A 57,671-nucleotide genomic window follows, 5' to 3' on the forward strand; every position below is an offset into this window, starting at 1 on the left:
CTCCACTGATTTTTGGAATTCGTTTCATTACACCAATTGGTTGGCCATAAAGTAGCAATATTCTTTTATCTTTATCTATGTTTTTACAAAATGATTGTGCAATCACAGGGCATTCGTATTTTGCTATCATGAGATCCACTACTACTTGAATACTATTCTCATCTTGTATTCTTATCACATCGTTTCCTCCATAACTATACAATGGCTTCAGAATAATATCTTGATAGTTGTAGTAGAAATCTCTAATCATTGATATATTTTCAGTAATCAAAGTTGGCGGAATTAGCTCTGGAAATAATGAAGTTATCAATTTTTCAGGACAATTTCTTATTTCTGTTGGATTGTTAATTACCAATGCGCTGGTTTTTTCTAAGATATATGTTGTTGTAATATAACGCATATCAAAGGGTGGATCCTGTCTGATAAATATGATGTCCATTTCATTCAAGTTGATTGCTACATCCTCTTTAGAGATAAAACTAAAATCATCAACGCTGACTTTCTGAGCCAGAGCAATTGGATGGTTTAGCTTTAGTGCTAAATTGTTAGGAGCATAGACAAAAACTTCGTGCTTCCTCCTTTGTGCTTCCTTTATTAGCACGAATGTAGTGTCAGTTTCAAAATTTATATTTTCATCCATCTGAAAGGCAATTTTCATTTATGTTCTCTACCTATTGTCACAACTGTACAAATGTTATAATTTGAAAGCGATTTTTGCCTAATGGCGTAACTTACTGTACCTGTATCGTACATAACTTACAACTTGTTTTACTCCCTTTACTTTTCTTGCAATTGCTATTACAGCTTTTAATTCCGCTTTATTTTGGGCTATACCCATCAAATAAACAACTCTATCAACCGTATTAACGCTATAATTAATTGACTTAATATTTCTTTTTCCCAGGAGTCTTGTTCTTATTTCCGCTGTTATCATGCCATCTACAGTGGTGTCTAGCATGGAAGCCATTTGAATTGGTATTACTCTTATTTCATTTATCACTTCTTTAATTTCTTTTTGCTGCCAAGCTATTTTTTCTGCTGTAAGTTGTTTTTCAGGAGTGTCAACACTTCCAATGAGCAATACTCTTCCTTCACTTACTTTAACCTTTATGGATGAAAATAGCCCATGTTTTAAGAGCCCCTTATTAATTCTGATGACCATAGTCGTATCATCAATGATATTTCCCAAGGATTTGTCCTGCATTGTTATTGCTGTTGCTGTCGCTGTAGCCACCACACCACCTATTATAAGGGTTGTGCAACCACTTTGTGTAATCAAAAAAATTGCGAGTAAGAAGCTTGTTATTAATCTCATTATTGATTTTCATGGTTTAGAGCTTTCATTAAGAAATGTTAATAAGCTTTTTTGATTGTGTAAATACCATAAATTAAGTAAGACTTTAAACCTTGAATATTTTTAATGGAATACCTATAATAGGGTACTGAAAATTTCTTGCGGATATGGCGGAATTGGTAGACGTGCCAGGTTTAGGTCCTGGTGAGCTTGCTCGTGGGGGTTCAAGTCCCTCTATCCGCACTTTAAAGTCATGTAACTTAGGTTTTAAGGGAAAATTTATAATCACTAAATACACTTTTGTTTGTGTAAAAACCTGTTCTTAAGGATTGTGTTTAACTTAAATTCTGGTAAAATGACTCTATTAAGATATGAATTAAAATGTTAATAAATGAATTATGATGTCTAATAATATACCTCAAAATACAGTCGAAGTAAGTAGCGTATATACCTACAAAGAGCTTAGTATAGATAAACTAAAGTATGAGTATGAAATCACAGTTGGTAGTGATTATATAAAACAAAAGGTAAATTCCAGGTTGCAAGAGATAGCAGAAAATGCAAAATCACCTGGGTTTAGGGCTGGAAAGATGCCCTATGACCTTGTTGTTGCAAATTATAAAAACGAGGCTTTGGAATATGTGATAAATAATACAATTGATTATTGCTCAAGTGATTTGATGAAAAAAATTGAAGTCAAGTCTCACATTTATCCTAAGGTTGATGTTATATCATTACCAGATCTGGGCAAAGAAAATGAGGAGGGCAATTTTGTATACAAGCTATCTTTTGAGTCGATGCCTGAAGTACCAGTGATAGATCTTGACAAAATAAACTTAAAGAAAATTGAAGCAAAGATTGAAGAGGAAGATATAAAAGAATTTATTGATTCTATTAAAACAAAGTTCCCCAATTTCGCCTCTGTTGATGATGCTTCTTATCAAGCGAAAGATGGGGATAAATTGATAATTGATTTTGAAGGGCGGATTAGGAATAAGCTCTTTCAAGGTGGAAGTAGCAAAAATTTTGCCGTTAATTTAGGGTCTGGCACATTTATTAATGGTTTTGAAGATCAATTAACTGGTATGAAAAAGGGAGAAACAAAGAACTTTAAGTTGAAATTTCCTGAAAATTACCAAGCCATTTCCCTTGCAGGACAGGAAGCTGATTTTTCTGTGCGAGTTAATGAGATTCAAATTGCCAAAGATTTTGAAAATGATGATGAAATAGCTAAGAGTATTGGGTTTAAAGATTATTCTTTGCTAATAAATCATGCAAAAAAAATGATTGGTGATCAGTGCACCGAAATGAGAAATCTCTTAATTAAAAAGGAGCTGTTTGATTATTTGGATGCTAATTATAGTTTTGATTTACCCACAGACATAGTAAAACAGGAGCAACAAAGAATGGAAGGAGAATTGGGTGCTCAAAATGATTCTCGTAAAGAAGCTGAAAAACGTGTAAAGCTTGCTATGTTATTTATGAAATTTAGTGCAGAACATAAAATATCATTAACTCAAAATGATGTTTTGAGTGTTATTGTAAATCAATATGTCAGTAAAGATGTGCAATTTGACAGAGTACTTAAGCATTTTGAATCAAATAAACAATTTCAAGAATTAGTTAGAGGGCAAGCGCTTGAGTATAAAGTGACAGATTATATAATAGAAAAAGTTAGTAAAGAAGAGCAGATTGTTTCTGTGAAAGAATTAAAGGAATTATTTGATAATATTTAATAGGAAAAGGTATGACTCTTATACCAATTGTAGTTGAACAAACTAGTCGCGGTGAGCGCGCTTATGACATATATTCAAGACTAGTGAAAGAAAGAATAATTTTTGTAACAGGTCCTATTGAAGACAATATGGCCAGTGTAATAGTAGCACAGCTTTTATTTTTAGAATCGGAAAATCCCGATAAAGACATTTGTATGTACATCAACTCACCAGGTGGTGTTGTAACTGCTGGTTTGTCGATCTACGATACAATGCAGTATATAAACCCAGACGTTTCAACTTTATGTATAGGTCAAGCTGCGTCTATGGGTTCTTTATTGCTTGCAGCTGGTACAAAAGGTAAGCGCTACTCTCTACCTCATTCAAGAATTATGATACATCAGCCATCTGGTGGTTATCATGGTCAAGCAACTGATATAGAAATACATGCTAATGAAATTTTGCGGGTTAAGAAAAAACTAAATCAAATTTATGAAAAACATACTGGAAATTCACTGAAGAAAATTGAAGGAATGATGGAAAGAGATAAATTCATGGATCCTGAAGAAGCAAGGAAAATTGGCTTAATTGACAGGGTGATAGCTGAGCGTACAGATATTGAAATTGAAAATATTAAAGTTAAACAAAAGGTGGGTTAATGGATAACAATAATGATTTACACTACTGTTCTTTTTGCAACAAGGCGCAAGATGAAGTAGATAAATTGATTACTAACTCTTCGGATGGTTTAAAGGTGTTTATTTGTAATGAGTGCATAGAATTATCTCATAAAGCAATAAGTCAAAAGAAAGATAGATCTTTTAATTCAGATCGTATATCTGATATGAAGCTATTACTAAAGAAACCTGAGGATATAAAAAACTTTCTCAGCAAGCATGTTGTAGGTCAAGAACACGCGCAACACGTTTTATCTGTAGCTATGTATAACCATTGTCAATCCATGGTACAATTTCATGCTATAAGTGATATTGAAATCGAGAAGTCAAATATAATGCTTATTGGTCCCACTGGTTCTGGTAAGACTTTGCTAGCCAAAACACTTGCTAAAGTTTCAGATGTGCCATTTGCTATGGCTGATGCGACAACTTTAACTGAGGCAGGTTATGTGGGTGATGATGTAGAAAGCGTGTTGTCGCGTTTATTACAAGCTGCAAATTATGACGTTGTAAAAGCACAGCGTGGTATAGTGTTTATAGATGAAATAGACAAGATTACAAGAAAATCTGAAAGCACTTCAATAACCCGTGACGTTTCAGGTGAAGGGGTCCAGCAAGCTCTGCTTAAGATTATGGAGGGTACAGTTGCTTATGTTCCGCCACAAGGAGGGCGAAAACACCCACAACAAGAGTTTATACAAGTGGATACTAGTAACATACTGTTTATTTGTGGAGGAGCTTTTGAAGGCCTCGATAAAATTATTGAAGCGAGAAAAAAGGGAACGTCAGTTGGCTTTGGAGCAGATATAAGTCAGTCTAAAGAGCAAAAGAAAAAGAATGCTTTACATGATGTTCAACCTGAAGATTTAATCAAATTCGGTTTAATACCCGAATTTGTAGGGCGGGTTCCAATAACTGCTGTTTTAGATGAGCTGGATCATGAAGATTTAATACATGTGTTGACAGAGCCAAGGAATGCACTAATAAAACAGTACAAAGCATTGCTTGCGTTTAGCAAAGTAAACCTTGAGTTTTCAGATGAAGCAATATCAGCTATTGCTAAAAAGGCTATAAGCTACAAAACAGGTGCAAGAATGTTACGTGCTATCTTGGAGTCACTTTTGCTTGACATTATGTATACATCTGGAAACGGAGGCTTTGAAGGTAGCACTATAGTAATCACTAAGAAAATGGTAGAATTAGGAAAAGCAACGGTTAATCATAATAACAATGGCAATGTTATAACGGTTAATGATTAATTTGAGGCATATATTATGAACATTGAACGTGCTGTAAGCTCTAGTTTTACTGCATTGCCAGTATTACCTTTAAGAGATGTAGTAATTTTTCCAAATATAATGGTGCCTTTATTCATAGGCAGAGAAAAATCTGTTAATGCACTAGAGTATGCAATAAGTAGTAGTAATCACCAAAATGAGATTTTTCTTGTAGCACAGAAAGATGGCTCTGTTGATAATCCAGAGCCTGAAGATCTTTATGAAGTAGGTGTGTTAGCAAGCATTGTACAACCGTTAATAAAATTACCTGACAATGCAGTAAAAGTTATAATCCGGGGGATAAGAAGGGGAAGAGTTGTAGAATATATTAGCTCTCATACTTTATTACAAGCCAGGGTAGAGTTAGACAATCATTATAAAGAAGATGAAGACAATATTGATTTAGAAGCTTTAAGGCGGTCTGTTGTAGACGCGTTCGATAGCTGGTGTAAGCTAAACAAGAAAAATCAACCCGAGGTTGCCATTAACTCCATTGATCAAATCAAAGAAGTTGATCAACTTGTAGACACGGTAGCTTCACATTTAAATATAAAAGTATCAGATAAACAAAGTATACTTGAGGCTTATGACCCAGAAGAGCGTTTAAAAAAAGCTTTTGCTTTTATTGAGAGAGAAATGAGTATTTTGAACGCACAAAACCGTTTATATAAGACAATTAAATCGCAAGTTGAAAGCACTCAGAAAGTTTACTACCTTAACGAGCAATTGAAAGCTATACAGAAAGAATTAGGCGAATTTGAGAATGGTGATGAAGGGAATATACTCAATGAATTTGAAAAAAAGATAAATGAAACAAAGCTTTCTCAGGAAGCAAGAGAGAAAGCTATAACTGATTTGAAGAGATACAAGAAAATGAATCCCATTTCTCCTGAAGCTACAGTTATATCTAGTTACTTGCATTGGTTGCTTGAGTTGCCATGGGGAAAGTACAAAGATGCAAAAATTAACTTAAATGCAGCTAAGAAAATCTTAGATGAAAATCATTATGGCATAGAGAAAGTAAAAGATAGAATAATAGAATTTTTAGCGGTATTAAAAAGAGTAAAAGAGATAAAAGGTCCTATACTTTGCTTAGTTGGACCGCCAGGTGTTGGTAAAACTTCTTTAGCTAAGTCTATGGCAAGAGCAGTAGGAAGAGATTTTGTTCGCATAGCTCTTGGTGGTGTGCGTGATGAGTCTGAGATACGAGGGCATAGGAAAACTTATATTGGCTCAATGCCTGGTAAAATCATTCAACACATGAAAAAAGCTAATTCATGCAACCCGCTTTTTCTGCTTGATGAAATAGATAAGATGGGTTCTGATTCGCGTGGCGATCCTGCATCTGCATTACTTGAGGTTTTAGATACTGAGCACAATAAACACTTTACGGATCATTACTTGGAAGTTGAGTTTGATCTTTCAAGTGTAATGTTTGTAGCTACGGCAAACAGCTTAAATTTACCACATCCTTTGCGTGATAGGATGGAAATTATACAATTGTCCGGGTATACTGAAGATGAAAAAATCAGTATTGCTACACACCACCTTATTCCGAAGTTAAAGAAGGAGCATGGTTTGTATCAGAAGGAATGGGACATAACTAATGAGGCGTTATACGAGTTGATACGTTTATATACACGTGAAAGTGGTGTGCGGAGTATGGAAAGGGAGCTTGCAAAGCTCATGAGAAAGGCAGTTAAAGAAATATTGACTGATAAAAATAAGAAAATATCCGTAGGGATTGACAATTTACAAGATTATTTAGGGGTACGTAAATATACCTTTGGCATTGCGGAAAATGAGAGTTTAGTAGGAATAGTAACTGGGCTCGCCTATACTGAAACAGGTGGTGATATTTTGATGATAGAATCAGTCCTAATTCCGGGCAAGGGAGAAATAAAATACACAGGAAAGCTTGGAGAGGTTATGCAAGAATCTATAAAAGCTGCGTATAGTTATATTCGATCAAATTGTTTGTTTTTTGGTATAAAGCCCGAAAAATTCCAAAATAATGATATACATTTACATGTACCTGAGGGTGCAGTACCAAAAGATGGCCCTTCTGCTGGCGGCGCGGTATGTACGTCTATTGTTTCTCTTATGACGAATATACCAGTTAACAAAAATGTTGCTATGACAGGCGAAGTGACATTGCGTGGTAGAGTTTTAGCTATTGGGGGCTTAAGAGAAAAATTGCTTGCAGCGCTCAGAGGATCAATCAAAACTGTGATTATACCAAGTGAAAATGAGAAAGATATGCAAGAGATTCCGGCAAGCATCAAAGAGGGGATCAACGTAGTTTTTGCTAAGAATATTGATGAAGTTATGAAAGTTGCTTTAATGCACCCTACTACTCCAATTGATGGTGATGATAATCAAAATAGTGTGCCTTCCTCTATAGAAAGTAAAGATGATACTTTTCCTATGTCGGAAACATTGAAGCATTAGATTAAAAAAATATTATCAATCTCCATTTCTCTTTTATCCGGCAAAAATCCACCAACTTGTGCATCCCATAAGGATATGACTTGCTTTGTTGTTATGTCATTCATATTTTTTACTTATTCTATCTCCCAGTTTAATTCAAGTAGATGATATATTATAATAGTCCTTTTCATGGAAACCTTTTCTGGTAGATTGCTTTCTAGAAAAACCTTGGTCAAGGTGCTAACTGTGGTTTATAATAATATAAATCATATCATAGTTGATTTGCGTTTATCAGAGCTGGAGTAGAGGTATGTTTTATCTTACAAATTTTTTGCCTATTTTACTGTTCCTATTTCTTTTTGTAGGAAGTGGTATATATTTTACTATTCTTGGCGTGTCAAATGCTTTTTATCAGTTATCTCCACTGGTAGCCATTGTTCCTGCCATAGCTCTGGGTTGGGTTTTATACAAGGGCAATACTGAAGAAAAAATGTATGCCTTTCTAGATGGGGTAAGAGATCGTAATATTATCACTATGTGCATCATTTTTTTACTTGCAGGTGCATTCAGTGAAGTAACTAAAGCAATCGGTAGTGCTGATGCCACAGTTAATTTGGCTCTTTCATTTATACCAACACAATTTTTACTCATAGGATTATTTTTTGTAGCAGCTTTCATCTCCACTGCTATTGGTACATCAATGGGCACCATTGCAACAATTGCTCCTATTGCAGTTGAACTGACACAAGCTGGGATTTCTCCTTCCTTAGGAGTTGCAACTGTTGTAGGAGGAGCAATGTTTGGCGACAATTTATCTATTATCTCTGATACTACAATTGCATCTGTGATGTCTCAAAAGGCTGATATAAAGAAAAAATTAAAACTGAATGCAAAAGTGGCACTAATTGCTTCTATATTCACAATAATTATATTATTTTATAGCTCAAGCAATAGTGCTGCTATTTCAGTTAAGGAGTATTCTTTATTGCTTGTGGCTCCTTACATCATACTTATATTGCTTGCAAACTTTGGAATCAATGTATTTACGGCATTGGTTTTAAGCATAACTTTTGCTGGAATTATTGGATTTATAAATAACAACAATCATGGTTTATTGTTTTTAAGCCAAAACATCACCAAAGGGTTTATGAGTATGCATGAAATTATGCTACTGTCATTGATGGTTGGCGGACTTTCAGGACTAGTAGGTAAAAATTCTAAGGAGCTTGCAGATAAACTTTCATCTTGGGTTATGATACAACGTGGTGGACAAAAAACTGCGCAATTATTTATTGCAAAAATAGTCAGCATATTTGATATTTTACTTGCAAATAACACCATCGCTATAATTCTTAGTGGTGAAATTGCTAGAGATATTGCTAAGAAATATGAAATACCGCCTCACTATAGTGCAGCATGGCTAGGCATATTTTCTTGTGTATTTCAAGGATTAATACCGTATGGCGCTCAATTGCTTTTGGCTAGCACTATTGCTGGAGTTTCACCTTTGGCAGTCGTGCCACACGTATACTATTGCTATGTTTTAGGTATTATTGCAGTGTTATATATTGTATTGAACAAAATTGAGAAAAAAGATTGTGCTTAATATACAAGACAACGCTCCGCTCTGTAGAAAATGGATGTTCTTGGCAGTATGTGCTCTTGCTTGCTCTGGGTTACTGTCAATAATTGTTATTTTTCTACGATTGCCTTTTATCTCCTCTCTTGTTCCTTCTGCACAATATATTTTTGATAATGCGCTGGTAATACACGTGAACTTGTCAATTTTGGTGTGGATGTGCTCTATAATATCTCTGCTCTTTGTCATAAACCTACAAAATACCAATAGTTGGTTTAACTTTTCATGGGTTCTATCAACCCTTTCGATGCTGCTCATGTTTGTATCTGCATTCGTTCCAAACACTGAAGTTATCAAAAGTAACTATATTCCCGTGTTACAAAACAAATTATTTTTACTTGGACTCAGTTTATTTATTGCCAGCATATTAATAAATGCAGTTCTTGCATATATGTCAAATAAGCAAGCCTCATACCTCTGCATGGGACAAATTGGGCTAGTTATTATACTTGTATCGTCATTTCTTTGCTTTGTTTTAGCATATAATAATATGCCTCCAGGTCTATATCACTCAGATAATAATTTATTTTACGAATATCTCTTTTGGGGAGGCGGACATTTATTGCAGTTTGCTTTTACTCAAGGAATGTTTTTAGTCTATTTAATGATCAGTGATGTTAGTTTAGCTTCAAGCAATAAAATTACTATTTTACCACTATTTATAAACACGATTTTAGCTGTAGGCGCACCGTTTGTATATTTTGTTTATCCAGTTGATAGTGCCAAGTTAATACAGTTTTTTACTTGGCATATGAGGATTGCTGGAGCAGTTTTGCCGTGCTTTTTGATAATATTAGTGTGCTGCAACATCAGAACTTTTATTAATGATAAAAGCAACTATTTATTACATTCATTTTTGTTGTTCACTTATGGAGATGTGCTTGGAGTGCTGACTATTGAAGGTAATGTCACCATTCCCGCTCATTATCACGGTTCTGTAGTTGGGATCACTATAGCTTTTATGAATTTCATTTATTGGCTGTTACCCAAATTAAACTTTAAAGAGGTAAAAAATTCCATGGTAAGATTACAGATTTATGCCTACAGTATAGGGCATTTTCTCCATATCACTGGTCTTGTGTGGCTTGGTGGATATGGTGCCTTAAGAAAAGTTGCAGATCTGCCAAGTATTTCATCAATGTTAGCACGCACGTGCTTCATTATAGGTGGCGCTATATCAGTTGTTGGTGGAATGTTGTTCGTAATAATTGTGCTTTTACATCTGTTAAAAGGCAAAGCGCGTACCAACTGACCCATAGAAACGAAAAAACTTACTTAACAAACTCCGCTAGCGCCCTTATCATGAAACTGAAGCTATTTATTTATCTTCTCTGTACAGATTAAATGACAAAAAAACTCAACGTATTTGGCGTCTCATGTTTAATTTTTTGCACTATGTGCACCTTATGTCTTTATCAAATTTCTAGGTTTTTACCTACACAAGCTGAAATACGCTTATAAAGCATTTAAAACATCAAAAAACGCCGATTTAAAAAATGGATAGTGAATAACTAGCTACCCTAGGGTTTCTTTTGCCTTTTTTTCTGTTTAGTAAATTTCTTAATGTTTATAATTTAGATTAGTTGCGGCTTAAAAGCAACTAAATCGCGGTTATTAAGCGTTTAGAATAAAAAAACGCCATACTTGAAAGTATAATGTAAGTAATTAGCCAACCACGGGGCTTCTTTTGCCTTTTTTTTCATTTGGTAAATTTTTTAATATTTATACGGAAGGTAGCGCGTGACGCTGGAACCCCAAAAAAAGGATGATGTCATCCCAGTGCTCCTTTTTTTGTCATCCGAGTAGCTGACACTGTCCTCCTTTGTCATCCCAGTGCCCAGACACTGGGATCCAGCATTTCACGCAATCCCATCAAGAACGTTGTATTTTACATAACACTTTTATGCTTACCAACTTAATAAAATTCCTGGATCCCAGTGGGCTTTGTTGCATCGCTCAAGTGAAAAGAACTGGCAGTTACTGACAAAATTCATTATAAATAGCGATTTAACTGTTGAAGAAAAAATATGCCACAAAAAATGAGGGTCAGTAACCATAGCGAATATAACAAATTTCTAGAAAAAAGAGGAAATATTTTTCATTATATCAACGAAGCCATAGAAAAGTGGTACGAGAATGGTCCAAAAATACCAGGTGGCAACAATATTTATAGCGATAAAGTTGTAATTTTGGTGCACATAATAACTTGTTTATTTAGAATAGGCCTGAGGCAAACAGTTGGGTTTATAGCAGGATACCTTGAGCAAATTGGGAAAAATTTGCAAGTTATCAGCTATTCACAATCATCAAGAAGGTTTAAGAAACTCAATATTAAGATCAATGATTGCAGAATTGATAAAAATAATATGGAAGATATCGAAATTGCTATAGACAGTACAGGAATTAGTATATACAACAACACTCCTGGTCATAGCAAAGAAAATAGCGAAGATAGAAAGTATCGCAGCTATGAACAGACAAGAAAATTGCATGTAATGTTGAATACAAACAGCAAAAAAGCCATAGCTGTAAAATACAGTAACGGTGTCTACTCTGATCACTATGGAGCTTGTGATTTGCTAAAAGAAGTCGATTTTCAGTATGTCATAAAAGTACTATATGCAGATAGGGCATATGACAGAGAAAAGCTCTATAAGCTGTGTAATCAATATGGTATAAAAACGAAAATTCCTCCGAAAAACAACGCAGCAGAGCATCCAAAGTTAGACTATATGGCTGAGAGAAATTCTGCAGTCAAGCTCATAAAGTCATATGATGAAGATGGTATAAAGAAGTGGAAAAAAGAGATGAGTTATGGAAAAAGATCTTATATAGAAGGTTTTTTCTCGCGATTAAAAAAGACATTTGGGTTTAGTTTTAGGAGCAAATCTGAAATTAATCGTGAGAAGGAACTGCTACTCAAGTGTTATTTGCTTAACAAATTTACTGAAATAGGCATGGCTAAGTTTGAGATAGCTTCATGAATTTATTGTACGTTACCTACTATCCGAAGAGCGATGCAACAAAGCCCACTGGAATCCAGTTCTTATTATACAGCTATCTGGTGTACTTATTTAAAATTAAGTTTTCTGGATCTCAGTGCCAAAGCACTGGGATGACACCCTTCCTGGCGGAGATTATTCTCAAATCACAATGTTCGTACAGTTGTGGAATGAATTGCGGTATGACGTAGGAAAACCTTAGCTATAGCTTTAGAACTCCCAAAAGGTCAGAAGCATTGAATGACTTGACAGAAAGTTCAAACCCATATAAAATGTCCTTATTTCTTATATGTTAGGTATAGTATCAATTGCCTCAGATCATGCTGGTTATGAATTAAAATCAGAAATAAAACCTTACCTGGAAGCCCTAGGTTACAGAGTAGTAGATCAAGGCTGCACTGCTAAGCAAAAGTGTGTAGATTACCCAAACTATGCTGTTAAAGTTGTAGAAGATATAACAAGCAAAAAAGCAAATTATGGGATATTAATTTGTGGTACAGGTTTGGGCATGAGTACTGTGGCAAATCGTTTTGAAGGAATCTACGCTGCTTTATGTAACAGTGTTGAGATCGCAAAATTAGCTCGCGAGCATGGCAACGCAAATGTACTGTGTCTTGGTGCAGGGTTTACTGCGAGTGGATTAGCAAAAGACATAGTCAAACAATTCCTCGAAACAGAATTTTCAAAAGAAAGCAGACATAAAAAACGCCTTGATAAACTCAGCAATATAACCTCTAAGAAAAAAAAAACAAAAACTTATAACGAAGATGAAATATCAAAATTCGCTAAAATGGCAGGCCAGTGGTGGGATGAGAACGGCAAATTCAAACCATTGCACATGATGAATCCTGTTAGAGTATCTTACATTATTGAGAAAATAAAAGAGTTAAAAAAATGCAATTTGAAAGAATTATCATTGCTTGATGTTGGATGCGGTGGTGGCATTTTGTCAGAGTCAATGGCACGCGTTGGCATTAACGTTGTGGGAATAGATGTATGTGAAGAAAACATAAAAGTAGCGCATTCACATGCAAAAAAAGTAGGGTTAAATATAGAATATATACACACCAGCATTGAAGAGCTAAGCAATGACAAGAAGTACGACGTGGTTCTGTTGATGGAAGTAGTTGAACATGTGGATAATTTAGAGCTTTTCATGAAAAAAGCGATAGAACTGCTAAAACCGGAGGGGTTAATCTTTATATCCACAATAAATAGAACTATTAAATCCTTTTGTCTTGCAATAATTGGTGCAGAGTACATATTAAATTGGCTGCCAAAAGGTACACATAACTGGAATAAATTTCTCAAGCCGTCAGAAATTGCAAATCACTTAAGAGAAAATAATGTAACGCTGCAAAACATGGCTGGCATGGAGTACAACGTAATAAAGCGTGAGTGGAATCTAACTAAAGGCGTGGATGTTAATTATATACTCTGCGGTTTGTTAGATTTAACTCTATAAAAGCACCATTTTCACTTCCAATACTTTGAAGGATCTTGGCCAGCTTTTATACAGTAGCCTTTATTAGTTAGCGCCCAACCGGAACGACAAGCATAACCTGTACCTACGCGTTCATATCCAGGAGCAGCAACACACTTTCCATTCTCCAAGGTTTGACCTTTAAAAAGACAACAAACTTCTTTTTCTGTTACCTTTGTTACAATTTGAGGAGCACCAAAAAACACAGCAACAAACATACCCAGTGCGAAAAGTGCAGGCCAAGGCATTCTGCCAAATATTGCAAGTAAGCTTGAACCAATTATTACCACTGTAATCATTGGTCCACCTATTCCATGAACGTAACCTATTACATTACACATTACATCTGTTGCTCCATCAGCGTGTGCATCAAATGCATAGAAAACTATAAATAGAATTACAAGAAAATTTCTCATTGTTCTTTCAATAATCATGCCTGATTGTTTCTTATTTTAATAAAATTTCAGTAAATAGCTTTTTTCAAAAATTATGCTTAACACAATCAATATTTATTTATTACTGCCTTTTTAATACTATAATTAACTCAGTTGATTTTTATCAAAATGCGAAACCATGGAACAATTCGAGAACTTTTACATCACCACGCCAGTATATTACGTAAACGATAAGCCGCATATTGGTCATGCATACACTTCTCTCTTGTGTGACGTGGTGGCAAGGTTCATGAAACTAGCTGGGAAAAATGTCAAATTTACCACCGGTACAGATGAACATGGACAAAAAATAGAAAAAGCAGCTAAAGCAAAGGAAATGCAGCCAAAAGAATTTACAGATGAAGTGAGCGTTTCATTTAAAGAATTGGCTAAGTTCATGAATTTTGAGTATGACGATTTTATTCGCACTACGGAGGAACGTCACAAAAAAGCAGTTATAGCTTTATGGAATAGACTTGAAGAGAGAGGGCAAATATATTTGGATTCCTATTCGGGTTGGTATTCAGTTCGTGATGAAGCATTTTATCAGGAATCAGAGCTGATAGATGGCAAAGCACCAACAGGCGCAGAAGTTCAGTGGATAAAAGAAGAGAGCTACTTTTTTCGCTTGTCAAACTGGCAAGACAAATTACTGGAACTCTATAAAAATCAGCCAAGTTTTATCTTTCCTGAGAGCAGAAGAAATGAAGTGATATCGTTTGTAAGATCAGGGCTCATTGACCTCTCAATCTCTCGCACTAGTTTTAACTGGGGAATAAAAGTACCAGGTAATGACAAACACGTAATCTATGTCTGGATAGATGCATTAACCAATTATCTTACATCAATAGGTTTCCCTAGTACTGAAGGTGAGGAATATAAGAGGTTTTGGGCAGAACCAGAAACACAGATTCCAGTGTCAAGCACTGGAATGACACCAAACCAAGGGAAAACGCAGATTCCAGTGTCAAGCGCTGCAAACCTAGCTGACAACTCTTTCAACGTTCATGTAATCGGTAAAGACATATTGCGCTTTCATGCTGTATATTGGCCAGCGATTCTCCTTGCAGCAGACCTGCCACTGCCAAAACAAATTGCAGTTCATGGTTGGTGGTTGAACGAGGGAGAGAAAATATCCAAGTCCCTTGGTAATGTCATAGATCCAATTGGCCTCGCTCAAGAGTTTGGTGTTGATCAGCTACGCTATTTTCTCCTCAGGGAAGCAAGCTTCGGCCAAGATGGCAACTTTAGTAAGAAAAATATGATCAGCCGGATAAATTCAGAACTGGCAAACAACATAGGCAATTTAGTGCAAAGAACAATTTCATTTTTACACAAGCAATGTTCTGGAATTGTACCAACAATCGATCAAAGCCTACTTAAAGGTGAAGAAAGTCTTCCAGGTTGCAAAGCTATACTCGATCAAGTGATGAATCACCTATCAAAGTATGAATTTAACCATATCATACTTCTAATCATCAACATCTCTTCTGAAGCAAATGCCTACATAGACAAAAGTGCACCCTGGACACTAAGCAAAACTGACAGAGAGCGCATGAATTTAGTAATTTACAAGTTACTGGAATATATCAGGATAATAGGCATTTTATTGCAGCCAATCGTTCCCAAGTCAGCAGAGATGATACTAAATCAACTGCAAATTCCGAAAGAACAACGAGATTTAAAATCTTTGTGCGACGCGTGCGTAAGTTCAGGCATAACATTGCCTAAACCTACGCCGGTTTTTTTGAGGGTTGATGCTAAAGAGGAGTAACCGTTCACGCAATGGCGTCAACTTAAGAGCCTTCATTAGCAGACTCTCCTAAAGACATGATGGCGTTTAGGCTTATCAACTTTGTCCATTCACGGTATAAGAAAGTAGTTTACAAAAATTGCATAATTAGTATAAAAAACAATAAACTAGATAGATGAGGGGTTGATGATAGAGGTGCTACAAGAAAAGATTGTGGTATTGGAGTCAGAAGTTGGTACTCTGAAAGCAGAGAATGATAAGTTAAGGACAAAAATAATTGAGCTAGAGGATAAGCTGGGTTTAAATTCAAAAAATTCATCGCTGCCACCATCGCAAGATGTATATCGCAAAAAGACAAAAAAGAAGAGCGATAAAAAACCAGGCGGGCAGCCAGGACATGAAGCGCACAAGCGGGAATTGATGGTAGCAGATGAGGTGGTAAAATGTTCAATTGATACAATTTGCATGTGTGGAAGCCAAGTTATTTTAGAAGAAGAAACTGTGCATCAAAAGGTTGAATTGCCAAAAATTAAACCGATAGTGACTGAATATAGGCTACAAAAAGGCTACTGTAAGGCGTGTAAGAAAAGGATCTCAGCTAGTCTGCCTGAAGGTGTGACAAGGGATCTTTTAGGAGCTAATGCAAAAGCAGTAATTAGCAGTTTTAGTGGATTTTTTATCAATTCAAAAAGGGAAGTACAGCAAATTTTGAGCAGCATATTTAATCTGAATATAAGCCTAGGTTTGGTATCAAAGACCGAGGGTAGAGTATCAGAAAAATGTATATCTGAATACGAAAAAATAAGAGAAGAGCTACGGAAAAGCAAGTATTTACATATAGATGAAACAAGCCATAGGAACCAGGGAAAGAAAGGTTGGAGTTGGGTAGTAACGAATAAAACAGCAACACTTATGAAGTTAGTTGGATCTCGCGGAAAGAAGATATTAAAAGGGCTATTGCCAGAGTATGATGGAATAGTTATAAGCGATAGGTATGCTGCGTATAATTACTTTAATCGTGAAAACAGACAGATATGCTGGGCCCATTTAGCAAGGGACTTTGAAAGGTTTTTTTACAGTAAAAATGTTGAAGTGAGCAGAATTGGCGCAGCATTAAAATCGCTGAGCAACAGGGTATTTGTGGTAGATAGAGCACGTAAACAAAACCTGATAGACAATTTAAGATTTTTCCGGTTAATGAGGAAGATTCGAAAAAGGGTGAAACATTTTTTGCGAGAGATAACAAGGGTTGCAAAAGGAACTCAGGCCTCGAGAATGGCTGCCAATATACTACGTTCTGAAGATATGATGTGGAGATTCGTGCGCAATCCTGATCTGATCGAGACAACCAATAACCTTGCAGAACGTCAGGCTAGACGGTACGTCATTTATCGTAAAAATAGTTTTTTCACTTGGTCAGAACGTGGAGAAAAGTTCATTGAAAGAATGCTTTCGATATTTTTGACTGCACGTTTGAATGATCAGAATCCTGTCCAGAAACTACAGAATTTAGTCGCTATTCCTGCCTAATTGGGAATATTCCGTGAACGGTTACAAAGAGGAGAAATAGTGTAAAAACTATTTCTCCTGGATGGGATTATCTTTAGTTAACGACGGTGCACACCGCTGTCTACATATTCAAGTTAGGTGGCAAGTGCCTTAGTTACTTTAGCACAATATGGTTTAGTAACATCAGCATCTATCACTACTACTTCAGTCATTGCCGACTTAACCTTTCCTAGGCTCCATGCAAACCAGCCTTGACCATTTTCTTCTTTAGTTGGCTGACTTTCTGGGCTAGAAATCTCAGTACCTTTTTCATCACCAGATTCTGCATCATAAAATACATCCTGATCCTCAGAAAGACTCATTAAATAACTTTTAGCAGCATCAACATTTAAATGATCAGGTTGCTTAGGAACGTTATCAATATTTAAATAATCCAAACTATTAGCTCGTTGCTTTTGCTCACTGGAAGAAACTGCAAGATCTAAGTAATCCAAACGAGTTAGTTCTCGCATGCTAAGTTCAGACCCATCTTCTGCATAACGCTTAAACTGTTCTGCCAGACTAGAAACCTTAGTACCATAAATCCTACTGTACAAGCTGCTTCCAACGCTGTTAAGTGCTCCTTTTGTATACTCAACTAATGTACCATAAACATTTTTTAATTTATTTCCAGCACTATTAAATTTCCCTTTTACATACTCAACTGATGTGCCATAAGCATTTTTCGCACTACCTACGACATTTTTTAAGTCATTTGCAACATCACTACGGCGCTGCTTAATAGTACTATGAACGCGCCCACTACTGTAGGCTTCTGCTACATATGCAAATGCTTCTTGAGATGCTTCTTTGATATTCTTTATTGCTTGCGGAACAAAAGTTTTCTTGTGTTTAAATTTTTCTATTTCTTCTTTTGGATTATTAATCTCCTCATTTTTTTTATTAATTTCAATTTTCTGCTTAGAAATTTCTTCCTCTTTAGCTTTTACTTCCACTTCTTTTTTAGTCAGCTGGTCATTTTGCCCAGAAATTGTTTGTTCTTGAGCTTGTATCTTAGCTTCTAACTCAGAAATGGTTTGCTTTTGATCCTGTACTACAGCTTCTTTCTCAGAAATTATTTTACCTTTAGCTTCTACTTTACTTTTTTCATCAGCAAGCTGAGCTTCCTTCTCAGAAATTGTTTTGTTCTTACTAATTGCTTTATACGAAAGTGCAATAGTTACAACAGAAAACACAGCATAACCAATAATAAATGGCAGGCCAACACTTAATGCTGCAACTGGAGCTAAGAAACCAATATAAGGAGCTGCAGCAAACACTCCAGATGCTAATAAAGTGAAAGTAGCCAGAGTTCCAGCTACATAATAGGGTACATTGTTTTTATTCATCATCTCACGTATTATAAAATATAATACCATTATAAAAGGATTTTTAAGAAGTTGTCAAGCTATCTTTACATAAAAAAAATAATTGATAAACTTGGGAACAAGAAGATTGCTGCCAAGCTATGAACTATGCCTTTCCGTGTAATCTTTAAATGCACCTCTGTTAGAGTCAAAATATAGCTTCACACTGCCAATTGGTCCATTTCTCTGCTTTGCAATAATGAGCTCTGCAATGTTTCTAATTTTTTCCATTTTCTCTTGCCATTCCCGATGTTTATTGTTTCCTTCATTTGGCTGTTTTCTTAGTTCATAATACTCTTCTCTATAGAGAAACATTACTATATCTGCGTCTTGCTCTATGCTCCCTGAATCACGTAAATCAGAAAGTTGTGGTTTTTTATCATCCCTCTGCTCAACAGAACGAGAGAGCTGAGATAGTGCAACAATGGGAATATTTAGCTCCTTTGCAATTGCTTTCAAACCCTGCGTCACTTCCGAGATTTCTTGCACTCTATTTTCATTACTCCTTTTTGTTGTTCCTCTGATTAGCTGCAAATAATCAATGAATACCACTTCTACATTATATAATTGATACAGCAAGCGTATTCTGGTGCGAAGGGCACTAATTGATAGCGCAGGGGTGTCATCTATGATGAAAGGCAGTTCAGATAATTCTGTACTAGTATTGATAAATTCATGCAATTCAAAATCACTAATTCTCCCGGTTAATGCCTTATAATAACTAATTCCTGAATCTATAGTGATCAGCCTTGCAGTTAATTGCTCTGCTGACATTTCAAGCGAGAAAAACGCTACATAGTGTTGCTTATCTGCTCTTTTTTGCAACATCTTACAAGCATTAAGTGCGATGTTTAGCGCCAATGCTGTTTTACCCATAGAAGGCCTTGCAGCTAAAATTAATAAATCAGATTTTTGTAGACCACCAAGAAGCTGATTTAGATCTTGAAGTCCGGTTGTAACGCCTAGCGCTTCTGGATTATTTTTCAGTGTGCTGATCTTCTCAACTACATCTTTAATTGAACTTGCAAGTTTTATATATGTTTTCTCACCTTGTTTTTTTACTGCCAAATTGAACAATTTTGTCATTGCTTGTTCAATTTGCGCCTGTGCAGGATTTTCAATATCGTAGTTGTAGCTATCACCAACTATTTCTTGCCCGAGCTTGATTAAACATCTCCTTAAGTAAGTATCACGGATTATTCTAGTCAAACTATAAATATCAAGTGCAATACTTGCCTTCGCTGCAAGCTTTGCTAAGTACTCTACCCCGCCACACTCGGTAAACGCTTGGTCGTTCTCAAAAAACATTTTGAGGCTCAGTTCATTGGCAACTATACCGTGTTTCCTGGTTTTGGATATTTGCATAAAGATACTCTGATGTAATGGATCATAGAAATTCTCCGCTGTGATTGTGTCTTCAACTGCATCACAGATTCTATTATCACGAATCATTGCACCAATAAGCATCTGTTCAGCTTCTAAATTATGCGGTAATTTACATATTTCCTTGTCTACACTTCTTGAACCCAAGAGACTAGCTAATTCATTCATTTTAAGTTTTGAGAGTAACTGTTGATTATTGTAGAATATTTAGTCCTCATTTGAAAGATGTAAAGGCAAAAAAATTTGACTAATTCCGTGTTGCCTATAGCATTAAAACTTAATGCCCCTGTGGTGGAATGGTAGACACGGCAGACTCAAAATCTGTTGCTTGCAAAAGCATGCTGGTTCAAGTCCGGCCAGGGGCACGTTAAATATTGGAAAGTGTATATATGTTACATAAATTTTTTGATCGTTTATTTTCTATTTTTTCTTCTATAAATGTTATTCAAAAGGTAAAGAAAGATGAAAATGGGATATGTTATGTAACGGGCCTCAGGCGCTATATATCAGTATTGCTTGATTTGATTATTATCGTTTTGTTCTTGCAGTTTTGCAGCCAAGCCTTTAATCAGCTCTTTACAAACTCAGAGGATAGCAAAATATTAAGTCAAATTGCTGCAAAATCCCCAATGCAAGCGCCACTGTCTATAGAAGAAAAGACAACGCAGAGTAGACTTGGTAAACTGTGGATTCTAAATCAAATAGTCCAATTCATTATGCTCTTTTGCTATGTAGCATACATGTGGGTAAGGTTTGCTGCCACACCTGGAAAACTATTACTTGGGCTTAGAGTTGTGGATGCACAAACTTTCGAAAAGATGACCCTAAAACAAGCAACAAAGAGATTTTTTTCCTTTATATTGTCAGTTGCACCATTATTCTTGGGCTTTTTATGGTCAAATTTCAACAAACGCTGTCAAACTTGGCATGATAAGATTGCAGGCACAGTGGTTGTCACGAGTAAAAGCCTTAGAAGGCAGAGCTAAAAACTACTTGACACCCTTCGCCAGCCCCTTTATCATGATACTGAAGGTGTTCATTTATCTTCAATCTGTGCAGATTAAACGACAACAGTATTACGTATTGGCGTCTTATTTTTAATTTTTTGCACTATGTGCACGCACTGGGATGACACCATTCTTTTTTCTGGATTCCAGACTGGAATGACACCTCTGGGCACTGCCGTCGTAAAGGAACCAGTGTCAGCTACTCGGATGACAAAGGAGGACAGTGTCTCAGCTACTTTCATGACACCATTTGCTGTCTTTAAAAATGAATGTTCTTACAATTGTGCGTCATGCGCTTTATTAAATATTTTACTTAAAAATCTAATTTCTTATTATACAAGAGATAAGCAATTCATTGATGATGAAAAATTACAAAAAGGGGCATAGAAAGCGCCTAAGAGAGAAAATTATTTTAGATAATGGACAATCATTACTTGATTATGAAGTTTTAGAGCACATTTTATATTCAGCATATAGTAGAATTGATGTAAAACCGGTGGCAAAGAGTTTGATAGAAAGTTTTGGCAGCTTAAATAAAGTTTTTAATGCTGACCTGGAAGCGCTGCAAAACGTTGATGATGTCAGCAATGCAGCGATATCTGCCATCTTTTGTGTAAAACAAGCCTTTGTTCGTTCTGCAAGAGAAGAAATAAAAAACCTGCCTGTAATCGATAACTGGGAAAAATTGCTTGATTATTTAAGAATAAGTATAGGAAGCCTCAATAAGGAAAATTTTCGTGTCATCTATATGAATAAAAAGTATCGTCTAATAGCGGAAGACCTGCAAAATATTGGTACAGTAGATCAAACTCCTCTTTATGTCAGAGAGATCATCAAGCGCGCACTTTTGATTGGTTCAACATCCATTGTAATATCTCACAATCATCCAAGCGGAGATACACAACCTTCAAATAGCGATATATCTCTCACTAGACAACTAGCAGAAGCTTGCCAAAGTATAGGAATAGAATTAATAGACCACATTATTATTACATTCAGTAGCTATTTTAGTTTCAAGGAAAATAGGTTGTTGTGAAAGCCTTTATAGCTACAGTAACTTAGATTTACCGACAATCGTCATTCCGCTACGTGTTAGCGGCTAAGAGATACCGTGACGGGATGACGTAGGGGTTGCCGAGAACTTGTCATTCCAGTGCTTGACACTGGAATGGCTTTGTTGCATCGCTACTTATGAAAGGCTAACTATAGTTAGGATTATAAGCAACCTATTGAAAATCTTGTTTTTTTGCAATCAATCTGATCAAATTTAAGAATAGTAATTTGTTATTTATATTAATAAATTTAATTCTATTGAAAATAGCTAAAGCATTGAAATTCTTGAATTTTAGCCGGATTGGTAAATGGTAGTGAAATTTCTTTTACTCAAATTTAGGTATTCATTGACCGTTCTTGTTATAAATACCAGAATAATAAGCTACTGATATTCCCTATCTTTTTTATCTTTAATCCATCATAGCTAGCGATGCAACAAAGCCCACTGGAATCCAGTTTTCTTTACAAATTCACCAAAAGTGCTTCATTCTATAACGCAAAACCCATACTCACCAAACCCAATGCATTACTTGCAATTAAGTTTCCTGGATCCCAGTGTCTGGGCACTGGGATGACACCGTCATAAAGGAACCAGTGTCAGCTACTTTCATGACACCCTTCTGGTAGGCCCAAATCGCAATGTTCGTACAGTTGTGGAATGAATCGCGGGATGACGGTTCGCGGTGGTATGACGTAGTAGCTATTTCTTGCAATCAAGTTTCGTTAAAAGTCAGATTGAATGGTTAAATCTTTCACCCAAATAACCACGCACTCTACTTGCTTGTTTGGATATATTTCTTGTACTAAGGTTTTATAGGTCAACATTTGCTTTTTTATTTCATTTAATGAGGAAACAGAAACGTTACGGTGTGACTTGTAGTCAATTATGATTGCTTTATCTTGCGTTATGCATAGCCTATCTAGTCGTACTAATACTGACTTGCCATCAATTGTTCCACTCAGTGTAATCTCTGATTTGCCTTCCAAGTCAAACAAATAGCCATATTTTTCATTAAAGGCTAATATTTTACTGTAAATTTCATCCTTATCTTCGCTGATGTTATCAAGGTATTTTCTGACCCAATTTTTTCTCCTTTCTTTTTCTATCTTGGGCATATACTGCAATATGCTGTGAATAATCAGGCCTCTTGCATAACCATCTGTCATCCAAGTAGCTGACACTGGGATCCATTCTGCTCCTTCTTTTTCACTGGATTCCAGCGTCACGCGCTGGGATGACACCGAAGAGTGGGCTAAAGCTGGTGGAAGGGAAATGACCGGAACGTCAAAGTAATCACGTTTTTTATAAATGTAAGGGTAGTTTGCATTCACGCATAATACTTCAACTTTTTCTTTAAATATTGGCCGTAAACCCCTTTGTTTCTTTTCATATGGTTCTCCATACTTAGTGATTAGATCATACCAAGAGCCCTTTTGCACTGGCTCTTTACTTAAGATGTATAACTCATCTTCAGCACGCGTGAGTGCTACGTATAATAAACGCAAATATTCATTATAATCCTCTAGTTTTTTCTCTCTTTTTACTTGATCGCAATAAGCGTTGTTGTTTTTTCCACACCAAAATGGTGCTTCCGTTCCATCAAAGATAATGCTTTCACTGTTTCTTGGCACTGTGTTTGTATCAACCAAAAATACTATGGGAGCTTGCAGACCTTTTGATTTGTGAATTGTCATTATTCGCACAGCATTGCGTTCTGATTGCATATCATTCTTAATCTCCGGATTATTCTCCTTGATCCATTGAACAAACGCTTGAAGAGATGGGTTTTCAAATTGCAACACGAGGTTCATAAATTCGTCTAGGACCTCAAAGCACTCAAGACCTAGCCTTGCAGCAAATTTCTTCTTACCTGTACGTAATATATGCGTAAATAGTGCAAGAGGAGACTCTGTGCGAGATAAGTTAATGAGATAGTTTAATTCACTATAGATAACCACAGAATAATCCTGAATTCTTTCCCATAGTGAATGCTCTTTACGGTCGTATGCAATGTTAAATAAATCATCCTCGGTGAAATTAAATAGCGGTGATTTTAAAGCATTTGCAAGAGCTAAATCATTTGCCTGGAGGAGTAAAAATTCGGCCAAAGCTATTAAGTCCTGCACGGCTATATAGTCCATAATTCTAAAATAATCTCGGCCTACAACTGGCACGTTTGCTTTTTTAAGTTCGCTTATTATGTAATCAACCAATACGTTTCGTTGTCGTACCAGAACCATAATGTCTCTTGGTTCTATATGGCGATCTTTAGCAACTAAAATCCGCCCTTCGTTTAACCAATTGTGAATTCTGTTAGCTATTGTTTGAGCAAGTAATCGATCTGCTATTGTATAACCTTCCTTGCATGTCAGAGGAATTTGTAAAGCTCGCTGTTCTTTCTCTTTGCGCCTTGGTAACGCTGGCCAAATTTCAATATATCCTTGATCATTTTCTCTATGTGGAACATGTTTTATTTCATTATCAACAAAAGATATTTCTGCGCGGAAGTTGTTAAATATTCTATCTACAAGCATCAAAACTTCTGGAGTTGAACGAAATGACTTTTCAAGTTGGCATGATACCCAATCTCTGCCACCAGTTTTTGTATGAAAGTATTGTTGCATGTAGTTGAATAGATGGGGATTTGCTCCTTGAAATCTGTATATGGATTGTTTTACGTCACCAACAACAAATAAGGTTCGCTTTTCATCATTACCGGCAAAAAATTCATCGCAGAGATTTGTTATAATTTTCCACTGGCTGATGCTATTGTCTTGTGCCTCGTCAACAAGGATGTGATCTATTTTTTGATCCAAGTTAAACAATATCCAATCTTTATAGTTTGGATTGCTGAGAAGATTTGTTGCTAAGTCAATTATATCATTGTAATCAAGCAGTGCATTTTTTGATTTTTCGCTACTGTATAGATCAACATATACTTTAAATATACCAAGTAAGCTACTGGTTCTCTTGAATATTTGATAAGAGTTCATGTCTCTTATATGGGTAAATACTACATTCTGAACGCTCTCTATTATTTGCTCTGCATCTTTGAATTTCTCCAAAATACTTTTTGTTGCAATGGATGATATGCTCTTTTTTTCGTGCGATTCTGATTTTAAAAAGACCTTGGCTAGGTTTTCTACTTTAGTGTCATTCCAGCGCGTGACGCTGGTTCTTTTCTTCTGGATCCCAGCTGGGATGACAGTAGAATAAAGTATTTCACTATAACTCTGATCTCTTTTACTGCCTTCACTTAATATCTCGGCTAGTCTTTCCACGTGCTCAATTGTTTCGCTCTGTAAGTCATGAATTTCATCTGGGGCGCTCAATTTATCTTTGATATATTTCGAATCATTTGCTGATATCGATCTTTTTATACATAAAGTATAAAGCAAATCGCGTAGTTTATTTTCATCAATTTCAGTTGCAATAAGGTTGATATCATCCTGCACAGTTTCGTTATGAAGCACTTTATTGAATATGATGGGATGTAATTCTTTGCATTCGCTCAGCGTGCAATTTGGGGCGATGCCAGCTTCTATGGGAAAGCTGGAAATTAATTTGTAACAGAAAGCGTGTATGGTTTGTATAGTTAGACCAAGATTTTCCAGTTCAGAGAAAAGCCTTCTTGCTCTTGTTAAATAATCTTTATTTTTTCTGGATCCCAGTGTCAAGCACTGGGATGACACCGAAGGGTTTACCGCTGGTTTTTTGCTTAAATCATGGTTATGCGATGCACCACCCCCTGTCATCCCAGTGCTTGACACTGGGATCCATTCTTTTTTTTTACTGGATTCCAGCGTCACGCGCTGGAATGACATCGGAAAGAAATCTAGTTGTTCTAGATCTGCTGCCAACACACTATCTGAACATATTGCCCACTTACTGAGTATGCTGTGAATGCGATTCTCCATTTCGTTTGCTGCAGCATTGGTGAATGTTAAGCAAAGAATATTTCTTTTGTTTTCTAATAAAAGTCTCAATACTCTGTCTATTAAGATTTTTGTTTTGCCTGTACCAGCGGACGCATTTACCCACACAGAGAAATTAGGATTTATGGCATTTGATCTCATCAGAAGTGCGAGAACCTTATAAAAGTTGACTAGAATAGCATTATACATATAATGTAAAAATAGTGTTAGTGAAGATATATAATGAAAAGTTTTTGTGTAAAGGCGCCTGCAAAAATCAATCTTTTTTTGCATGTTGTAGACAAAAAAGAAACAGGGTATCACTTGATTGAAGGTTTATTTGTCTTTGCTAATCTCTCTAATTTTTTGGAAATAAAAGTAGGTGAGAAGGATTCTAGATACGATAACTCTACAGTTGAATTTATAAACTCCGAGTCTAAAATAAATAACCAATATAACACTGTAATGAAAGCGGTTAATCTGCTGCTTAGGCATGCTCCTGTACGCACTAAAGTCACTGTAAAGGTTGTAAAAAACATACCAATTGCTGCAGGACTTGGTAGCGGATCCTCAGATGCTGGAGCTGTGGTACGTACGCTAGGGAAGCTGTGGGAGATTGATAGGACGATTTTAAATGAAATAGCCTTAAACGTTGGTGCTGATGTTCCCGCAAGCGTAGATAGCAAGCCAGTTTTTGTTAGAGGTATTGGCGAAGAATTATGCCACATTAAAAAATTCTCTTTATCTACAAATGTGGTGCTTGTGAAACCGAAAAAAAGGTTTTTGAGTACACCAGAGGTATTTTCCAAACATGAAGGAAAATTTTCTGAGCCAATTAAATGGAGCGATGACGCTGAAAAGGATTTGTTGAAGCTTCTTAAAGAGACGAGAAACGATCTTCAAGAAATAGCAATAAGCTTTGTACCTGAAATTAAGGATGTGATATCAACACTTGAGTCACAAGAAGGCTCTATACTTTCTCGCATGTCAGGCAGTGGTGTATCATGCTTTGGAATATTCGATAGTGAGGAAAATGCAAAAGCTGCTGCAGTTAATATCGGAAAAAAGCAACCAGAATGGTGGGTATGTGACACTCAATTAATAGTTTGACTTATGCCCTTAATTTCCGAGAATAAAAGTCTTATAAATGGTTACAGGGAAGGAAAATTTTTGGTGAATAATAGAGAATATTGCGGCTCAATTATAATTTTTCCTGAAAAGGTGATTAAATTGAAAGAAAGTGATATAAATAGCAAGGAACATTTTAAATCTTTTTTAACAGAGGAAATAGAAATTTTGATAATAGGTACTGGTAAAACACGCAATATACTAAGTTCTTCAGTGAAGTCCTATCTTATGGAACAAAAAGGTTTAAATTTTGAATTTATGACAACAGGTTCTGCATGCAGAACCCATAATATTCTGATATCCGAAGATAGATTTGTTGTCAGTTATCTAATAGCCATATAGCATGTTTGAAATGTTTACCCAGGATTTTTTCATCAACAGTCTAGTTGCAGTAGTTGTAATTAGCCTAGTAACAGGCGCTTTAGGATCGTTTATGATATGGCAAAGGTTATCTTATCTTGGTGATAGTTTGTCCCATTCTTCGTTGCTTGGTGTTGCACTTGCTTTAATCTTTAAGATTAGCCCATCGCTTAGCATAATGCTCATTGCAATTACATTTGCTATACTACTTTCTCTTAATTTTAACAGATTATATTCTGCTGATACGATATTGAACATTGTTACCAATGTAGTTTTATCATCGAGTTTAATACTTATGTCTTTTCTTCCATCTGGCAATAATAGTATTATTAGCTCACTGTTTGGTGATATATTAACGCTCGATCAAAGTGATATAGTATTGATTTTTTTAACCTCTGCAGTAGTTACTTTGATATTAATATTTAGATGGCGTTATTGGTTAATGATTTCAATTAATCAAGATTTAGCAGTAGTTGAAAAAATTAATGTTACCTTTGTTAGACTAGAATTTTTAATCACTCTTGCTATATTTATAGCAATTGCTGCCCAATTAATAGGAATATTACTTATTGCTGCATTTTTGCTAATACCAGCAGCATCTGCAAGGCTCATTTCGAAAACTCCGATGCAGATGATTATTGTTGCAACAGTTTTTTCTGTGATCTCTGGGATATCAGGTCTCATGTTATCTGCAAGTTTTGATTTGTTAACTGGACCTGCAATTATACTTGTTGCAGCCGTATATTTAATTATCGCTTATTTTATAAGGCTAGTATTAAGCAGGTTGGCTTAATTTTAATCTCGAATGTTAATAATTTTGTAATATACTCATTATAAAACATCACTATCTTAGCACAAAATAGTTTTTGCTATACTATTATTTATATGCTAATGATAAGTTGTTAATTTTATGGAGTAAGCAATATGAGCGAAGAAGGATTTTTTTCCAAATATATATCTCAACCTGTGAAAAAATTTTATAATTATATTACAGGAAAAACAGAAGAGTCGGATAATGTGCAGAGTACGGCAGATGATATTGTACAAGAAAGCTCAGAGTCTTTGGACACTCATGTACAATCAAATGAGAATGATATCATATAGGTGGCATGAGGGTTACACCATCCAAAGTTAAAAGATTCCTAGAGAAACCTGATGCTTTACGTGGTGTGTTAATTCATGGAAGTGATAACAGTAGGGTTGATTTTTATGTACAAGAAATAATTGCCAGTTTGGATGAGTATTCAGTTCAGGTGATGGATTTTGCAATAGTGAATAAGTCACCCGGTTTACTATTTTCTGAATTGGCAAACATTTCGATGTTTACCAGCAAAAAATTAATTAAACTGATAAATGTGAGTGGAGGTATATCCAAAGAGTTAAAAAACGTATTGGATTATAATGCAAGTGGTCATTATGTAATGATGACAGCAACTGATCTTCCACACAATTCTGCAACCAAAAGTTATATGGAGAGTTCAAAAATTTTTGGTGTGATTGCTTGCTATAAAGACAGCAACAGCAATCTTTATGATATTATATCAAGTTACTTAAAACAAAATGATATAAAATGCACAAATGAGATAATCTACCATTTGCAATCTTACTTTAATCATAGCAAGCTGCCTATATGTTCAGAACTTGAGAAGTTAGTTTTATACTTAGGGGAGAGAAAAGACCTAAAACTTACTGATATAGAATTATGCTTTTCAACTTCCGGCAACGACTATGCTACACTTGATGATCTATGCTCTGCCATAGCAAGTAAAGATATGTCGCGTTTCATTAGAATTTCTGATGCATTGATATCGCAAGAAAATTTTTCACCGATAGCACTAATTCGCATTATATCAAATTATTTCCTACGCCTTGAAACCGTTTTGCTGTCAGTGCAAGGTGGAATGAGTGAGCAGGCTGCGATTGATCAGCTAAGCCCTCCATTGTTTTTTAAACAATTGCAGAGTTTTAAATCTCATTTGAAAAGTTTGCAACTTTCAGAACTTAAGAAGATCTTGGAAAAATTGATAAGCTTAGAAGTTACCTGTAAAAAAACTGACTTGGATCATAAAATGATTTTTCAACAGGTGATTTGTCATATTACAAATACAGTTACTTGCTATAGCTAACAAAGATAAGGTGTAACCAGACTGCATTCTGTGATTTTAGCAAAACACGATCTTTCATTTGAGCTTTCTTCAATTTAAAATAAATACAGAAAATTGCTGCCTATAGCTAAAGTAACTTAGGTTCACCGACAATCGTCATCCCGCTACTTGTTAGCGGAATCTATGCCGAGATACCGCGAATGAATCGCGGTATGACGGTTCGTGGCGGTTATGACGTGTTAGCTATAGCTATCTTCAAAAATATGGTTGAATAATTGTTAATAATAGTGTATAATTATTAATATTTTTAAGCACTTTGGCTATGGCTCTTTCAAAATTTCTCGATCCTCGCAATGATTTGTGTTTCAAAAAAATCTTTGGAACGGAAAAAAATAAGAATATCCTTATTCACTTTTTGAACGATATTTTAGGGTTTACTGAGATAAATGCAATACAAGAAGTTGAATTCCTCAGTACTATTATGGATCCCGAAGTTGCCTCTGATAAACAGAGTATTGTTGATGTTCTCTGCAAGGATTCTATTGGTAATAGGTTTGTGATTGAGATGCAGCTTGCTCGTGATAAAGGTTTTGAGAAACGTGCCCAACTGTATGCTGCTAAGGCTTACTCAAGACAATTAGATAAATCTGGCAACTACATTGATTTAAAGAAAGTCTTCTTTATTGCTATTTCCAATTGTAACTTACTTCCTGAAGAAGTTGATTATATCTCTACTCATAATATACGTGATATAAAAACCAACGGCCATTACTTAAAAGATTTTCAATTTATCTTTATAGAATTGCCCAAATTTTCAAAAAGTAAAGTAGAGCAGCTAGAAAGTACAGTAGAAAGGTGGTGTTTCTTTTTTAAATACGCAGAAGAAACAACAGAAGAGGACTTAAAAGAGATAGCAGAAAAAGCACCAATAATAAAGCTAGCATATGATGAATTAGACAAGTTTCGTTGGAACGAAAAAGATTTAGTAGCTTACGAAGAAAGGATAATGGATCTACGCAAAAAAGAAGCCATTCTTGAATACAGACTTGATCTTGCTGAAGAGAAAGGTAGAGAGGAAGGTAGAAAAGAAAGGGAAATTGAAGTCACAAAAGCAATGCTGGCTAATAATGTTGATGTCAACACTATTGTCAAGTTTACTGGCCTTTCTATTAGCGAGATTGAAGAATTAAGTGGAAATCTGTGAACGGTTACACTTGGAAAACCTTTGTGGCATAATTTAAGTGGGCAGCGTAGTCTACGATTACCGCATAATTTACTATATAGATATTCCAGAACATACAGACTTCAATTGAACACAGAAAAGATTCTTATCAAAGTTAATTACCCTTATTATCAATAACTATTAGCTACAGACCAGTTCTTGTTAAGTTACAGTAAAGAAATGAGTCATATATAGCTAAACTGACTTACGACAATTTGAAAAACCATCATTCCGCTACGTGTTAGCGGGATCTATGCCGAGATACCGCTAATGAATCGTGGTATGACGTGTTAGCTATAGAATATAGATCAGAAGTGACAGAGCTTAAAAAAAGGCCTAACATTCTTAATAAACGTAAAAAGCTTTATGAAAATCAGAGTTGGAGTAATAGGCTGCTTAGGCAGGATGGGCAAGAAAATACTCAATGAATTAATTACAAATACCAAAGTGGAAATAGCAGGTGCTGTTGCCCGTTCAGGCAGTAAGTACATAGATTCAGATATTGGACCAATTATAGCCAATCTAGGAATTAAAGTTACAAGTTCTATTAGTGGCATATTTGAGTTATCCGACGTTGTAATAGATTTTACAACTAAAGAATGTATGTTAGACTGCCTTAAAGCAGCTGTAAAATTTAAAACACCGCTGGTTAGTGGCACAACTGGAATAGAAGGTGTCGATTTGAAAGAATATGCTGCTGAAGTTCCAATATTATGGTCAGCAAATATGAGTGTTGGGGTTAATGTGTTGCTGAAATTGGTAAAAAAAGCTGCTGAGCTTTTAGGTAATGAATATGACGTTGAGATTTGGGAAATGCATCATAACTTAAAAAAGGATTCACCATCTGGAACAGCTATAGAACTTGGCAAAACAATTGCTAACGCTTCAAAAGTGGATTTTCAGTCCAATCAATATTTACATAGTGGTTCAAACATAAGAAAAAAGGGGGGAATAGGTTTTGCGGTATCTCGTGGAGGTGGAGTAATAGGAGATCACAGCGTGATGTTTGTCAATTCTGATGAACGGATAGAACTAAACCACAAAGCAATTGATCGCACAACATTTGCTAGAGGAGCTGTTCAAGCAGCAGTATGGCTATACGAAAATAAAAGAGAAATTCCGGGGCTCTATTCAATGCAGGATGTGATATGAGCAATACACGTGCCTCTGTTAAAGATTTAAATCTCTGGTACGGCTCTAAGCAAGTTTTATTCGATATAAATTTGAATATTTATAAAAGAAAAGTTACTACTTTTATCGGACCATCCGGGTGCGGTAAATCAACATTTTTGCGTTGTTTTAATCGTATGAATGACTATGTACCTGGATGCAAAACTGTTGGTGAATTAGATATCGATGGGCTGGGTGATATATATTCACGCGATATGGATGTTGTGCTACTCAGAGCAAAAGTTGGCATGGTATTTCAAAAGCCAAATCCTTTTCCAAAATCAATATACGACAATGTTGCTTATGGACCAAAACTGCATGGTATGGCGAAGGATAAGCAAAAATTGAATGAGATGGTGGAAAATAGTTTAACCAAGGTTGGTTTATGGGAAGAATTGAAAGACAGATTGCAAGATAGTGCACTCAATTTATCCGGTGGCCAACAACAGAGGCTATGCATCGCTCGCGCAATTGCAGTGAAGCCAACTATTTTATTAATGGATGAACCGTGCTCTGCTCTTGATCCAATGGCAACCAATGCAATCGAAAATCTTATACAAGAGCTGAAATTAAGATTTACTATAATTATGGTGACTCATTCAATGAAGCAAGCTAAAAAGTTATCTGATAGTGTAATTTTCTTTCATAATGGCAGAATTGTTGAGTCTGGAAGCACTCAAGAAATATTCGAAAATGCTCAATCTCCCTTAACAAAGGAGTATATCCTGGATCATTAAATTTCTGACCTTACCCAGAAAAAGTGGAGAGAAAGAAAAGAGTTTTTTTGGGTAAAATAAAATTTTGGAGGATTAGAAATGGTAAGAGAATATACAGCAGAATTCAAATTGGAAGCTGTTAAACTGGCAAATGAACAAAGAAAGGCAGGTCAAACAATTACAAAAATAGCAAAGGATTTAGGAATAAAGGGTGGTTTATTAGGAAAATGGATAAAGAAACACAACGAAAAAAAGTCGGCAGCAGATGCATTTCCAGGTAGAGATAACATGGCTCCTTACGACAAAGAGAGATTTGATTTACAGAAAGAGTTAGCAAAAGTAACAAGAGAAAGAGACATTTAAAAAAAAGCCCTGGCCAGTCAAAAAGAGTAAAATATTTTTTCATAAAAGAGCATAGTAAACACTATAAAGTGCAGGAATTATGTAGGGTTTTGAATGTATCTGCTAGTGGCTACTATAAGTGGACTACAAGGAAAATAAGCAGTAGAGAATCAGCAAATAAAGAGTTATTAGCAGATATTCAAAAAATATATCAAGCTTCTAAATGTAGATATGGAGCTCCTAAAATTCATGCTGAATTGAAGGCTTTGGGTAAAAGTTGCAATTTGAAAACGGTGCAAAGTATTATGCAGAAAAATGACATCAGGGCTATACTGAGAAGAAAGTTTAAAATTAAAAAACAACAAACAGATAATAGAGCTGTAGCTCCCAATATACTAGATCAAAACTTTATTGTTGATCAACCAAATAAAGTATGGGATTACTTACATCAAAACCAAGGAGGGATGGCTATATTTGGCAGCAATAATCGATCTATATTCACGCATGGTAGTTGGCTGGTCAATGAGCAGTTCATAAATAAACAATTGGTTATGGACTCTTTATTAATGGCTGTTAACAAGCGTAAACCTGCCAAAAATCTACTATTACATAGTGATCAAGGTTCACAATATACTTCGCAAGGTTATCAATATCTCTTATCCATAAAAAACATAGATGAGTCATAAAGGTTGTTGTTACGACAATTCTGTTGTGGAAAGCTTCTTTAGCTCATTGAAAAGAGAAATACTTATTGATACTTCACAACACTCTGCTCAACAAACTAGAACTGCAATATTTGAATACATAGAAATTTTTTATAACAAACAACGTCACTATTAACTATTGCATTCCAGAACAATTTGATGCATCATTCTTTTTGTAAAAAACATTCCAAACTTTCTCTCCACTTTTTCTGGGTAAGGTCACTTCTTTATTAACTGTACTTAATATTTCTTCCCGTTGCTTATAGTTCATTGCCATAACTTTACCTCTAATTTTAAATAGTATTTTTAATTATCACCTATCACAGCAAGTAAAGTCAACTCCAAATGAATTCTTAATTTTGCTTAGTAAGCACACTAACTATGAAACAATCTATATTACCATCAAAAACAGAATTTATATTGCCCACTTCATGTCCGGTTCTTAAATCCTTCACCATTTGATATGGATGCATAACGTACGATCTGATCTGATTGCCCCAGCCTATATCGCATTTTTTACCATATTCTTCAGCCATCTTTTGTTCTTTCTTTTCCAGTTCAATTTGGTATAAACGTCCTTTAAGTAATTTCAATGCCTCATCTTTATTTCTGTGTTGAGAACGACCATTTTGGCATTGAACTACAACACCAGTTGGAATATGCGTAATGCGTACTGCACTTTCAGTTTTGTTCACATGCTGACCGCCTGCTCCGGAAGCACGATAGGTGTCGATCTTTAGATCCTTTTCATCCACAGCAATATCAATTGAATCTTCTATCACTGGAGTTACTCCTACACTTGCAAAACTGGTATGACGTTTACCATTTGCATCAAATGGCGATATTCTAACCAGCCTGTGAATTCCACTTTCACTTTTTGCCCACCCATAAGCTTTTTCTCCAACGATTTTTATCATTGCAGACTTTATACCAACTGACTCTCCTTCTAATTTTTCTACAACTTCAACTTTAAAGTTGTGATAAATTTCTGCCCACCTTATATACATGCGCATCAGCATTTCAGCCCAATCATTGCTCTCGGTTCCGCCAGCTCCTGAGTGGATTTCTAAAAAGCAGTTATTATTATCTGCTTCACCAGTAAATAAGGACTCTGTTTCTTTATACTTGATTAATTTCTCTAGCTTAGCTAATTCATTTTCAACTTCAGAGAAAAATTCTTCATCATTTTCATCAATAGCAGACTTCATTAAGCTGATGGCATCGTTGTAATCGCTTTCCAGCTTTAAAAACGACTCTACGTCATTCTTAATTTTAGAACGTTCTTTTAAAACTTCTTGTGCTTTTTGGTTATCTTGCCATAGGTCATCATTCGACGCTTGGGAGTCAAGCTCTTCAAGACGCAACTTTAATTTTTCTATGTCAAAGACACCTCCTGATAAGAGAAATACTTTTATTTAAGCTTTGAAAGTGTTCAAGAATTTCTGGATAAGTTTTCATTATACTTTAGATTTTAATATATTTACTATCAATAACAATAACAGTAAACAAAATAGAAATTTAACCATATGATAGTTAATTTAAATAATTTCATTATACTTTAATGTTTAAGGAAATCAAGCGCGTATATTTATTAAAAAACAAGGTAAAGTAATGAATATTGAAATAAGTTCCCATTATGGTTTAGACAAAAAGGCTATTGATGACTTAATAGAGTCACTTGATAACGAGGAGCTAGAGAATGTTCGTAATATTGTAAAAACGATAGACAGTGTTCAGTTAGCTTATTTTTTATCTACTTCGATCAGTGATCACAGGGAGAAATTAGTTAATATCCTCGATCAACATTTGTTAAGTGATGCCCTAGTGCATGTAGTGCCAGATTTACAAATAGAGATCATAGAAACATTGGGAATAGAAAATACAGCAAAGTTACTAATGCTCCTTGATGTAGAAGATATAGTAACCATAGTGAAAGATTTAGATAGAAAGTCTGTAGAAAATATACTTTACTATTTGCCCAGCAAAACTCAGAAATCGGTAGAGGAGTTGCTATCATATCCAGAAGAAAGTGCAGGAAGGTTAATACATAAAGATATGGTTATAGCTCCATATTATTGGACAATAAATCAACTGACAGAATTTGTGTGCAACTATAAAAAAATACCAGAAAAATTTCACCAGATATTCATTATCAACTCAAAATTAGAGCCTATAGGCAGTGTTAATTTAAATAAGGTAATATCTCACTCAGGAGACACAATAATAAAAGAGATAATGGATCATGACATAAAAATCATTAAAACTGGAATAGACCAAGAGGAAGTAGCAAGAATATTTAAAGATTACTCTCTATTATCGGCTCCGGTAGTAAATAAGAATGGTAAAATTATTGGTGTGATCTTAATTGAAGATGTGATAAAAGTTGTTCAACAAGAAACAGAAGAGGATGTACTCAAAATAAGCGGTGTATCTTCTAAAGCCGATATAAATGCCCCTATACATAAAACTATAATTAAAAGGCTACCTTGGTTACTGTTTAACCTCTTAGCTGCAACAATGTGTTCCATAGTAGTTGGCTTTTTCGATGATGTAATAAAAAGTTTTATAGTGCTGCCAATAATCATGCCGATAATTGCATCAATGAGCGGAAATGCAGGATCCCAAACAGTAACGCTAACCATCCGGGCAATCGCAACAAAATATCTAACTGAGCAAAATGCAAAAAGAATACTGATGAAAGAATTTTTAATAGGTCTTATAAACGGGGTGATCTTATCTACTATTTCATTAGTAGTGTTAGCAATAAGGTTTCACAACTTCAAAGTGGAGATGATTTTTGTGGTCTCCATGATTATGATGTCAATTATTGCAACGTTCATCGGAACTTTCATTCCTATAATGCTTCATCGCTTAAAGTCTGACCCTGCCGTTTCTTCTTCAATCCTAACATCGGCAACAACTGATATTCTCTCAGCTTTTATATTTCTTGGTTTAGCTACGATCTTTTTATTAAATAGCTAATACTATCTATAGCTATACCGCCGCGAACCGTCATGCCGCGATTCATTCGCGGTATCTCTTAGCATAGATCCCGCTAACAAGTAGCGGGATGACGAGAAAGGGGCTACTTGGATGACATTCTTCCTGGTGTGCCCAAATCACAATGTTCGTACATCTGTGGATTTATTCGCGGTATAGATATCGCTAACGAGTAGCGGAATGACGGTTTTTCAAATTGTCGTAAGTCAGTTTAGCTATAATATCAAATTTCACAACTTCACCAACTATTTCTTTCTATTAAATAAGAATAAATTACCTATACAAAAATAGATTGGCAATATTTCAAGTCTGCCAAGCAGCATTAAAAACGATAGAAATAATTTTACTTCATTACTGAAAGAGGAATAATTACCCGAAGGGCCTATTAAATTACTAAATCCCGGGCCAGAGTTTGTAAGCGTTGCAGAGACTGAACTGATGCTAGTTATAAAGTCTGCATTGCTTAAGTAAGACATCACTATTGATGAAATGGTAAACGTTAACATGAAAATTGCAAAAAATATAAAGACAGAGTGAACTTCATCATTCTCCAGAATTTTTCCATTGAATTTTACTCCATTGTCTGCATCAGGGTTTAATAAAAGGTAAAAGTAATTTCTTATAGACCTTAAAAGAACAATCAAGCGGAAGATTTTGACACCACCACTTGAAGAACCACTACATCCACCAACAAAGGTTAGAAAAAAAGCTAAGACTGAAATGAAACTCCAATCTATATGATTACAGATTGCATAACCAGTTGACGTAATTAAAGAGGTGATGGTAAATGTGCTGCATCTAAATGATAATGACACTCCTAAATCAACATTTTTATACAACCAAAAACAAGCAAATAAAGATGAAACAATAGCTATCTTAACAAAGTAAGAGACCTGTTCATCATAGCAAATGTCTAATCGTCTTATAATTTTTAAATAGCTAAGAAAAGGCAGAGAACCCAAAATCATAAAAATGATCGTTATGACTTCTAACATAGGGTTATTGTAGTGCCCTATAGAATCGTTATAGTTAGCAAATCCACCAGTTGATACAGAGGACATTCCGTGGCATATTGCATCAAATAGTGGCATACCAGCTAGATAATAGGAAAATATGCATAACAAAATTAAGCCATAATATATTGCCGTAACATGAATCACTACGCTTCGCGTGTTCGGCAACTTCCTTTTGGTAGCATCTGAATATTCAGAATAAAGTAAATTATTTAGGCTGAGAACCTTAAACATAGGAAAAACTGCAATTCCTAAAGTGATTACACCAAAACCCCCCATGCCATGTAGCATTGCTCTCCATAGCAGTATTCCTGGAGATTGTTTTTCAATATCATTAAATATAGTTGCTCCTGTGGTTGTGATGCCAGATATCGTTTCAAACAATGCATCAACATAGCTCAGATTATCAAAATAGAAAGGAATAGCTGCAAACAGAGACAAGGCAATCCAGGTGCAACTAGTAATCGCAAAAATTGCTGGCATTCCATGCAATCTACTTAATTTACCGAGTAAAATAAAAATTGCGCCAGATGTGCAGGTAATTATGAATCCAGCGAGGAAATTTTTCCATTCGTAGCTGAGATACTTATTGGTAATAGCAGGAATAAGCATTGCTAAGCTAAACAGCAATAGGAATATTCCCACAATAAATACAATTGAACGCAAATTTTGTAAACGTTGATGATTTTTCATAGAGTTACTTCCTCGCTATACAAAGCCATAAAAGCTACTCTAACGTCAAGCATTTTGTTGGCCTTTATTAACAGTTATTAACAACATACTTGATTTACTTGTAAATATGTGTGATAATTAAATTTTTATTAGAGGTAAGATATGGTTGAATTAACTGATGCACAAGAAAAAATTCTAGGTTCATTAAGACAGGCAGTCTGGGATGGCAATTTTCAAAAAGTCCAGGACATATTCAACAATGGTGAACATAATGATATACAAGCAGTTTTGAACCACGAGGGGACTTTGACTAGTAACAAAGGTACCATTTTAGATTTTGTTATTGACTGTTCTGAAGCTAGCGTTAACACTAAAGTCGAGATCATTGAACTAATTTGGGAGGAAGCTGATCAAAAAACTCGTGATTTTTTGTGTGATTACAAGGTAACAAAATCTTTTGAAGATCAACCATATTTTACGGATACAATAGATGATCTTAAACGCTTTCAAGGAAAATTTGACCCTCATAGCACAGAATATTTTGCTCTTGTACAAGTTGTTCAAAAAATAGAAGATCACAAGTGGGTAATGGATCTTGATTCCAACTTACAAGAAGCAATAGAAAACCTTGATATTGATCAAGTTAAAGCAGCATTAGAGAATTGTGGTGAAGATGTAGAAAGGGTTTTAGAGCGAGAGGTATATTGGAGTAGTGGAAGAGTAGATGCCCTTTTAGTTTATCCTCTGAAAGTTGAATATAGTGAAGAATTGAACCAAGAAGATGTGGAAAAGATAAAAGAAAGCTTTAAATTAATGTTTGATGCTGCTTCTCCATGGCTCCTTGGGTTCGAGCCCAATGGAAATAACTATGTAATGGATAAACTTACATGTGCACAAAAACGTTTTGCTAAAATACCTGGAGTAGGTGAGCAATGCTTTCAAGATTTGATTCAAGAATTTGAGGAAAAACTTAGTAAAAATGAACTAGATAATGCCAAGATTAATGATCAGATAGCATGGGATAAAGAGTATGCGACTCGATTTTCACAAGAAATCAATCAGGATCCGTCTGAGAATGATGATCTTAACTTTATAGATGACACTGATCTAGATCAAAACACCGTAAACTCTGCACCAACTGCAGACAACAAAACCCCAGAAAAAAACGATACAAACTTCTGGAGTGAACACAAAGGGAAGATCGCTCTGGGCGTTGTTGGACTATGCGTAGTTGGTGCTATTGCAGCCTATGTGCTGGCATATCCTGTAGTTGCATTAGTTTTAGAAGTTTTAGCAGTTTCAGCATTGGCTGTACTAGCTTATATTGGAGGAGTTTGTGAGAAATCAGAAAGCCCAAATACGAAAAGCTCGGACCCGGTTGTTTCTGGGGTGTTGCAACAACGCAGAACTGTCTAATTAGTAATCCATTGTCATCCCAGCGCGCCGCGCTGGGTCTGACTACGCTAGAACAAAGAATATAAAAGAAACGTTGCCGTCACGTTATATCATAAACCTTTGCTGAAGCTTTCTTTATATCTTCACTTGAAAGTGGAATTAGACCAAGCCTAGATAGGTACCCATCTTCAATGCCGATCGAATCTATAATTTCTTTTATGAATTCTCTTAATCCATCAACAGTATCCAGGTGTTCTTTCTTTATATAAAGGTATAGAGGTCTTGCTAATATATATTTTCCCGATGATATATTTTCGTAAGTTGGCTCAATTCCTGCAATTGTGCTCCCTTGTATTTTATCTTGATTCCTCATTAAAAAGCTAAAACTAAATATCCCTAAAGCGTTCTTGTTACTTTTCAATTTTTGTATTATTATGTTTTCATTAATTCCAACTTCTATATACCTTCCGTCATCCCTTATATTACCACATGCTTGCTTTCTTTCTTCCTGATCTTTATAATTCTCTTTGAAAATTCTCGAGTTCATGCATGAATATTGATCAAGCATAATAGAATTAACCAAAGTTTCGTATGTGCCTGTATTTTGATGTGGACCATAAATTTCAATTTCTGTTTTTGGTAAGGCTTGATTTACATCAGACCAAAACTTCTTATTATTTTTTACTAATTTATCATTTTCTTGAGAATATGCAGATAAAGTTTCAAATAAGTCCTTCTTTGTGAAATCAAATCTATGGCTTTGATTTGAATTTGCAATGACAATTCCATCATAGCCAATGATGATCTCTATCACTTCATTAATTTTATTTCTTTTACATAGTTCTCTTTCTACTTCCTTCATAGGGCGAGATGAAGTGGTGATGTCTGGAGTGTCTTCCCCTATTCCTGAGCAAAACATTTTGAATCCTGATCCACTTCCTATCGATTCCACAACTGGAGTCTTAAAGGAGAATACACGATTGAACTCCTCGGCTATAAATGAGATAAAAGGAAAAACAGTTGAAGACCCAACAATTCTGATGTATTTCCTGGCATCAGCATTTGACAGCGGCATGAATAATACGAATACAAAAATCAGGAGAAAGTTTCTAAGCATTATTTTTAGTTAAGAACATAAATCTAATTATTGTAACAAAAAATCAAACTGAAAAGCTTTAATTGCATGACAAAAGCTATAGTTTACATTTAAATTTTATTTTATATTATTGTAAGTATTACACAACTTTAAGGGGCAATTATGGCAGTTATGCCAGATAAATGGATAAGAGAAAAAGCTGAAAATTTTGGAATGATAGAGCCTTTTGTGAATCACAAAAGCAGCAAAGGTGTCATATCTTTCGGACTATCATCTTATGGTTACGACGCAAGAGTGGATAATAAATTTAAGATTTTTACTAACGTTAATTCAGCCATCGTGGACCCTAAAAATTTCTCTGAGAATAGTTTTATAGATAAAGAAACAGACGTATGCATAATTCCACCAAATAGCTTTGTGCTTGCAAGTACAGTGGAATATTTCCGTATACCAAGGAATGTACTGGTCATTTGTGTTGGTAAATCAACTTACGCAAGGTGTGGAATTATAGTAAACGTTACTCCCTTAGAACCTGGATGGGAAGGTCATGTCACACTCGAATTCTCAAACACCACTCCACTTCCTGCGAAAATTTACGCTAATGAAGGCGCATGCCAATTCGTATTTTTAAGCGGCGAAAGTGAATGCGAGAAATCATATGATGATATGAAAGGAAAATATATGAATCAGCATGGTATCACTTTGCCGCTGGTGAAGTGATTGCCATGAGAGTGGTAATTTTTCACTTCCGTACTTTTTCATTGTTGCTTACAATAATTATAGCTACACCATGTGCTTTTCTTAATTAAAAACTTCAATTATTCATTGTAAGTTGTTGAATTTCTTATCATAGTATCTGTTATCCGAGTAGCCCCTTTCTTGTCATCCAAGTGCCTTGACTACTTGGATCCAGCTTTCTATGTGACCTCATCAAAAATGTTTATTTTTCAGCCATTTTTATACTTATCAACTCAGTGTGCTTGCTTACAATTAAAATTCCTAGATCCCAGTGGGCTTTGTTGCATCGCTACTTATGAAAGGCTAACTATAGTTAGGATTATAAGCAACCTATTGAAAATCTTGTTTTTTTGCAATCAATCTGATCAAATTTAAGAATAGTAATTTGTTATTTATATTAATAAATTTAATTCTATTGAAAATAGCTAAAGCATTGAAATTCTTGAATTTTAGCCAGATTAGTGAGTGGTAGTGAAATTTCTTTTACTCAAATTTAGGTATTCACTGACCGTTCTTGTTATAAATACCAGAATAATAAGCTACTGATATTCCCTATCTTTTTTATCTTTAATCCATCATAGCTAGCGATGCAACAAAGCCATCCCAGTGTCGGAGCACTGGGATGACAAAGGAGGAAGCACTGGGATGACAAGGTTATAGGTGTCATCCAAGTAGCGTGACACTTGGATCTTTTCTCAACAATTTCAAAAAAATCTATCAAAAGGAGGATTACCATGTCTACAATAATTTTATCATCAATTTTTGGTCAAGCAGGCAGCATTTTTGGTCCAATTGGCCGGATTATCGGCTCAGAACTCGGTGCTCTTCTTGGTGCACAGCTAGATGGGGCAATGTTCGGCCTTGATGCCGAGCAAAAAGTAACGCATGGTGCGAGACTAAAAAATCTGCAAGTTCAAACCTCAACCTACGGCAGAACGATTCCAATTATCTATGGCACTGCTCGTGTTGCAGGGAACATTATTTGGTCACAGCCAATAAAAGAAGAGGCGATAACCACCAAAAGCAAAATTGGAAGAGGTATGAACGTTACATATAATTACTACGCAACGCTTGCAATTGCGATCTGCAAGGGGAAAGTAGAAAAATTAAACAGAATCTGGGCAGATACAACATCACTTAGCTTTGATGAAATAGATTATACTTTTTACAGCGGCAGAGAAGACCAAAATCCTGATCCATTTATGTCATCAATTGAAGGAGAGGGGAATGTGCCGGCTTATAGGGGAATATCTTACATAGTCATCAAGAATTTTCCTTTAGCAGACTATAATAATCATGTTCCGGTATTTACGTTTGAAGTGCAAACTGCAGTAAAGTCAAATGAATTTTCAGTAGCAAAAAATATTCGGAATATCAATATCATACCAGGTTCAGGTGAGTTTGTATATGATACAAAAATACAGAAGAAAATCGCGCAAGAGAAAATAAGCAGCAACCAATATATCCCATATGGGCTGGCGCAAAGGGTAAATCACAACAACCACACTAAAAAGAGCGATGCAATGCTTTCTTTGGATCAATTAAAGGGAGATTTACCAAATGTTGAGTGGGTATCGGTAGTAGTCAATTGGTTTGTGAATGATCTGAACATTAAAGATTGTAAAATATATCCTGCAGTTGAATTTCAAGATGATTCCGCAATATTACCTGATGATTGGCAAGTAGGGGGTGTAACCAGAGATAATGCTCAGCTAATTTCAAAAGATGCGAGTGGAAACCCAAGGTATGGTGGCACAGTTAGTGATGCAGCGTTGATAAGATATATAGAAGAGCTACACAGCAGAGGCTACAAGGTGATGCTCTATCCAATGCCCTTACTTGATACAAAGAACAAAGAGTGGCGAGGAAGGTTGAGCGGGACTCCTGAAGATATAAGTGATTTTTTTAAGAATCAGTACAACAAATTTATAGAGCATTATGCAAGCATTGCCAAACAAACTAAAGTGGAAGGGTTTATCATTGGTTCTGAATTTGCGCAACTTACCAAAATCAGGGATGAACAAGGGAATTACCCTGCCGTTATAGAGCTGGTCAAGCTTGCAAAGCAGATAAAACTTAATCTTGGAAAAGAAGTAACAGTTACCTACGCTGCAGATTGGAGCGAATACCATTCATATGATGGTTGGTATAATATGGATGAACTGTGGTCTTCAGAGTATATCGACGTTGTTGGCATAGATGCTTATTTTCCACTGACTGATGGTCCAGAGCCTCCTTTTGGTTATTCCGCGGAAGATGTAATGGGTGGTTGGAGCAGTGGAGTGGGGTATGATTATTTCTATGATTACTCAAAGGGTGAGCCTGAAAGAGTAAAGTATAACGACAGCAGGTATGCGTGGAAAAACATAGCAAAATGGTGGAGTGAAACTCACATAAATCCAGGTGGTAGTAAAACGAAATGGCAACCAAAAATGAAAAAAATATGGTTTACTGAGTATGGATTTCCCAGTATGAACGGCTGCACTAATGAGCCAAATGTGTTTGTTGACAAAGGCAGCATAGAGAGCAAATATCCACGATATTCAAACGGAGAGGTGAGCTTTCTTTCGCAAAAAATTGCAATTGAAGGAACGCTAAAAAAGTGGCAAAGTTCAGAAATGGTAGAAAAAATGTTTCTCTGGGCATGGGATGCAAGGCCATTTCCTTACTTTCCCAATTTATGTGATGTGTGGGCTGACTGCCATAATTGGCAGACAGGACATTGGATTCAGGGAAAGCTTTCACAGCTTAATATTTCCGATGTTTTATCGGATCTGTTACAAAAAACAGGTTTAAAAAGCGATCAGTTCGATACAAGCAACGTCAAAGGGTTATTGTCTGGGTATGTGATAAACGACCAGCAATCGGTACGTTCAATTATTAAAATGCTGCAAAGTTGCTATTTTTTTGATGTGGTTGAACAGGACTCTAAACTGAAATTTGTCCAAAAGGGCAGGGGAGTTACGACTGGAATACCAATTGGTGAAATGGTTTTCAGTAACAATTCAAAACTTGCTAATATCAGTCAATTAGATTTAAACAATAAAGTTAACGTCGTTTATTTTAATCGCAATTTTGGCTATCCAATTGATGTTAAATATGCTGAGTTGCCAAAGCAAGGCGCTGCTATAACAGTTGAAATACCGCTCATTATGGAGGAGGGAGAGGCGCAAAATATAGCTGAGGTTTTACTTTATTCTTCGTGGCAAGAGAGAAATATATACAATTTCAAGCTGCCGATAAAATATGCGTGGCTTGTGCCAAGTGATGTAATAACGATTTTAGACGGTGAGAAAAAGCATACGGTGAGAATTATAAAAACAAAATTCGAAAGCATGTCCATTCAAGTAATTGGCGTTGGTTATGATCACTCTATATATAAGCTTTCTTTTCCTTCAACAAGGTCACTTATGCTGAAGGAATACCCTCCCTCTCACATTAGCAAAACCATCGTAGAAATGATAGATTTACCGGATATTAAAGGTAATAGTGCAAGCTTTACTTTAATTAGTGAGGAAAAGAATTGGAAGGGAGCAACACTCTTTATTTCGTACAACGATAAGGATTATAAGCCTATTGCAAGCACAAACAAGCAGTCTACTTACGGATATGTAATGGAATCTACCGACGAGGGGCTTATAGTAGTGTTACGTTTTGGAAACATAACTTCAATTGCGGACTCAAATTTAGCACTAGTTGGAAAAGAGATAGTGAAATTCCAGAATGCTGAACTTATAGATAAAAATAAATATAAGCTTAGTAACCTAATCAGAGGACAAGAAGGTACTAAAGAGTATCAGCACACTGCAGGTGAAAAATTTGTTCTACTTGATGATTCAATAATATCTTTCGAAGTGCAAAGGGGAAAAAAGTTTTACCTAAAAGCAGTGACTTACGGTGACTCGCTGGAAAATACGGAAGTGAAAGTGATAAATTCATTTAGTAATTGAAATTTAATAAAGTAAGTGCTAGAATTAATATACAGGTATTAATGGTAGAGATATAACATGTCAAAGGAAATGGTCAATGCGTTGAAAGCTGAAGTGAAGAAGCTCAAATATGCTGATTTCAAAGCTAACACTGGGGACGAAGTAATTTCTGGTGAGGGAACATATAAGGATCTTAATAGAACACACGGCCTTGCTATTAACGGACAAAAAATAACTAACGAATTTATTAACGATCTGTATTCAAACCATAAAAATCTAATTCTACGGGATGAAAACGGAAAAGGGAATTATCGTCCATTTCTCAGACAAATTTTTACAGAAATGTTTAAACACGTTGGTGCAACAATTCCCAATAACTCTATTATTGAGGAGTTAATAAATAACTATTATCAGGGCGGATATACTCATTTTCTTCCTAATGATATGAGTCACGCTCTTGGATCTTTTCATTTGTTAACGCAAAGCAACTGTATGACAAGAGAGTATATTATGGATTGTCGTGAACCCAATTGTATAAAGCTTAGTTTTAGCATGAAATATACAAAAATGCTTAACTATGATGATTATACATATATCGAAACACCAGGTTTTTGCAGTTCAGCGGAGTTTAAACTAAAATGTGAAGGTGAAAATGTGGTATATGAAGATGGTAAAGTACTTCTTACCATTCCTAAAGAGTTAGAGAACTATAAAGCTGGTGATGACGGTTTGTTTGATAAGCTTACTTATATTATAAATAAGATTATTGAGTATTTCAAAAAACTTTGTGAGAAATTGGGCTTTGAGTTTGATACAAGAATAGAGTACGATCCTGAGCATAATATAAAAATAGAGCATAATCTTGGTGAACCACTAAAGGTAGTAAGTGAGGCAAATGCATCTTCTGTTGAAGACTTAAAGCTTAAAGTGAATAATTCAAGATAAGATATTGAAATTCGTGCTTTTTATGATTTTAGCTTAAGATTTCAGTGTCCGCTACTCGCATGACATCGTTTACTATGTAACATTGTACTTATACTAATGAAAAAAATACATTATAATTAAGCATATTTACCAATAAATCATTAAGTGAAAACAGCTCTTTCGCAAAATATCATCTCTCTTATTATGATATTGTCTGTAGCAATTGTCGATATGGCAACTGACCTATACTCAGTTGCACTACCAAGCATTGCCAATTATTTTAAAGTAGAAGGCAGTGTAGTGCAGCTTACAATTAGCTTGAATCTAGTTGGATTTGCGGTGTCTGGATTAATTTATGGTCCATTATCGGACCATTATGGTAGGCGTCCAATGATGCTGATTGGTATGACAATTTTTACTTTGGCAAGTGTCATGTGTTATATAGCCGACAGTATTGCGCTCTTGATACTAATTCGCTTCATACAAGGAACAGGGGCTGGTGTTGCAGGTGTTGTTGGGTATGCAGCAATAAGGGATATGTACTCGGGTAGTGAATACTCGAGAGTCATTTCAAAATTAAATATGGTTGTGGCACTCTCACCTGGAATAGCTCCAGTGGTGGGCAGTTATATAATTTCACATGGGTATAGTTGGAAATTTTTGTTTTTTATTATATCACTTGCAGCAATTGCTATACTTATTTTTATCTACTTTAAGTTACAAGAAACACTCACTGTAAATAAAAATGAAACCAGTATAACTAACATAACTACTAATATCTGCAAGCAATATATATCAATATTTAGAAATTATCGTTTCCTTGGGTTTTCAGCCATTCATGGATTAACTTTCATGTGGCTTTGGGCATACATTGCTAACTACCCGTTCATATTTGAATCGATGGGCATTGAAGTACAGTATTTTGGCTACCTCATATCGATCATAGTCATATTTTACATAATTGGAACTTTAATTAATAGAAGGTATGTACCAAAAGTAGGGGTTAGCAAAATGCTAATAATAGGTTTGGTGTTACCGATAATATCCGATAGTTTATTGGTATATTTTTATTTCGCGGACAAGTTAAATATATTAATTCTTCAAACTGTTTGGATTCCAGCCAATATCGGACTTGCATTAATAATAAGCAATAACGTAACTTCTGCTTTAGAAACGATCAAAGGTATAGGGCTTGGTAGTGCAGTTCTCTCATTCTGCAATATGATGTTTGGGGCTATTGGAATATATATAGTAGGAAAATTTTTTCGCTATGGTATTTTACCAAATTTACTATTAACAATAGCATGCTCTACAATTGCAATTCTTATGTACAGCCAGCTCAAATGTACTGAAAAACACAGGGAATAACCATTATTTGCGTGATCCAGAGCTCATGGGTTATTAATGACTTTATCATGATAATATAATTTTACAGGGGGTGAGAGCTCATAGATTATTAACGACTTTATCATAACAATATAGTTTTACAGGAGGTATGGGATGAGCAATTCAAACAGAGATATAAATGCTGAATTACGTAAGGCTGCTCTAGAAGGTAATATTGAGAAAGTAAAAAGTCTAATAAGTGAAGGAGCAGATGTTAATGCAGTAGATGTACATAACAACACTCTTTTACATTATGCTGCTGGAAATGGCTATGCAGAGATAGTAAAAGATCTATTGGATAATGGGGCAAATGTTAATGCAGTAGGATTTGCAAATATGACTCCTCTACATCGAGCTGCTGAAGAGGGCCGTAAAGAGGTAGTAGAAGTTTTACTAAATAATAGGGCAAATGTTAATGCAATAGATGAACATAACAGCACTCCTTTACATAGGGCTGCTGAAGAAGGGCCATCAAGAAGTAGTAGAAGCCCTACTGAAAGTAAATGGGATCGATGTTAATGCACAAGATAAATATGAAGGTACTCCTTTACATTTTGCTGCTGCACATGGCCATAAAGAGGTAGTAGAAGCCCTATTGGACAAAGGGGCAAGTGTTAATATAACAGATCAAAATGGAAAGACTCCTTTACATCGGGCTGCTGAAAATGGCCATGCAGAGATAGTAAAAGATCTATTGGAAAAAGGGGCAAATGTTAATGCAACAGATCAAAATGGAAATATTCCTTTAGGTTTAGCCGCTGATGAAGAAATAAAAACTCTATTGCAATCCGCAGAAGAATCTGATGATGCTAGTCCAGTATTGCAAAATGATGAAGAAGAAAGCCAAGTTCCACAAAATGCTGCTTTACTTGAGGCTGCTAAAAGTGGTGATATTAATGAAGTAAAGCGTCTAATAAAGGAAGGAGCAGATGTTAATGCATTAGATACAAATCTAAATAATTCTTTATATTGGGCTGTTAAAAATAATCACTCTACTACAGCAGAAGTTCTATTAGATAATGGAGCAGATTTGCATACTTTCGACCCTAGTCGAGAACGCGACGTGTTGAGTAGATACCAAGAAATAGAAACTGAACATAGCAAGAATTCTTTACATCTGGCTGCTAAGCTTGGCAACTTGGAAGCAGTACAAGATCTATTAGGGAAAGGGGCAAATGTTAATGCACAAAATGACACAGGAAAGACTCCTTTACATTGGGCTGCTAGAGAAGGTCATAAGCAAGTGGTGCAAGCCCTATTGGACAAAGGAGCAAATGTTAATGCAGAAGATCAAGATGGAGAGACTTCTTTAGATTTAGCCACTAATCAAGACATAGAAACTCTATTACGAAACACAGCTAAATTACTTAAGGTTGCTAAAAGCGGTGATATTCAGGAAGTAAACAGTCTAATAAATAAAGGAGCAAATGTTAATGCAACAGATCAAGATGGAAAGACTCCTTTACATTGGGCTGCTGTAAAGGGCCATGAAGAGGTAGTAGAAGCCCTATTGGGAAAACATGGAATCGATGTTAATTTAGCAGATAAGAATAAAGATACTCCTTTACATTCTGTTCTTAAAAAGGACAACATAGATATAAATGTATTGAACGCTCTACTGAGAGCAGAAGGAATCAATGTTAATACACAAGATGGAGATAACAGGACTCCTTTGCATTTGGCTGCTAAAAAGGACAACATAGATATAAATGTATTGAACGCTCTACTGGGAGCAGAAGGAATCGATGTTAATGCACAAGATAAAGATAACAGGACTCCTTTACATTGGGCTACCGGTAGGGATAATGTGGAAGTGGTTAATGTTCTAATAATAAAAGGAGCAGATGTTAATGCACAAGATAAAGATAACAGGACTCCCTTACATTTTGCTGCTCAAAATAACAACAAAGAAATAGTAGACGCCCTAATAAAAGCAGGAGCAGATGTTAATATAAAAGATGAAGATGGAAAGACTCCCTTAGATTTAACTACTAACGAAGAAATAAAAACTCTATTGCAACCCGCAGAAGAATCTGATGATGGTTCAGTGGGTGAGCCAGCGACAGATAGTGAAGGGGGTCAAGAGGAAGAGGAGGAAGATTCAAATCAATCACAGAGAGAGCAAGACATCAATGGAGAAAAAGGAGCTGATGTACAAGACAACGATGTAGGTCCTGTTGCTTCCACAGAACCTGCACAAACAGAAGAACAGCCGAGCTCTTTTTTTGGTAGTTTGTTTAGTATACTTATGAAGCCTTTTTCATTAATAGGATCATTTTTTAGTGATTTTTTTTCATGGTTATTTGGGTCTAACACTGATGAATCTACATCGCAAACCGATGCTAGTGTTTCTTTACTTAGATCCGATTCATTAGACGAAGAAGATAGTAGTGGTGGTCATTATAGTGCAATGAACACAGATGTGTAGAGTAATGCAAGAAGTCTACTCAATGTAAACCAGTTTCTCACACACACATTTTACTACGTGATCAGCACTGATATTAAAATGCTCATAAAGTGTTTTATAAGGTGCTGATTCTCCGAAGCTTTTCATGCCAATAAATATACCGTTTGAACCTATGTATTTATGCCAACCCATTTCACTTCCGGCTTCAATTGCAACTTTAATGCTGTCATTATTTAATATTGCCGCTTTATATTCATCGCTTTGCTCGTCAAAAAGCCTCCAGCATGGCATAGAAACAATCCTTGTACCTATACCCTTTTCCTGCAATTTCTCCCTTGCTTCAACTGCAATTTCAACCTCGGACCCCGTAGCAAATATCGTCACTTTTAATTCTTTTGAACATTCACACAAAATATATGCACCAAACTTCGATAAATTAGCAGATTGATCGATATCAGAGTAGAACTTGCGCATGTAACTTACGTTTTGCCTTGAGAGCGCAAACAGTGCTGGAGATTCTTTCTTTTCGAGTGCAATGCTAACACACTCCAGAGTTTCAACTGCATCGGCTGGCCTAAAAACATATAGATTTGGTATAGCACGCAAAGAGGCTAAATGCTCTATTGGCTGATGAGTTGGGCCATCTTCTCCCACTCCAATTGAGTCGTGAGTCATGACATACATAACCTGCTGCTTCATCAGAGCTGAAAGACGTATAGCAGGACGACAATAGTCGGAAAATACCAAAAAAGTGCCGCCATAAGGAAGAATCGCGCCGTGAAGTGCCATACCATTCATACATGCTGCCATAGCGTGCTCTCTCACTCCATAGTGGACATAAGAGCCACTATAATTATTGCTATTTATTACCTGCATGTGCTTATATTTAGTGCAATTTGACCCAGTAAGATCAGCAGAACCGCCGATTAATTCCGGCATAGACTCAGTTAAAAGTTCCATTACTCTGCCGAAAGAAGATCGAGTAGCTTCGTTTGGCATTAGCTCACATATTTGTTTCTTCAGGTCAGCTAAAACACCAGCGATATTATCTGGTAGATGTTTATCTAACCGTCTTTGAAGTTCTGCATGATACCCTGTCATCCCAGCATTCTCTTCTGTCATCCCAGTACTCTCTCTTGTCATCCCAGTGCTTGACACTGGGATCCATTCTTTTTCTTCTTTCCTGGATTCCAGCGTTACGCGCTGGAATGACATCGTGTAGTTTTGTTTTGCTCTCTCAACAGTTTTCTTCCAGGCATTTTTCACATCTTCTGGTACATGGAATGGTTCATAATTCCAGTTTAATTTCTCTCTCATCTGTTTTATGTCTTCCTCCGAAAAAGCACCACTGTGAGCAGAGGATGTGCCAGCACGGCTTGAAAATTTTCCGATAATGGTTTTGCAGCAGATCATTGTAGGTTTACCAGACTTTTTTGCTTGCTCTATTGCAAAGGATATGGCATCAAAATCGTGGCCATCAATTTTGTCAACATTCCATCCATACGCTAAGAAGCGTTTCTCTACATCATCAGAGCAGGAAAGGCAAGTAGCGCCATCTATAGAGATATCATTATCATCAAAAAGAGCTATGAGCTTATTCAATTTAAGATGCCCAGCAAGTGATGCTGCTTCATGGCTTATTCCTTCCATAAGACAGCCATCCCCTAGCATCACGTAAGTGTGGTGATTGATTCTGAATTGCTTTTTAAGGATTGATTCAGCAAGTGCCATGCCAACAGCAGCGGCAAACCCCTGACCGAGCGGGCCTGTTGTTGCCTCTACCCCGGAAGTCAAGCCGAACTCTGGATGACCTGGGGTCTTGGATCCCATTTGCCTGAAGTTTTTTAGCTCATCTATGCTAATATAACCTGTCAAATATAATATTGAGTATAGTAACATTGACCCATGACCGTTTGATAAAACAAAGCGATCTCTATTGAACCATTTAGAATCATCAGGATTATGATTCAGATATTTAGCAAACAAAACAGTTGCAACATCTGCCATGCCAAGTGGCATACCTGGGTGTCCAGAGTTTGCTTTTTGTACTGCATCAATTGATAAAAAACGGATGGCGTTTGCCATAGATTTTAAATGTGAATGATTCATGTGTTAATAGAAAAACTTAAAAATGAAGTATAAAAGATTATATCAGCAAAAACAAGTTGACACTGAGTGCTAAAATCCTTAATAATCTAAAGTTAAATCGTGAGAGTTTTTATATGACAACTGTTATCACTAGAAAGTATAGGATTAGCCGTAGACTTGGTGTAAATTTATGGGGTAGAGCTAAAGACCCAGTAAACAAAAGGAAATACCCTCCAGGTCAACATGGTATTCTTGGATTCAAGAAGTTATCCGACTTTGGTAAGCAGTTTGCTGCGCATAAGAAATTTAAGTTTTACTATGCGATTTCAAGTAAGCAGCTCAGACATACATTTTTAGATGCTTATAACAGAAAGGGTTATACGGCTGATAATTTTATCGGTATCTTAGAATCGAGATTAAGTTCTGTTTTATACCACTCTGGTCTTGTTCCAACAATTTACTCAGCAAAGCAGCTCATATCTCATAAGCACGTTACAGTTAATGATAAGGTGGTTAACATATCGAGTTATCGAGTGAAGCCAGGTGATATAATAAAAATAAGAGAAAGGGCAGCAAAAATCCCTGTAGTAGTAGAGGCTGAACAAAAACAAGAGCGCAAGGCTCCGGATTATTTAGAAGCAGATAGTAAAGAGCATTCAGTGAAGTATTTGAGGTCACCTCAATATTCTGAGGTTCCTTATTCAGCAGACATGGAAGTCAATTTAGTAGTAGAGTTTTACTCTAGATAGATAAAAAAAGCCCGTGTGGCGGAATCGGTAGACGCAGCGGACTTAAAATCCGTGGGTTTTGCGACCTTGGGAGTTCAAGTCTCCCCATGGGCACCAATTTAACTTAGCAGATAAATACAAAAAAGTATGAAATGGTTTGATATAGAAGATATTGTAGAAGCTCTGGAGGAAAAATTTCCAGATGAGAATATAATTAGTATCAGATTCACTGAGCTTAAAAAAAAGGTCTTGAGTTTAGAGGAATTTGATGATGATGAAAAACGCTGTAACGAAAAAATACTCGAAGCTATTCAAGCAGCTTGGATTGAGGAAAGATTAACCGCATAGCAATAAACCATACGCAAACGTGATTTCTATTACAATTTGCATATTGATTATGCTATTTTTTGGATCTAGCCTGGCAAATTAATAATAATTTAACCAATTACAATTAAAACAGCTATAAGGTTAATTATGAGGCAAAACAAAAATTTTTGAATGGAACGACTTACTTGACAAGTGCTACGTTGAGATAAATTTTACATAAAAATACTGCTTTTATGGTGTGAGGCTAGAGGTTTGTAAAGCAGTTAGAAGGTTGTCATCCCAGTGTCAGCTACACAACTGTACGAACATTTATTTTTGTTAAACACAGCAAATGGTGTCATGCCAGTGCTTGACACTGGCATCCAGCTTTTGATCGAAAATGTTGTATAGTGCACAATCAATTTTTCTGGATCCAAGTAGTCTGAGCACACAACTGTACGAACGTTGTAGTTTGGGAGCAATTCCCACCAGTGGGGTGTCATCCCAGTGCCCAGACACTGGTTCTATGCAACTTAATTAAAAACGTTTATTTTAGCGTAAGACAACTACCTTTAGCTCATCAGCTCAGTTATAAGCAAAATTTCTGGATTCCAGACTGGAATGACACCATTTGCTGTGCAATTTACCTTCAAAAATGAATGTTCGTACAGCTATGTGTCTGAGCACTGGGATGACATCCTCCCTGGTGGACTCAAATTACAATGTTTGTGCAGTACGCACTGGAATGACAGGGCTTTAAGAAATCCAATGTAGTGGTAAACCTTACTTATTTAGTTATACTAGAAACAAAACAGAAAAATGCTCAAACACAGCGGTCCAAAAAAATTAAAGTCTATAATTGAAAACTATGCATTAAAATGCATGAAAAATAAGATTAGTAAAAATGAAATACGTCTGATTTTAAACTGGCGAAATATAGTAGGGAAAGAAATAGCAGAGTGTACAAAACCGAAAAAGATCTCATATGCACAGAATATAAATTCGGGTGTGTTGCATCTGGTAGTAACAAATGGCAGCAAAGCATTGGAAATTCAGCATATGATTTCTCTTATAATAGAAAAAATTACGATATTTTTTGGCTATAAAGCAGTATATGGTATAAAAATTAAGCAAGAGAGTATTGACTATTTGACTATATAAGGTAATCTAAGTACATAGAATAATTTGGTATATTGAAGTGAGTAGAGTTTGTGAATTAACAAATAGAAAAAAATCTTTTGGTAATAAGGTATCACATTCGAATCGTAAAACAAAGCGTACCTTTCTTTTAAATTTACATAAGGTTACGTTGACAAGTGATATATTAAATAAAAAGTTTAGATTTCGTGTGGCAACAAGAACTTTGAGAACTATAGATTACAAAGGTGATTTAGATGCTTTTTTGCTCAACACAAGAACGATTAAACTAAGTGAGAAAGCGCAGAAGATAAAAAGAAGGTTGAAAAAAGTTTTAGTAAAGCAAGAGGTAGAGTTAGCCGTTTCAGATGCATAACAAACCTCAATGGCTCAGAGCAAAAGCTCCGACCGGTGAAGTATTCAATGAGACCTTAAACATCGTTAAACTGCATAACTTGCATACAGTGTGCGAAGAGGCTGCATGTCCAAACATTGGTGAATGTTGGAATAAACGTCATGCTACTGTAATGATTCTCGGTTCTGTTTGCACTCGTGCTTGTGCATTTTGCAACGTTGCAACTGGCATTCCTGATAAACTAGATCCTCATGAACCAGAAAATTTAGCAAAAGCAATAAAAAAGTTAAACTTAAAGCATGTTGTTATTACTTCCGTTGATCGTGATGATTTGCCAGATGGTGGCGCAAATCAGTTTATACAGTGCATAGAAGAAATTAGAAAGATAACTTCAGAAACAACAATAGAGATTTTAACTCCTGATTTTTTAAATAAGAAAGAAGCATTTGAAGCAATCGCTGTTGCATCACCTGATGTCTATAACCACAATATTGAAACAGTGCCGAGATTGTATGCAAAAATAAGACCACGAGCTCGCTATTTTCATTCACTATATTTGCTGAAGATGGTAAAGCAGATTAATCCTAAAGTTTTCACAAAGTCAGGGCTTATGGTTGGTCTTGGAGAAACAAAAGAGGAAATACTGCAGGTTATGGACGATTTGCGCAGTGCTGAGGTTGATTTTATTACAATTGGTCAATATCTACAACCAACTCCAAAACATGCAAAACTTGATAGGTATGTTACCCCAGAAGAGTTTGAGCATTATAAATACATTGCTTACTCCAAAGGTTTCTTAGTGGTTGCATCAAGCCCACTAACTCGGTCATCATACCACGCTGAAGAAGATTTTAACAGGCTCAAGGCCTGTCGTTGACATTTGTGTTAATTCAAATTAATTTTTACTAATTATAAAGGAGTTTTTACGTAATGTCTACTATAAAAATCGAGAAGAAATCACAATTAGTTAAAGAGGTATTCGATTCCGTGGCAAGTCGCTACGACACCATGAATGATATAATGAGCCTCGGAATGCACAGATTATGGAAAGATAGGATGGTAAATAGTGTGCATTTTACAAAAAACTCTAAGGTTTTAGATGTTGCTGGAGGAACTGGAGATATAGCAATAAGAATAGTAAGAAAAGAGCCAAGTGCTAAGGTTACAGTATGCGATATAAATCAAAACATGCTAAGCAGAGGACGTGATAAAGCTATAAATTCAAACCAAATTAATTTTGATTGGGTATGTGCAAGTGCAGAAAGTTTACCATTTGAAGACTCCGAATTTGATTATTGCACAATAGCTTTTGGCATTCGAAATGTTTCTGCCCGCAAGAAGGCTTTAAATGAGGCGCACAGGGTATTAAAACCACATGGGAAATTTATCTGCTTAGAATTTGCCCCTATGCACTATCAAAATGAGATATTTACCAAACTTTATGACTTATATTCATTTAAAGTAATTCCTAAAATTGGCAGCATAGTTGCTAAAGACAAGAGTTCTTATGAATATTTAGTGAAGAGCATCAGAGAATTTCCAACTCAGGCTGATTTTAAAATGGAAATTGAAGAGGTAGGCTTTAAGAATGTTGAGTTTCATAATATGAGCTATGGAATAGTGGCATTACACATTGGAACAAAATGAATATTAAACTCTGGTATAGAACGCTGGATTATTATCTCATCCTTCCAGTGTTTTTTTTGCTCACTATAAGCTTCATTCTTGTTTATTCAGCAAGCCCTGTAATTGCGCAGCGTCTTTCTTTACCACAAGATTATTTTATACGGCGTCACACAATTTATATAGTCCTGTCACTAATTACCTTGGTGACATTTTCTTTTCTCAACACAAGAACTATACTTAACCTCTCGTTCGCAGGTTTCATTTTATTTACTATTCTAGTAGCAATTGCGATAATACTTGGTATAGAGGTAAAAGGTGCGAAACGATGGTTACATATTGTCAAAATTTCAGTTCAACCATCTGAGTTCGTAAGGCCATTTTTTTCTGTTGTTATAGCTAGTATCTTGGCCAGCGAAATGAAGTTTAAAATACACATATCAATCATAATATTTCTGTTAGTTTTTGTGTTGTTACTTTTGCAACCTGATTTCAGTATGTCTATGCTTTTAACATATTCTTTTATCGGTCAAATGTTTATTGCATGTATACCATTTTTATACTTTCTATGCATAATAGGAATGGCCGCAACTGGAACTACAATAGCTTACTTATGCCTCCCACATATAAAGCAAAGGATTTACAATTTTGTCTTTTTTACGCAGCGCGATAACTTTCAAGTCACAAAATCATTAGAAGCATTCAAAAGAGGTCAATTAACTGGAGTTGGACCTGGTGAAGGTAGCGTAAAAGCCTCTCTTCCTGATTGCCATACAGATTTTGTGTTTTCTGTTTTAGCAGAAGAATTTGGTTTGATTACGTGCTTAGCCACATTGATGTTATTTGGCATCATTTCCGCCCGCTTGCTTTACATTGCATATAGGGAAAATGAATTATTTAATCTGTTGGTGATTCTCGGTATCTCAATTCAATTCATCACACAATTCATAATAAACATAGGGGTAACATTGAGTGTTTTTCCAACCACCGGCATAACCCTGCCATTACTTAGCTATGGTGGTTCTTCTCTTTTATCTTCGAGCATCGCACTTGGCATAATGCTGTCTTTCAGTAGAAACCAAGCTATCGCATTAAAGTTTCGTGAGCGTGTTATGCTTGGAAGGTATATGGACTAAACTTGTACCGCTCA

Annotated in this window: 49 protein-coding genes, 3 tRNA genes and 1 pseudogene (1 of these 53 cut by a window edge); 40 read left to right on the top strand and 13 right to left on the bottom strand. The window is 35.7% G+C overall.

What is annotated here, in order from left to right; all coding sequences use genetic code 11:
• A protein-coding gene (gene gshB, locus OPR21_RS02595; protein WP_265030134.1) for a glutathione synthase crosses the window boundary here: on the bottom strand, window positions 1-658 show its 5' portion. 272 nt of this gene lie to the left of the window's left edge; only the first 658 of its 930 coding nucleotides appear in the window; it begins with the start codon at window positions 656-658; its stop codon lies beyond the left edge, outside the window.
• A 60-nt stretch (window positions 659-718) separates the two neighbouring features.
• Window positions 719-1,315, bottom strand: a complete 597-nt coding sequence (locus OPR21_RS02600; protein ID WP_006279461.1) for a BON domain-containing protein — start codon at window positions 1,313-1,315, stop codon at window positions 719-721.
• Window positions 1,316-1,455: 140 nt separating this feature from the next.
• Here OPR21_RS02600 and OPR21_RS02605 point away from each other — a divergent pair.
• The 9 genes from OPR21_RS02605 to ubiG all read left to right on the top strand — a co-directional run bounded on the left by OPR21_RS02605 (window position 1,456) and on the right by ubiG (window position 13,499).
• Window positions 1,456-1,537, top strand: a tRNA-Leu gene (locus OPR21_RS02605).
• Between the two features lie 158 nt (window positions 1,538-1,695).
• Window positions 1,696-3,030: a trigger factor gene (gene tig, locus OPR21_RS02610; protein ID WP_010962514.1), complete on the top strand. Its 1,335-nt coding sequence runs from the start codon at window positions 1,696-1,698 to the stop codon at window positions 3,028-3,030.
• Window positions 3,031-3,041: 11 nt separating this feature from the next.
• Entirely contained in the window at window positions 3,042-3,668 is a 627-nt protein-coding gene (gene clpP, locus OPR21_RS02615) for an ATP-dependent Clp endopeptidase proteolytic subunit ClpP (protein WP_006280254.1), read from the top strand.
• Window positions 3,668-4,945: an ATP-dependent Clp protease ATP-binding subunit ClpX gene (clpX, locus tag OPR21_RS02620; protein WP_006279985.1), complete on the top strand. Its 1,278-nt coding sequence runs from the start codon at window positions 3,668-3,670 to the stop codon at window positions 4,943-4,945. Before clpP ends, clpX begins: the two co-directional genes overlap by 1 nt.
• A 15-nt stretch (window positions 4,946-4,960) precedes the next feature.
• Window positions 4,961-7,414 (top strand): endopeptidase La, encoded by a 2,454-nt coding sequence (gene lon / locus OPR21_RS02625; RefSeq protein ID WP_265030135.1) that lies wholly within the window; start codon window positions 4,961-4,963, stop codon window positions 7,412-7,414.
• A gap of 373 nt (window positions 7,415-7,787) precedes the next feature.
• Entirely contained in the window at window positions 7,788-8,999 is a 1,212-nt protein-coding gene (locus OPR21_RS02630; protein ID WP_265030136.1) for a Na+/H+ antiporter NhaC family protein, read from the top strand.
• A gap of 34 nt (window positions 9,000-9,033) precedes the next feature.
• Window positions 9,034-10,284, top strand: coding sequence for a cbb3-type cytochrome c oxidase subunit I (locus OPR21_RS02635; protein ID WP_265030296.1), 1,251 nt, complete (start codon window positions 9,034-9,036; stop codon window positions 10,282-10,284).
• A 775-nt stretch (window positions 10,285-11,059) separates the two neighbouring features.
• On the top strand, window positions 11,060-12,016 hold the full coding sequence (locus OPR21_RS02640; RefSeq protein ID WP_265029893.1) for an IS5 family transposase: 957 nt from the start codon (window positions 11,060-11,062) through the stop codon (window positions 12,014-12,016).
• 307 nt (window positions 12,017-12,323) lie between these two features.
• Window positions 12,324-13,499 carry a bifunctional 2-polyprenyl-6-hydroxyphenol methylase/3-demethylubiquinol 3-O-methyltransferase UbiG gene (gene ubiG / locus OPR21_RS02645; protein WP_015589098.1) on the top strand — a complete coding sequence of 392 codons (1,176 nt, stop codon included), beginning with the start codon at window positions 12,324-12,326 and terminating at the stop codon, window positions 13,497-13,499.
• An 11-nt stretch (window positions 13,500-13,510) separates the two neighbouring features.
• On the opposite strand, the gene OPR21_RS02650 is transcribed toward ubiG, so the two are convergent.
• Complete coding sequence (locus OPR21_RS02650) at window positions 13,511-13,933, bottom strand: TrbC/VirB2 family protein (protein WP_233395601.1); 423 nt, start codon at window positions 13,931-13,933, stop codon at window positions 13,511-13,513.
• 157 nt (window positions 13,934-14,090) lie between these two features.
• Here OPR21_RS02650 and metG point away from each other — a divergent pair, with 157 nt between their 5' ends.
• The gene (metG, locus tag OPR21_RS02655) at window positions 14,091-15,725 is read left to right on the top strand and encodes a methionine--tRNA ligase (RefSeq protein WP_265030137.1); all 1,635 of its coding nucleotides are present in this window, start codon (window positions 14,091-14,093) and stop codon (window positions 15,723-15,725) included.
• Window positions 15,726-15,890: 165 nt separating this feature from the next.
• Window positions 15,891-17,234: an IS66 family transposase gene (gene tnpC / locus OPR21_RS02660; RefSeq protein WP_265022247.1), complete on the top strand. Its 1,344-nt coding sequence runs from the start codon at window positions 15,891-15,893 to the stop codon at window positions 17,232-17,234.
• Window positions 17,235-17,347: 113 nt separating this feature from the next.
• Here tnpC and OPR21_RS02665 read toward each other — a convergent pair whose 3' ends face one another.
• Together OPR21_RS02665 and OPR21_RS02670 are read right to left on the bottom strand one after the other, a co-directional pair.
• On the bottom strand, window positions 17,348-18,631 hold the full coding sequence (locus OPR21_RS02665; protein WP_265030138.1) for a hypothetical protein: 1,284 nt from the start codon (window positions 18,629-18,631) through the stop codon (window positions 17,348-17,350).
• An 87-nt stretch (window positions 18,632-18,718) separates the two neighbouring features.
• Window positions 18,719-20,170, bottom strand: a complete 1,452-nt coding sequence (locus OPR21_RS02670; protein ID WP_265030139.1) for a replicative DNA helicase — start codon at window positions 20,168-20,170, stop codon at window positions 18,719-18,721.
• A gap of 114 nt (window positions 20,171-20,284) precedes the next feature.
• Between OPR21_RS02670 and OPR21_RS02675 the strand changes: the two genes are divergently transcribed.
• Window positions 20,285-20,367, top strand: a tRNA-Leu gene (locus tag OPR21_RS02675).
• A 24-nt stretch (window positions 20,368-20,391) separates the two neighbouring features.
• Window positions 20,392-20,988 carry an RDD family protein gene (locus tag OPR21_RS02680; protein WP_265030140.1) on the top strand — a complete coding sequence of 199 codons (597 nt, stop codon included), beginning with the start codon at window positions 20,392-20,394 and terminating at the stop codon, window positions 20,986-20,988.
• A gap of 74 nt (window positions 20,989-21,062) precedes the next feature.
• Here the strand turns inward: OPR21_RS02680 and OPR21_RS02685 are convergent, their stop codons facing one another.
• Window positions 21,063-21,251, bottom strand: coding sequence for a hypothetical protein (locus tag OPR21_RS02685; RefSeq protein WP_265030141.1), 189 nt, complete (start codon window positions 21,249-21,251; stop codon window positions 21,063-21,065).
• 119 nt (window positions 21,252-21,370) lie between these two features.
• Between OPR21_RS02685 and radC the strand changes: the two genes are divergently transcribed.
• Window positions 21,371-22,045 (top strand): RadC family protein, encoded by a 675-nt coding sequence (radC, locus tag OPR21_RS02690; protein WP_010962534.1) that lies wholly within the window; start codon window positions 21,371-21,373, stop codon window positions 22,043-22,045.
• A 447-nt stretch (window positions 22,046-22,492) separates the two neighbouring features.
• Window positions 22,493-22,648, top strand: a complete 156-nt coding sequence (locus tag OPR21_RS08680; RefSeq protein WP_236514888.1) for a hypothetical protein — start codon at window positions 22,493-22,495, stop codon at window positions 22,646-22,648.
• A 137-nt stretch (window positions 22,649-22,785) separates the two neighbouring features.
• Here OPR21_RS08680 and OPR21_RS02700 read toward each other — a convergent pair whose 3' ends face one another.
• A complete protein-coding gene (locus OPR21_RS02700; protein ID WP_265030142.1) occupies window positions 22,786-26,139 on the bottom strand; it encodes a UvrD-helicase domain-containing protein in 3,354 nt (1,117 codons plus the stop codon).
• 81 nt (window positions 26,140-26,220) lie between these two features.
• On the opposite strand from OPR21_RS02700, the gene OPR21_RS02705 reads away from it, so the two are divergent.
• The 9 genes and pseudogenes from OPR21_RS02705 (at window position 26,221) to OPR21_RS08745 (ending at window position 33,903) form a co-directional block, all read left to right on the top strand.
• Window positions 26,221-27,087: a 4-(cytidine 5'-diphospho)-2-C-methyl-D-erythritol kinase gene (locus OPR21_RS02705; RefSeq protein ID WP_265030143.1), complete on the top strand. Its 867-nt coding sequence runs from the start codon at window positions 26,221-26,223 to the stop codon at window positions 27,085-27,087.
• A gap of 3 nt (window positions 27,088-27,090) precedes the next feature.
• The gene (locus OPR21_RS02710; protein ID WP_265030144.1) at window positions 27,091-27,447 is read left to right on the top strand and encodes an Mth938-like domain-containing protein; all 357 of its coding nucleotides are present in this window, start codon (window positions 27,091-27,093) and stop codon (window positions 27,445-27,447) included.
• 1 nt (window position 27,448) lies between these two features.
• Window positions 27,449-28,258 carry a metal ABC transporter permease gene (locus OPR21_RS02715; protein WP_049973644.1) on the top strand — a complete coding sequence of 270 codons (810 nt, stop codon included), beginning with the start codon at window positions 27,449-27,451 and terminating at the stop codon, window positions 28,256-28,258.
• A 131-nt stretch (window positions 28,259-28,389) separates the two neighbouring features.
• Entirely contained in the window at window positions 28,390-28,569 is a 180-nt protein-coding gene (locus tag OPR21_RS02720; protein ID WP_007548716.1) for a hypothetical protein, read from the top strand.
• Window positions 28,570-28,574: 5 nt separating this feature from the next.
• The gene (holA, locus tag OPR21_RS02725) at window positions 28,575-29,591 is read left to right on the top strand and encodes a DNA polymerase III subunit delta (protein WP_006279994.1); all 1,017 of its coding nucleotides are present in this window, start codon (window positions 28,575-28,577) and stop codon (window positions 29,589-29,591) included.
• 301 nt (window positions 29,592-29,892) lie between these two features.
• Window positions 29,893-30,774 carry an Rpn family recombination-promoting nuclease/putative transposase gene (locus OPR21_RS02730; RefSeq protein ID WP_077188592.1) on the top strand — a complete coding sequence of 294 codons (882 nt, stop codon included), beginning with the start codon at window positions 29,893-29,895 and terminating at the stop codon, window positions 30,772-30,774.
• A gap of 384 nt (window positions 30,775-31,158) precedes the next feature.
• Window positions 31,159-31,944 (top strand): 4-hydroxy-tetrahydrodipicolinate reductase, encoded by a 786-nt coding sequence (gene dapB, locus OPR21_RS02735; RefSeq protein WP_006279993.1) that lies wholly within the window; start codon window positions 31,159-31,161, stop codon window positions 31,942-31,944.
• Window positions 31,941-32,699 carry a phosphate ABC transporter ATP-binding protein PstB gene (gene pstB, locus OPR21_RS02740; protein WP_065094809.1) on the top strand — a complete coding sequence of 253 codons (759 nt, stop codon included), beginning with the start codon at window positions 31,941-31,943 and terminating at the stop codon, window positions 32,697-32,699. Before dapB ends, pstB begins: the two co-directional genes overlap by 4 nt.
• A 78-nt stretch (window positions 32,700-32,777) precedes the next feature.
• A pseudogene (locus OPR21_RS08745) lies at window positions 32,778-33,903 on the top strand (IS3 family transposase).
• On the opposite strand, the gene OPR21_RS02760 reads toward OPR21_RS08745, so the two are convergent.
• Together OPR21_RS02760 and prfB are read right to left on the bottom strand one after the other, a co-directional pair.
• Entirely contained in the window at window positions 33,861-34,001 is a 141-nt protein-coding gene (locus OPR21_RS02760; protein ID WP_265030147.1) for a hypothetical protein, read from the bottom strand. The pseudogene OPR21_RS08745 and the gene OPR21_RS02760 overlap by 43 nt on opposite strands.
• Window positions 34,002-34,077: 76 nt before the next feature.
• Window positions 34,078-35,182, bottom strand: a protein-coding gene (gene prfB / locus OPR21_RS02765; protein ID WP_141456981.1) for a peptide chain release factor 2 whose coding sequence is annotated in 2 segments (ribosomal slippage) — window positions 34,078-35,106 and window positions 35,108-35,182 — 1,104 coding nt in all. Because the reading frame shifts where the segments join, the coding sequence is not laid out codon by codon here.
• A gap of 153 nt (window positions 35,183-35,335) precedes the next feature.
• On the opposite strand from prfB, the gene mgtE reads away from it, so the two are divergent.
• Window positions 35,336-36,706 carry a magnesium transporter gene (mgtE, locus tag OPR21_RS02770; protein WP_006280192.1) on the top strand — a complete coding sequence of 457 codons (1,371 nt, stop codon included), beginning with the start codon at window positions 35,336-35,338 and terminating at the stop codon, window positions 36,704-36,706.
• A 263-nt stretch (window positions 36,707-36,969) separates the two neighbouring features.
• Here mgtE and OPR21_RS02775 read toward each other — a convergent pair whose 3' ends face one another.
• The gene (locus OPR21_RS02775) at window positions 36,970-38,430 is read right to left on the bottom strand and encodes a TrkH family potassium uptake protein (RefSeq protein ID WP_236514849.1); all 1,461 of its coding nucleotides are present in this window, start codon (window positions 38,428-38,430) and stop codon (window positions 36,970-36,972) included.
• Window positions 38,431-38,571: 141 nt separating this feature from the next.
• On the opposite strand from OPR21_RS02775, the gene OPR21_RS02780 reads away from it, so the two are divergent.
• Complete coding sequence (locus tag OPR21_RS02780; protein ID WP_265030148.1) at window positions 38,572-39,825, top strand: hypothetical protein; 1,254 nt, start codon at window positions 38,572-38,574, stop codon at window positions 39,823-39,825.
• Between the two features lie 79 nt (window positions 39,826-39,904).
• Here the strand turns inward: OPR21_RS02780 and OPR21_RS02785 are convergent, their stop codons facing one another.
• The gene (locus OPR21_RS02785; protein WP_236514846.1) at window positions 39,905-40,921 is read right to left on the bottom strand and encodes a substrate-binding domain-containing protein; all 1,017 of its coding nucleotides are present in this window, start codon (window positions 40,919-40,921) and stop codon (window positions 39,905-39,907) included.
• 141 nt (window positions 40,922-41,062) lie between these two features.
• Here OPR21_RS02785 and dcd point away from each other — a divergent pair, with 141 nt between their 5' ends.
• From dcd to OPR21_RS02815, 6 genes are all read left to right on the top strand, one after another.
• A complete protein-coding gene (dcd, locus tag OPR21_RS02790; RefSeq protein WP_006280485.1) occupies window positions 41,063-41,620 on the top strand; it encodes a dCTP deaminase in 558 nt (185 codons plus the stop codon).
• Between the two features lie 752 nt (window positions 41,621-42,372).
• A complete protein-coding gene (locus OPR21_RS02795; RefSeq protein WP_077188104.1) occupies window positions 42,373-45,588 on the top strand; it encodes a glycoside hydrolase/phage tail family protein in 3,216 nt (1,071 codons plus the stop codon).
• A gap of 57 nt (window positions 45,589-45,645) precedes the next feature.
• Window positions 45,646-46,512 carry a hypothetical protein gene (locus tag OPR21_RS02800; RefSeq protein ID WP_077188103.1) on the top strand — a complete coding sequence of 289 codons (867 nt, stop codon included), beginning with the start codon at window positions 45,646-45,648 and terminating at the stop codon, window positions 46,510-46,512.
• 183 nt (window positions 46,513-46,695) lie between these two features.
• A complete protein-coding gene (locus OPR21_RS02805) occupies window positions 46,696-47,859 on the top strand; it encodes a multidrug effflux MFS transporter (RefSeq protein ID WP_006279533.1) in 1,164 nt (387 codons plus the stop codon).
• Between the two features lie 132 nt (window positions 47,860-47,991).
• Window positions 47,992-48,396, top strand: a complete 405-nt coding sequence (locus OPR21_RS02810) for an ankyrin repeat domain-containing protein (protein ID WP_265030149.1) — start codon at window positions 47,992-47,994, stop codon at window positions 48,394-48,396.
• Window positions 48,302-50,305 (top strand): ankyrin repeat domain-containing protein, encoded by a 2,004-nt coding sequence (locus OPR21_RS02815; RefSeq protein WP_265030150.1) that lies wholly within the window; start codon window positions 48,302-48,304, stop codon window positions 50,303-50,305. Before OPR21_RS02810 ends, OPR21_RS02815 begins: the two co-directional genes overlap by 95 nt.
• 15 nt (window positions 50,306-50,320) lie before the next feature.
• Here OPR21_RS02815 and tkt read toward each other — a convergent pair whose 3' ends face one another.
• Window positions 50,321-52,393 (bottom strand): transketolase, encoded by a 2,073-nt coding sequence (gene tkt, locus OPR21_RS02820; RefSeq protein WP_077188101.1) that lies wholly within the window; start codon window positions 52,391-52,393, stop codon window positions 50,321-50,323.
• A gap of 113 nt (window positions 52,394-52,506) precedes the next feature.
• On the opposite strand from tkt, the gene rpsD reads away from it, so the two are divergent.
• The 3 genes from rpsD (at window position 52,507) to iscX (ending at window position 53,448) form a co-directional block, all read left to right on the top strand.
• Window positions 52,507-53,121 carry a 30S ribosomal protein S4 gene (gene rpsD / locus OPR21_RS02825; protein ID WP_265030297.1) on the top strand — a complete coding sequence of 205 codons (615 nt, stop codon included), beginning with the start codon at window positions 52,507-52,509 and terminating at the stop codon, window positions 53,119-53,121.
• A gap of 9 nt (window positions 53,122-53,130) precedes the next feature.
• Window positions 53,131-53,217, top strand: a tRNA-Leu gene (locus OPR21_RS02830).
• A 30-nt stretch (window positions 53,218-53,247) separates the two neighbouring features.
• Window positions 53,248-53,448, top strand: a complete 201-nt coding sequence (gene iscX, locus OPR21_RS02835) for a Fe-S cluster assembly protein IscX (protein WP_077188100.1) — start codon at window positions 53,248-53,250, stop codon at window positions 53,446-53,448.
• A 242-nt stretch (window positions 53,449-53,690) separates the two neighbouring features.
• On the opposite strand, the gene OPR21_RS02840 is transcribed toward iscX, so the two are convergent.
• Complete coding sequence (locus tag OPR21_RS02840; protein WP_182366768.1) at window positions 53,691-53,909, bottom strand: hypothetical protein; 219 nt, start codon at window positions 53,907-53,909, stop codon at window positions 53,691-53,693.
• Between the two features lie 316 nt (window positions 53,910-54,225).
• Between OPR21_RS02840 and OPR21_RS02845 the strand changes: the two genes are divergently transcribed.
• Genes OPR21_RS02845 through OPR21_RS02865 form a run of 5 tightly spaced genes read left to right on the top strand, consistent with a single transcriptional unit; the run spans window position 54,226 to window position 57,657 of the window.
• Window positions 54,226-54,567 (top strand): DUF721 domain-containing protein, encoded by a 342-nt coding sequence (locus tag OPR21_RS02845; protein WP_064125521.1) that lies wholly within the window; start codon window positions 54,226-54,228, stop codon window positions 54,565-54,567.
• A 37-nt stretch (window positions 54,568-54,604) separates the two neighbouring features.
• Window positions 54,605-54,919: a 50S ribosomal protein L28 gene (gene rpmB, locus OPR21_RS02850; protein ID WP_006279619.1), complete on the top strand. Its 315-nt coding sequence runs from the start codon at window positions 54,605-54,607 to the stop codon at window positions 54,917-54,919.
• The gene (gene lipA / locus OPR21_RS02855; protein WP_265030151.1) at window positions 54,912-55,775 is read left to right on the top strand and encodes a lipoyl synthase; all 864 of its coding nucleotides are present in this window, start codon (window positions 54,912-54,914) and stop codon (window positions 55,773-55,775) included. Before rpmB ends, lipA begins: the two co-directional genes overlap by 8 nt.
• A 53-nt stretch (window positions 55,776-55,828) precedes the next feature.
• Window positions 55,829-56,545, top strand: coding sequence for a bifunctional demethylmenaquinone methyltransferase/2-methoxy-6-polyprenyl-1,4-benzoquinol methylase UbiE (ubiE, locus tag OPR21_RS02860; protein ID WP_265030152.1), 717 nt, complete (start codon window positions 55,829-55,831; stop codon window positions 56,543-56,545).
• On the top strand, window positions 56,542-57,657 hold the full coding sequence (locus OPR21_RS02865; RefSeq protein WP_265030153.1) for an FtsW/RodA/SpoVE family cell cycle protein: 1,116 nt from the start codon (window positions 56,542-56,544) through the stop codon (window positions 57,655-57,657). Before ubiE ends, OPR21_RS02865 begins: the two co-directional genes overlap by 4 nt.
• The last annotated feature ends 14 nt before the right edge of the window (window positions 57,658-57,671 follow it).

It is taken from the genome of Wolbachia endosymbiont (group A) of Philonthus cognatus (assembly GCF_947251755.1).
Taxonomy (GTDB): domain Bacteria; phylum Pseudomonadota; class Alphaproteobacteria; order Rickettsiales; family Anaplasmataceae; genus Wolbachia; species Wolbachia pipientis.

Coding starts and splice junctions, on each gene's coding strand:
- OPR21_RS02710 (WP_265030144.1), top strand. CDS start 27,091: ATGCCCTTAATTTCCGAGAATAAAAGTCTTATAAATGGTTACAGGGAA.
- holA (WP_006279994.1), top strand. CDS start 28,575: ATGAGGGTTACACCATCCAAAGTTAAAAGATTCCTAGAGAAACCTGAT.
- clpX (WP_006279985.1), top strand. CDS start 3,668: ATGGATAACAATAATGATTTACACTACTGTTCTTTTTGCAACAAGGCG.
- OPR21_RS02795 (WP_077188104.1), top strand. CDS start 42,373: ATGTCTACAATAATTTTATCATCAATTTTTGGTCAAGCAGGCAGCATT.
- OPR21_RS02800 (WP_077188103.1), top strand. CDS start 45,646: ATGTCAAAGGAAATGGTCAATGCGTTGAAAGCTGAAGTGAAGAAGCTC.
- OPR21_RS02865 (WP_265030153.1), top strand. CDS start 56,542: ATGAATATTAAACTCTGGTATAGAACGCTGGATTATTATCTCATCCTT.
- OPR21_RS02700 (WP_265030142.1), bottom strand. CDS start 26,139: ATGAGATCAAATGCCATAAATCCTAATTTCTCTGTGTGGGTAAATGCG.
- OPR21_RS02635 (WP_265030296.1), top strand. CDS start 9,034: ATGTTCTTGGCAGTATGTGCTCTTGCTTGCTCTGGGTTACTGTCAATA.
- ubiG (WP_015589098.1), top strand. CDS start 12,324: ATGTTAGGTATAGTATCAATTGCCTCAGATCATGCTGGTTATGAATTA.
- OPR21_RS02640 (WP_265029893.1), top strand. CDS start 11,060: ATGCCACAAAAAATGAGGGTCAGTAACCATAGCGAATATAACAAATTT.
- OPR21_RS02840 (WP_182366768.1), bottom strand. CDS start 53,909: ATGACACCCCACTGGTGGGAATTGCTCCCAAACTACAACGTTCGTACA.
- iscX (WP_077188100.1), top strand. CDS start 53,248: ATGAAATGGTTTGATATAGAAGATATTGTAGAAGCTCTGGAGGAAAAA.
- pstB (WP_065094809.1), top strand. CDS start 31,941: ATGAGCAATACACGTGCCTCTGTTAAAGATTTAAATCTCTGGTACGGC.
- tnpC (WP_265022247.1), top strand. CDS start 15,891: ATGATAGAGGTGCTACAAGAAAAGATTGTGGTATTGGAGTCAGAAGTT.
- lipA (WP_265030151.1), top strand. CDS start 54,912: ATGCATAACAAACCTCAATGGCTCAGAGCAAAAGCTCCGACCGGTGAA.
- OPR21_RS02780 (WP_265030148.1), top strand. CDS start 38,572: ATGGTTGAATTAACTGATGCACAAGAAAAAATTCTAGGTTCATTAAGA.
- tkt (WP_077188101.1), bottom strand. CDS start 52,393: ATGAATCATTCACATTTAAAATCTATGGCAAACGCCATCCGTTTTTTA.
- OPR21_RS02670 (WP_265030139.1), bottom strand. CDS start 20,170: ATGAATGAATTAGCTAGTCTCTTGGGTTCAAGAAGTGTAGACAAGGAA.
- OPR21_RS02845 (WP_064125521.1), top strand. CDS start 54,226: ATGCTCAAACACAGCGGTCCAAAAAAATTAAAGTCTATAATTGAAAAC.
- OPR21_RS02600 (WP_006279461.1), bottom strand. CDS start 1,315: ATGAGATTAATAACAAGCTTCTTACTCGCAATTTTTTTGATTACACAA.
- OPR21_RS02650 (WP_233395601.1), bottom strand. CDS start 13,933: ATGAGAAATTTTCTTGTAATTCTATTTATAGTTTTCTATGCATTTGAT.
- OPR21_RS02810 (WP_265030149.1), top strand. CDS start 47,992: ATGAGCAATTCAAACAGAGATATAAATGCTGAATTACGTAAGGCTGCT.
- OPR21_RS02760 (WP_265030147.1), bottom strand. CDS start 34,001: ATGGCAATGAACTATAAGCAACGGGAAGAAATATTAAGTACAGTTAAT.
- OPR21_RS02785 (WP_236514846.1), bottom strand. CDS start 40,921: ATGCTTAGAAACTTTCTCCTGATTTTTGTATTCGTATTATTCATGCCG.
- clpP (WP_006280254.1), top strand. CDS start 3,042: ATGACTCTTATACCAATTGTAGTTGAACAAACTAGTCGCGGTGAGCGC.
- OPR21_RS02705 (WP_265030143.1), top strand. CDS start 26,221: ATGAAAAGTTTTTGTGTAAAGGCGCCTGCAAAAATCAATCTTTTTTTG.
- OPR21_RS08680 (WP_236514888.1), top strand. CDS start 22,493: ATGCAACAAAGCCCACTGGAATCCAGTTTTCTTTACAAATTCACCAAA.
- OPR21_RS02680 (WP_265030140.1), top strand. CDS start 20,392: ATGTTACATAAATTTTTTGATCGTTTATTTTCTATTTTTTCTTCTATA.
- dapB (WP_006279993.1), top strand. CDS start 31,159: ATGAAAATCAGAGTTGGAGTAATAGGCTGCTTAGGCAGGATGGGCAAG.
- mgtE (WP_006280192.1), top strand. CDS start 35,336: ATGAATATTGAAATAAGTTCCCATTATGGTTTAGACAAAAAGGCTATT.
- radC (WP_010962534.1), top strand. CDS start 21,371: ATGAAAAATTACAAAAAGGGGCATAGAAAGCGCCTAAGAGAGAAAATT.
- lon (WP_265030135.1), top strand. CDS start 4,961: ATGAACATTGAACGTGCTGTAAGCTCTAGTTTTACTGCATTGCCAGTA.
- rpsD (WP_265030297.1), top strand. CDS start 52,507: ATGACAACTGTTATCACTAGAAAGTATAGGATTAGCCGTAGACTTGGT.
- OPR21_RS02715 (WP_049973644.1), top strand. CDS start 27,449: ATGTTTGAAATGTTTACCCAGGATTTTTTCATCAACAGTCTAGTTGCA.
- OPR21_RS02815 (WP_265030150.1), top strand. CDS start 48,302: ATGAACATAACAGCACTCCTTTACATAGGGCTGCTGAAGAAGGGCCAT.
- tig (WP_010962514.1), top strand. CDS start 1,696: ATGTCTAATAATATACCTCAAAATACAGTCGAAGTAAGTAGCGTATAT.
- ubiE (WP_265030152.1), top strand. CDS start 55,829: ATGTCTACTATAAAAATCGAGAAGAAATCACAATTAGTTAAAGAGGTA.
- OPR21_RS02720 (WP_007548716.1), top strand. CDS start 28,390: ATGAGCGAAGAAGGATTTTTTTCCAAATATATATCTCAACCTGTGAAA.
- OPR21_RS02775 (WP_236514849.1), bottom strand. CDS start 38,430: ATGAAAAATCATCAACGTTTACAAAATTTGCGTTCAATTGTATTTATT.
- metG (WP_265030137.1), top strand. CDS start 14,091: ATGGAACAATTCGAGAACTTTTACATCACCACGCCAGTATATTACGTA.
- OPR21_RS02730 (WP_077188592.1), top strand. CDS start 29,893: ATGGCTCTTTCAAAATTTCTCGATCCTCGCAATGATTTGTGTTTCAAA.
- OPR21_RS02665 (WP_265030138.1), bottom strand. CDS start 18,631: ATGGTATTATATTTTATAATACGTGAGATGATGAATAAAAACAATGTA.
- dcd (WP_006280485.1), top strand. CDS start 41,063: ATGGCAGTTATGCCAGATAAATGGATAAGAGAAAAAGCTGAAAATTTT.
- OPR21_RS02685 (WP_265030141.1), bottom strand. CDS start 21,251: ATGAAAGTAGCTGAGACACTGTCCTCCTTTGTCATCCGAGTAGCTGAC.
- OPR21_RS02805 (WP_006279533.1), top strand. CDS start 46,696: ATGATATTGTCTGTAGCAATTGTCGATATGGCAACTGACCTATACTCA.